The following is a 57,671-nucleotide window of genomic DNA, read 5'->3' as shown; positions in this document are numbered from 1 at the left end:
GGAATTCCGTCGGCCGAATTCCGGTCTTCGCGTGATCGCGGCGACCACAACCCTGGCGATGGGCGTCAACACGCCAGCCTCGACCGTCATCATCGCCGGGCTTGAGCATCCAGGCGAGGAGCCTTACTCGGTTGCCGAGTACAAGAACCTGGTCGGCCGCGCCGGCCGGCTCGGCTATGCCGAAAAGGGGACATCGTACCTGCTGGCTCTCGACCCTCGGACCGAGCATGATTTCTGGAAGCGGTATGTCACCGGGTCGCCCGAAGACTTGAAGTCGCGATTTCTCGACAGTGGCACGGATCCGCGATCTCTGATCGTCCGCGTTCTGGTGGCGGCGGGCCGGTCAGCCCAGCAGGGAACCACCAGCGAAGAGATCATCTCCTTCCTGGAGGCAAGCTTTGGAGCCTTCCAGGCCGCTCGAGACCGGGAAGGCTGGCAGTGGAGCCGGCACGATTTGCTCGCTGCTCTGGGCGATCTCGAACGCCACAGCCTCGTGCAACGCGGCGCGAACGAGAGGTACGAGTTGACGCCTCTTGGGCGGCTTGCGGGCGAAAGCGCCACCGAAGTTCGATCCATCATCCAGCTGGTCGACGCCTTGTCCGGCCTGACGCCCGACGAGATTACCGATCCTGCTCTGATTACTGCTGCACAAGTAACCGCTGAACTCGATGCGCTCGTCTTTCCCATCAACAAAAAGAGCAAGCAGAAGGAACCGCAGCTCTGGCCGAATGAGTTGCGTGGCCAGGGCGTGCCCTGGCAGGTCCTCAACGGCCTGAGAAGAGCCGTGTCCGACGACCACATGCCCACGCTGCGGGCCAAGAAGGCCGTCGCCTGCCTGCTTTTTGTCTCCGGCAAGCCCATGAGCGAGATCGAGGCGACACTGACCCAATTTGGTGGTGGCTTTGGCGGCGCCGCCGGGCCGGTGCGCAGCGCGGCAGCCCGATCCAGCGACCTGCTACCGGTCGCGGCTCGCGTGGCAGAGCTTCTCTATCCAACCCTTGATCTCGGCCAGCGAGTCGGACGGCTGGTGATCCGTCTGACCTATGGCGTGCCAGGATCCGTTGCCGATGTCGCGGGCGAAGCTGGGGCCGAACTCCTGCGCGGCGACTATTGTGCTCTCGCCCAGGCGGGTCTGGGAGAGCCTTCGGCTATGGGGGTAGGAGTCCTCGTAGTAGAGCGTCCCAACGTTCTCGATCTGCACAGCGGTAGCGTCAGGCTCGACGATTTGGCCGAACTCCTTATGCTGCGCCTTGATGAGATGAATATGAAGCTTGTTCGTCTTTTCGCCCAAGACTTCGCGCCCCCTTATACAACTATAAGACGTTTAATGGGCCGAAACAAGTCTGGCGACGATGCGAGAGGCTAGAGCTCGGATGAGAGACCGATCCCGCTGATGATCGCCGGTCTCTGATACGGAGAACGCGTAAGTGATGTGTCGTCGCACATAACGGCTCTAAGGGGAGTCGATGATCCAGGCGATCCTTTGTCCTGGCTTTGAGTGCGAAGAGCTCATTCGGGTCAAGATATGGGCGATAATTCTGGCGATTTAGACAAGCGCACTGCCAGCGATGGCTTGCAGCACGTGCTCCCCGCATTGCCGCACCTGGCATTACGCCCGGTCCTGCGTACCATCCGCCGAGCGCAGTTGCGAGAGATGGTGCCGCTTGCAGACACGACGATTTACGAGCTGGAGCAGCGCGGCGAGTTTCCCCGCCGTTTCAATCTGACGCCGCGCTGCGTGGTCTGGGACCTGGCCGAGGTCGAAGCCTGGATCGAAGAGCGGCGGCGCGCCTCGCAGGGCGGGAAGATCAAAACGGCGCCCAAACCAGATGTCCGCCGGCGCAGGATGAGGCCAGTCAGGTAGGGTCCAGCGTGATCGCCTGAGTAGTTGTGGATTGCAGCGTCGGCGTATGCTTCTTGCCGCGAGCCCAGGCGTCGATCATGTCGGCCCACTCCTGCAGCATGTGGCGGCGCTGCGGCTCGTATTCGGCCTTGTTGTAGATCCCGCGTGAGGAGCGGTTGTCCTCGTGTGCGAGGCACTTCTCGATCCAGTCGCGATTGAACCCGAGCTCGTTCAGCAGCGTCGAGCCGGTGCGTCGCAGGTCATGGACGGTGAAAGGCTCCAGCGGCAGCCCCTGCTCCTTAGCGCGCGCGACAACGGCCATGGTGACGCGGTTGAAGGTCGCGCGCGACATGGGCTCGTCGGCATCATATCGCGACGGCAGCACGTAGCGCGAATTGGCCGCACAGGTGTTGAGCGCGATCATGATATCGAGCGACTGTCGCGATAGGTAGACGTTGTGCGGCTTCTTTCGCTTCATCCGGTGTTTCGGGATCCTCCAGACAGCATTCTCGAAGTCAACCTCATCCCAGGTCGCCTCGAGCAGCTCGCTCTTGCGGACCATGGTGAGCAGGATCAGCTTGATCCCGAGCCGGATGGTCGGCAACGTCGCCACATGCTCGAGCCCGTTGAGCATGATGCGGATCTCGCCGGGCGAAAGAGCACGGTCCTTCGGTGTGAAGGTGGCGATCGAGGCAGGTCCGACGCTGTCAGCCGGGTTCGCGAGCTTGTCACCATGGAGGATGGCGTAGCCGTAGATCTGCTTCACGATGTCCCGGATGTGGACGGCCGTTGCGGGCGCCCCGCGCTCCTTCACCCTGCGGCAGAGCGCACGCAGATCGTCGGGCGTGATCTCGCTCAATCGTCGGTTCCTCCAAGTCGGCAGGACATCGCGGTCGTAGATGGCCTTGCGCATCGAGCGCGTGCTGTCCGCCATCCTGGCATCCTTGAACCAGCGCTTGCCGGCTTCGGCGAAGGTGTCCATCGCGGAGAGCCGCCGCTTCTCGCGCTGCTTCTCCTGGGCAGGCGACTGTCCCTCCTCCACCTTCGTGCGTGCGGCGATGCAGCGCCGCCGCGCTTCGGCCAGCGAGAGGCCGTCGTCGCCGTAGTGGCCGAAGGTCACGGTCTCGCGCCGGCCGTTCAGACGGTAGTCATAGCGGAAGACAATGTGCCCCTTCGGCGAGACCGCCGCGTACATACCGTCACGGTCGGTCACTTTGTATGTTTTTGCCTTTGGTTTCAGGCGCTTGAGAGCAACGTCAGTGAGCATGGCGACGGCGCCTTTCGCGGCGGAAATGCCCAAATTCGAGCGCATTTTACCGTCAGCGATTTTACCGTCAATGCATGCCACACACGACGATGTACCAGTAGTTTCCCCCCACTTTTCGGCGTCGGCTGGAAACGCGCGAGCTGACGGTATCTGACCATTTAGTCAAAGTTCCAAAACAGAATACCGTCAGAAATACCGTCGGATGGTTCCGCTTGCCGGCGATAGTCCGCGATAGACGATGAACGAATAATCATCGCCTTATCAATCATTTAGGTTGGAATTTTCGATCGCCGGCGAACGTCCGCGAAGGCTGTGGAATCACTCCCACTCGATCGTCCCCGGCGGCTTGCTGGTGTAGTCGTAGACCACGCGGTTGATGCCGCGGACCTCGTTGATGATGCGGGTGGCGATGCGGCCGAGCAAGGCGGGCTCGAACGGGTAGAAATCGGCGGTCATGCCGTCAGTCGAGGTGACGGCGCGCAGCGCGCAGACATGGTCGTAGGTGCGGCCGTCGCCCATCACGCCGACGGTCTTCACCGGCAGCAGCACGGCGAAGGCCTGCCAGATCTGGTCATAGAGGCCGGCCTTGTCGATCTCCTCGAGATAGATCGCATCGGCCTTGCGCAGGATGTCGAGCTTCTCGCGCGTGATGTCGCCGGGCACGCGGATGGCGAGGCCCGGGCCCGGGAAAGGGTGGCGGCGGATCATGCTTTCGGGCAGGCCGAGCTCGCGGCCCAATGCCCGCACCTCGTCCTTGAAGAGCTCGCGCAGCGGCTCCACCAGCTTCAGCTTCATGCGCTCCGGCAGGCCGCCGACATTGTGGTGGCTCTTGATGGTGACGGAGGGGCCACCGGTAAAGGAGACGCTCTCGATCACGTCGGGATAGAGCGTGCCCTGCGCGAGGAACTCGGCGCCGCCGACCTTGTGCGCCTCCTCATCGAACACATCGATGAAGAGCTTGCCGATGATCTTGCGCTTCATCTCCGGCTCGGTGACGCCTGCGAGCTCGCCGAGGAACAGGTCGCTCGCATCGCGGTGGATGAGCGGGATGTTGTAATGGTCACGGAACAAGCGCAGCACCTGCTCCGCCTCACCCTGCCGCAGCAGGCCGTGATCGACGAAGATGCAGGTGAGCTGGCTGCCGATCGCCTCGTGGATGAGGACGGCGGCGACCGAGGAATCGACGCCGCCGGAGAGGCCGCAGATCACGCGGCCATCACCGATCTGCGCGCGGATCTTTTGGATCTCGGCCTCGCGGAAGGCGCGCATGGTCCAGTCGCCCTTGCAGCCGCAGACCTCGTGCACGAACTGCTTCAGCAGTTGCGCGCCGCGCGGCGTATGCACCACCTCGGGATGGAACTGGAAGCCGTAGTAATGCCGCGTCTCGTCGGCGATGGCGGCGAAGGGTGCACCCTTGCTTACGCCGACCACGCGGAAGCCGGGCGGGATCGCGGTCACACGATCACCGTGGCTCATCCACACCTGATCCTTGGTGCCCTTGGTCCAGAAGCCATCGAACAGGTCGCAGTGCTCGGTAACCTCCAGCTCCGCGCGGCCGAACTCGCGATGCTCGTGCGGCTCCACTTTGCCGCCGAGCTGATGACACATCGCCTGCTGGCCGTAGCAGATGCCGAACACCGGCAGCTTCGATTGCCAGACGATGTCCGGCGCCTGCGGCCCGCCTGCCGCATGCACCGAATGCGGCGAGCCGGAGAGGATGATGCCCTTGGGCGCGAAGTCCGCAATGCGCTTGGGATCGACGTTGAACGGAAAGATCTCGCAATAGACGCCCCCTTCGCGCACCCGCCGCGCGATCAGCTGCGTCACTTGCGATCCGAAATCGAGAATGAGGATGCGGTCGGTCATTGTCTCTCCATGGAACGAGCGTCGATGTCTAACGTGCTCAGCCTGGTCAGCAGCCACCCATAGGCAACGTCGGGGATGTCGTCATCGAAGCCTTCGGCGATGATCTGGCCGCCGATCTTCTCATAGAACCGGCGATAGGGATTGTCGCGGTAGGCCCAGAGCATCAGGGCGGTGCGGCCGCGCTCGCGGAACGTGCGCGCGGTTTCGGCCATCAGCATGCGACCCAATCCCCTGCCCTGCACGTCCAGGCGACAATGGAGGGAATAGATCTCGCAATCGTAGCCGGTCAGGCCGCCGACGCGGATGTCGTGCTCGAGGACACCACCGCCATGGACGAAGCCTAGCGGCTTGCCTGTTTCGTCTTCCGCGATCAGCACCAGATCGGTGAGCTCTGCGATGCGCGCCTGCCAGAAGGGAATGCGGCGCTCCGGCAGCTTGCCCGCCATCTGCACGTCTGACACGACATGCGCATAGGCGATCTGCCAGCCGGCATAGTGGATCTCCGCGATGGCAGGGGCGTCGGCAGCGATAGCGGGGCGAATGCGGAAAGTCATTTGGGCACCTTCACGCGCTCAAGCACAGCGGCGAAGAAGCCGTCGGTGCCGTGCTGGGCGGGCGTCAGTGAGAGTGTCGCCATTGATGCACCGCCGTCCGCCACTTTCTCATCTGTCATCCCGGCCTCCGAGCCGGGATTCATGGATCGGCCCGCGCTTGCTCCTCCCATGGACCCCGGCTCAGAGGCCGGGGTGACGGTAGAGTATGGAAGCGCGGTCCCGATGACGTCTCGCCAGATCGAATCAATCGGCACCAGTCGGAAATCCGGATGGGCCGCAAGGAAGGATTCCACCTGCGCCTCATTCTCTTCAGCCAGCAGCGAGCAGGTCGCATAGATGAGGCGCCCGCCTGGCTTCACCAGGCGCCAGGCGCTGTCGAGGATGTTGCGCTGGACCTCGGTCAGCTCTTCGAGATCGCTCGGCTTCAGCTTCCACTTGGCGTCAGGATTGCGGCGCCAGGTGCCGGTGCCGGTGCAGGGCGCGTCCACCAGCACGCGGTCGAAGGTGCCGGCATGGCGCTTGACCCACTGGTCGCGCTCGCTAGAGAGCGCGCGGCGCTCGACATTGTGCACGCCGGCTCTGATGAAGCGCACGGCGGCGCGCTCGATACGGCCTTCCAGCACATCGCAAGCGACGATCTTGCCCTTGTTCTGCATCTGCGCCGCCATGGCCAGGGTCTTGCCGCCGGCGCCGGCGCAGAAATCGGCGACGCGCAGGCCGGGCCTGGCATCGGCCAGCAACGCGATCAGCTGCGAGCCTTCATCCTGCACTTCGATCAGGCCATCCTTGAACACCGACATGGTGGCGAGCGGCGGCCGCCCTTCCACGCGCAGGCCGACGGGCGAGAGCTGCGTCGGCACCGCTTCGACGCCTTCGCGCTTCAAAGCCGCGATCGCTTCCTCGCGCGTGGCCTTCAGGGTGTTGACACGCAGGTCGGTGGATGCCGTGCCGATCGCGGCACGCATCTCGTCTTCGAGACGCGCGCCGAAGCGGCGCTCGAGATAGGGCGCGATCCAGTCTGGATATTCGTTGCGCACGTCGCTGGGCTGCTCGGGCGTCTCAATCGCCTTGCCGGCAACCGCTTTCGCAATGTGCCGCTCCGCGTCATCGAGCGTCTCCGGGCGATAGGGCCCGCCGTCGAAGGAGCCGGCGATGCGGTCCGGCGTCCAGCCATCGAGCAGCGCCAGGGAGGCGATGAGGCGCGCGCGGTCGCGGTCCTGCGGCGCCTGGCCGCTCTTGTCGATCCACCAATCGAGCGCGGCGCGCCGGCGCAGCACCGCATAGGCGCGGTCCAGCACCTCGCGACGATCCTTGGCGCCGATATAGCGGCGATAGCGGAAGAATGCCGCCGTCGCGCGATCGGCCGGCGCGCTGCCGGCATGGATGGCGTGCAGCAGATCGATCACCGCTTGCAGCCGCGCGCCGGGAGTCATTGCGCCGTCTTCTCCATCGTCATGGTCGTGCTTGGCACGACCATCCACGAATATGCTTGAAACCGTGTGGCCTCGCCCATCGAGACCCGCAGATGGTCGGACCAAGTCCGACCATGAGGAAAGAGGCTACGGAGAAAACAACCATCCAATCCATAACCGACAACCCCGGCCTTCGGCCGGGGATTGAGGGTCGCGTCAGCGATGTCGCGCCGCTCCAGCACACTGCCTCACATATTCTGCCGGTAGTTCGGCGCTTCGCGGGTGATCTGGACGTCGTGGACGTGGCTCTCTTTCAGCCCCGCGTTGGTGATACGCACGAAGCGGCACTTGGTCTGCATGTCGGGGATGGTGGCGTTGCCGGTGTAGCCCATCGCGGACCGCAGGCCGCCGACGAGCTGGTAGATCACATTGCCGGCCGGGCCTTTGTAGGGCACGCTGCCTTCGATCCCCTCGGGCACCAGCTTCAATTGGTCGCTCACTTCTTCCTGGAAATAGCGGTCCGCGGAGCCGCGCGCCATCGCGCCCAGCGATCCCATGCCGCGATAGGATTTGTGCGAGCGGCCGTTATAAAGAAAGACCTCGCCCGGGCTTTCGTCGGTGCCGGCGAGCAGCGAGCCCACCATCACGCAATCGGCGCCAGCGGCGATCGCCTTGGCGATGTCGCCGGAGTATTTGACGCCGCCATCGGCAATGACGGGAATGCCGGCGCGGTGGGCGCGCTCCACCGCATCGACCAGAGCCGTCAGCTGCGGCACGCCGACGCCGGCGACCACGCGCGTGGTGCAGATGGAACCCGGACCAATGCCGACCTTCACCGCGTCGGCGCCGGCATCGATCAGGGCCTGCGCGCCATCGCCGGTCGCGATGTTGCCGGCCACCACCTGGCAATCGTTCGACAGGCGCTTCACTGCATCAATCGCGGCGAGCACGCCTTTGGAGTGACCGTGGGCCGTGTCGATCACGATCACATCGACGCCGGCTTCGAGCAGCACCTCGGCGCGCTTGAGACCATCCTCGCCGACGCCGGTCGCCGCGGCCACGCGCAGGCGGCCATTCTCATCCTTGCAGGCGTGCGGGAAGGCCTGGGCCTTCTCCATGTCCTTGACGGTGATGAGGCCGATGCAGCGATAGGCGTCGTCCACCACCAGCAGTTTCTCGATGCGATATTGATGCAGCAGGCGGCGCGCTTCGTCGGAGCCGACGCCGGGCTTGGCGGTGACCAGCCGATCCTTGGTCATGAGGCTCGCGACCTTCTCATCAAGATCGCTGGCGAAGCGCACGTCGCGATTGGTCAGGATGCCGACCAGCTTGCCGTTGCCGCGCTCCACCACCGGGATGCCGGAGATCTCATGGCGCTTCATGAGATTGAGCGCGTCGGCCAGCGTCTCGTCGGGATGGATGGTGAGCGGGTTCACCACCATGCCGCTTTCGAAGCGCTTCACCTTGCGCACCTCTTCGGCCTGGCGGGCAACGTCGAGATTCTTGTGGATCACGCCCATGCCGCCATGCTGGGCCATGGTGATGGCCATGCGCGCCTCCGTCACCGTGTCCATGGCGGACGACATGAGCGGGATGTTGAGGCCGATGCGCTTGGTGAGCTTGGTCTTGGTGTCGGCCTGGGCTGGTAGCACCGAGGAGGCGCCGGGCTCCAGGAGCACGTCGTCGAACGTGAATGCGTCGCGGATTTGCATGCCAACCCCTTCAAGGTTTCGAGCGGCCCCATATGGGGTCGGGGGCCGGGCTGAGTTGGCGCGCCATCATACACAGGACGCGCCGTGTCACAAGGTGATTCGCGGCGGGTCTGCGCGGGGCCGCTATGCACGCAATGCAGGCGGATTCTTGAGGAAAATCAGCTGCGAATGCTCGTTCGTTTTCAGCGTCATCGCCCCGCCCGCGAAAGGGCTGTACCCGCCGATGACCACCTGGCACTAACCACGGTAGTCGAGCGCCACTACGTAGATCTCCGCCGAATCGCTGCGGCTCGCGGGCGGCTTTACGTGTTTCACTTCGGCGAAGTCGCGCTTCAGCAGCTTCAGGAGCTCGCCCGTCGCACCACCTTGCAGTACTTTGCAGATGAAGGCCCCGCCCTTGGCCAAGACATCCTTTGCGAAATCATAGGCGGTTTCCGCCAGCGCCATGATCTTCAGATGGTCCGTCTGCGCATGGCCGGTGGACGAAGCGGCCATGTCGCTCAGCACCACGTTGGCGAGGCCATCCAACCGGCGCTTCAATTCGTCCGGCGCTTCGTCACTCATGAAATCCATCTGGATGAGGTCGGCGCCGGGAATCGGATCCATCGGCAAAAGGTCGATGCCGACCACCTTACCGCGCTCACCAGCGCGATCGACGGCCACCTGGCACCAGCCGCCGGGCGCAGCCCCGAGATCGACCACGCGAACGCCTGGTTTCAAGAAATGAAACCTGTCGTCGAGCTGCAGCAGCTTGAAGGCGGCGCGCGAGCGATACCCCTGCTTCTTCGCCTCTGCGACGTAGGGATCGTTGAGCTGCCGCTCCAGCCAGCGTGTGGAGGATACGCTGCGCTTGCCGGCCGTTTTCACCCGCACGGTCAGGCCGCGCCCGCTGGGCCGTGCCACACTGCGCTCGTGCCCGCGTCCACCGCCGCGGCCGCTGCCGCGCCGCTGAGTCATAAATGCGTCCCGTTGAGGCCGCGATGGTAGACGCCGTCGGGCGCTGTTCCGGTCATCAGGCTCATTAGGATGCCTTCACGCACGCCGCGATCGGCCACGCGCAGGCGTCCAATCGGCCATTGCCGACAGATCGCAGAGAGTACTGCGCAGCCAGAGACGACAAGATCGGCGCGTTCCGTCCCGATGCAGGGGTTGGTCGCGCGTTCCTTGCAGCTTTGTTCCGAGAGGCGCCGGCTGATGCGCTCGACATCGCCGAATTCCAGGAACGAACCGTCGACCACCGAGCGGTCATAGCGCGGCAGCTCCATCTGGATGCCGGAGAGCGTGGTCACGGTGCCGGACGTGCCGAGCAATTGCACCTGGCCGCGCGCGATCAGGCGGTGCGCGCCGATCGCCTGGGCAAAGGGCGCGAGGTTGTCCTGCACCTCCTGCACCATGCGCTCGTAGAATTCGGCGGGGCTTTCGCTTTGCGCTGCCTCGGGGCCGAAACGCTCGGTCAAGGTGACGACGCCGAGCGGGATCGAGTGCCAAGCAATGATGCGCGGATAGCGCCCGTGCTCCAGATGAAGCCAACCGAGCTCGGTCGAGCCGCCACCGATGTCGAACACAATGGCATAGGACCGCGCGCGGTCGAGCAGCGGCATGCAACCGGAGAACGCGAGCTTCGCCTCCTCCGACGTGGTGATGATCTCGAGATCGACGCCGGTCTCGGCACGGCTGCGGTCCAGGAACTCCAGCCCGTTCGCCGCGCGACGGCAGGCTTCGGTCGCGACCGAGCGCATCAACGAAACGCCGCGCCGCTGCATCTTGGCGGCGCAGACCTTTAGGGCCTCGATGGTGCGGTCCATGGCGGCGGGCGCCAGCGCGCCCGTTTGCGACACGCCCTCGCCCAGGCGGACGATGCGCGAAAAGGCATCGATGACCTGGAACCCGGTATTTCCCTGCCGCGCAATCAACAGGCGGCAATTGTTGGTTCCCAGATCAAGGGCCGCCATGATTTGCCCGGGCCTGGCGGCGCGCGTCCTCGACAGCGCCTCAGCCCCGTCGGCGGGGGTTCGATCCAGCACTCTCAACTCCCAACCGGCAGCGTCAAGCCTTTGAAAACATGCAGGATTATCCCGCCAAAGGCTCTCGCGCCAGCACTTCGCCAGCGAGTTTACAGGCAGATGGCGGCAAAGTTAAGGCTGGAGGGAGGAGCGGCCTCGGACAAGGTGACGGCCGAAGTCATCGCGGTGTCGCAGCGAACTTGCCGGGCCGGAAGGGGCTGCTGGACAGCGGCGCACTACTCATCTTCGCAATCATGGACGGCGTCCCCTTTGCTGCATTCGTTGCAATCGGCCAGTTGCCGCGAACGCGATACCTGAGCCAAGCCGGTACAAAGGAGTAGCTGACGATTGTAGTCCTCAGCCGTTGAAACAGACGATTTTCTTCTCTCATTCCGAGTGGGATCCGAACGGCAACGGATTGCTGGCTTGTCAGTTTGAAGTTTGAGGTCAATGCCGGGCAACGGCGTGGCTTTTAGCCTTCGCTAAAGCGGGGACGTGGCCATGAAGCCTGAGGCAGACCAGTCGGAGATCATCCAGTTCCTGTCGCTGCCTCAAAACCATGGCGGCGCACCCGTCGACACGATCACGACCCACGCGTCCATCGTGTTCCTGGCCGGCGATCGCGCCTACAAGCTCAAACGCGCGGTCAAGTACAGCTACCTCGATTATTCGACTGTGGAGCTGCGCCGTGGCGCCTGCGAAGCGGAACTCACGCTCAATCGCCGCACCGCGCCCGAGCTCTACCTGTCGGTCAGTCCCATTGTGCGCGCGGCGAACGGCCGCCTGAGTTTTGATGGCCCGGGAGAGCCAGTCGAGTGGGTGGTGGTCATGCGCCGGTTTCCCCAGGATGCGCTTCTCAGCCATGTTGCGGAACATGGCGCCTTGACCGAAGCGCTGACGATCGAGCTGGCAAACCGAATTGCCGCATTCCACACGATTGCCGAGCTCACGCCAGGCCACGGCGGAGCGGACGGCGTGCGCGCCGTCATCCAGATCAATGATGAGAATCTGCAGCGGTCGCCGCCGCTCGGACTATCGCCGGCGGAGATCGACAGTCTCCGCGATGCCACTGCAGCCGCCCTGCACAAGCATGCCACGCTGCTGGAGGAGCGCAGGGCCAATGGCCGGGTCCGCCGCTGTCATGGCGATCTCCATCTCGGCAACATCTGCCTCGTCGACGGCCGGCCGAGCCTGTTCGATTGTATCGAGTTCAGCGACCTGATCGCCTGCATCGACGTATTGTATGACTTGGCTTTCCTCCTGATGGACCTGCGTCATCGCGGGCTGGTTCGGCACAGCGGGCTCGTGCTCAATCGATATCTTGATCTGACCGACAACGATGACGGGCTTCCCACACTTGCCTTGTTCCTGTCGCTCAGAGCATCCGTCAGGGCGCATGTCACGGCAACCGCCGCGGCCAAGCTGGATGCGCAGGCGGCAAGGCAGCAGTTGGCGGAGGCGAGATCCTATTTCGATCTTGCGGTCGACCTGCTGCGTGCAAAACCGGCCCGGTTGATCGCCATCGGTGGCCTGAGTGGAACCGGAAAGTCGAGCGTGGCGGCCGCCCTTGCGGGCGAACTCGGCAGCGGCGCCGGCGCCCGTGTGCTGCGCAGCGACGTGGTGCGCAAGCGGCTGTTCAACGTACCGCCAGAGAAACGATTACCGGCCGAGGCCTACAGCAAAGACGTCAATGACCGGGTCTATGCAGCGCTGGAGAACCGTGCGCGGAAGATCCTGGCGAGCGGGACTAGCGTCATCCTGGATGCGGTGGCGGCGCAGCCTGACGAGCGCGCCGCCTTTACCGCGCTTGCGCAGAAGGCAAGTGCAGCATTCACCGGCATCTGGCTGGAAGCATCGCCGGCCACTCTATTGGCTCGTGTGGCGCGACGAGGCAAGGACGCATCCGACGCGACCGCCTCGGTGCTGCAGCGCCAGCTGGCCTATGACCTTGGCCAAATCGACTGGATCCGGATCGATGCCGATCAGCCGCGAGACGCTGTCATCCAGGACGTGCGGAAGGCGATCCAGGCCGAGGCCAATTGAGGTGAATCAATCGCTGCTGAGAACTGTTCATTTAGGGTGTTGATCGTCGTCACTTGCAGCGAGAACGTTTCCCATTTCGATCAAACCATACTGGCCTTGGCTTACGGCGGTGACTGTGCGCGGCGCCGCTGTTCTGGTACCGGCCTAGCTCCTCGCGATCTCGACGACAGTGGCAGCGATGTCGGCCGACAGATCGATCGCGTTTCGACTCATGGGCGACCGCGCGGCGGCCATGCATCGGGGTGGTGACTGCGGTGGAAACCTTTGGCATTGTCACGGACCAGCATGGTCGCAAAGTCAGGTGCTGCTGTCTTGATCCAGGTCAAGGTATCGGCCGTGTGCTGGACTAGCGTATCGTTGGCTGGAACGAAGGGAGGGACAGGTATGCGATCCGGATTGAGGATGTTGGCCGCGACTGCGGTGCTGGGCATTGGCGTCTTCTCAGGGCTGGCATGGGCGCAACAGGCCAGCGAGCCAGGTACCGGGGCCGGCCTAGGCTCTGGCTGTCACTTCGGCGAAGCGATCGATGGATCAACGGCGGATGATGCGCGCCGCAAGATCGAAGCAGCGGGCTTCACGGACGTGCATGCCTTGAAGAAATCCTGCGACAATTTCTGGCACGGCAAGGCGACTCTTGCCGGGCGCCCGGTGAATGTCGCGCTCTCGCCCGCCGGCAAGGTGATGCTGGAGGGTGACTGACGCCACGGCGTCACCGCGCAAAGGCCTGCGCGCCCCAGGGAGCGCTCTAAGCCGGCGGTTGACGCGGAAGGGGCCCTGCACTAAAAGCACCCGTCGCTGGACCCGAGCGCCCAGCGCCACCCGGCGCTCTCCTTTGGCACGGCCCAATTGCCCAACTATTTCAGCGGGTTAGTTGGGGGATCGTCTAACGGTAGGACAGCGGACTCTGACTCCGCCAGTCTAGGTTCGAATCCTAGTCCCCCAGCCACATTCGTAACGTATTGATATTATTAGTGAGTTGCTCGTGTGACTGACAAAACCGTGGACCACTATGGCACACGGTCAGTGCGCAAGAAGCGCAAGGGAAAGTCACACGAGATGCCTGACAATCGACACCTCCAAAAGCGTCGCCAAGGTTGGTATGTGCGCGTCGCTGTCCCCGAGAGTCTTTGGAAGACTGTCGGCAAGGAGCACATCATCAAGTCGCTCAAGACCAGGGACGTTGCCGAAGCCCGACAGCTGCGATGGATTGCCCTGAGCGACATCAAGACTCAGTTGGCCGAGGCCCAACGGCAGCTGAAAGGCGGCGGCGTGCCCCGTGGTATAGACCTCTCCGCGTGGGAGATCGAACACCGGCAGTGGTATCAAGACGTGCTGAAGCGGTGCCCCCAAAACGGGACCGGACCAGACGACGACAACGAGCTGGATTTGGCCGATCTAGTATTGACGGACATCGCCGACGAAGTTGAAGAGGCACACGGCCTCCGACGTGCCAAGCAGTTTGTTGAGTTCGTCAGAAACACTTCGGCGCCAATCGAAGCAACGAAGACCGCTTGGCTCAAGCAAATCACGGACACCGTCGCTGAGCAGACCCGCGCCCAGCACGAAGTGGCCGTCGCTGCGTTGGTGAAGCATGATCCCTCGCTCATGTTTGTGGCCGATGTCACGCGCAAGAAGGCGGGGACATTTGTTGAATGGATGGACCAATCCAGCGGAAGAAAGAGGGCGACAGTTAATCGCTACATCTCATCCCTCTCAAGCTTCTGGAGGTGGATGATCAAGAGAGGCATCACCGAAAGCAATCCTTGGTCGGGGCAGATGCTCGCCAAGAAGGCCCGTGGTGCCTCCAACGGAGCCAAGAGACCGTACGCAAACGAGGAGTTGGTCAAGCTGCTCTCAGTGAGCGCCAAAGACATTAGGAGAGGCAACTACGCTCAAGCGATCCACGACCTCATGAGGCTCGGCCTCCTCACCGGAGCGCGACTGAATGAGCTATGTTCGCTGGTCGCTGCAAACATCGACGCCACCAAGCGCAGCCTCAGTATCACCGATGGCAAGACCCAGAGCGCCACTCGGGTGATACCGCTGCATGATCTAGTGTGGCCCATCGTGGCTCGCAGACTGCAAGCCGCACAGGGTAACGGCCCTCTGTTTCCCGAGTTGACACCAGGTGGACCTGACAAGAAGCGCAGTTGGAAGGTAAGCAGCCACTATGCCGCATTCCGACAGAAGGTGCTTGGTGAAGACGACACCGTTGACTTCCACAGCTTCCGCCGGAACTTCGCGACGCATCTGGAGCGAGCACAGAAGAACTCCCCGGTAGTGAACCCGAGTTCCATCGCTGAACTCATGGGCCACAAGAAGTCGACATTGGCTCTGAGCGTCTACTCAGGAGGCTTGGCCTACAGTGACCTCAAGACGGCCATGGACGAAGGCGCGAAGGAGATTGACCCGCGGGTGCTTCAACTCATCTGAGAGCGTCACGGGCAAAACGTGGGGCCATTCAGGCGCCGTGAGGCCGGTGCAGGGGGCGATTGAGACTACTTCTTCGGTGGAGTGTTCTCCGCGAGCTTATTGATCTGCTCATTGGTAAAGGTAGCTGCCCACCTGTTGAACTGTTCGTCTGACTCGTCAGGCTCAAGCTTGAAATGCTCTTTCCGTTTCTTCACCGAACACCCCTTTGACAGCCATGATGTGTGTCCGCCCCTTACCATAAGAGCATAGGCGGCCCGCAGCGAAAGCTAATCCCGGCGCAGCAATCTACACTGGCTAGAAGCCGGGCGAGTTGAATGGCGCGTTAGACTTCATCTCATTCAGCACCGTTGTTGCTCGCTCGATCATATGGCCACGAGCATCTGGATCTTTCACTCCGTGTGAGTGAGCGAGCGCCTGACTCAGATGGTAGCTCACCTGGGCAGCAGCCTGCTCCTCCGAGGTTGACCCCGGGGAATCCTCGGGTTTTTCCAAGGCTGGCTCGTCGTGACTGCCCATAAGGGCATACAGCTTCGGGAACATCGCCTTTGTCCAGTTACGAATAGTCGTGTGGGGCTTGCCGATTTCCGCAGCCATCTCCCGATACGACTTGCGGTGACCCCTGGCGTCCAGGTTCAGATTGGCTTTGATGTATCGCCGAAAGGCCTGTTTGGCCTCCCTAGGTTTCAAGGGGAGGCCGTGGGCCAGGTTGGCCTTTGCTGCCAAGCCCCAAGCACCTTGAAGCGTTTCCTCGGTTACCTCAGCGGTTACTTCAGGCCTACCAAGGGCACGCAAAGCAGCCACCCGATGCCAGCCATCAACTAGAAACGGCCGGCCGCCCACCACGGCGACACGGACAGGCGGCACCTCAGCTTGCGCGACATAGGCCTGCTTTAGGCGAGTTATGTGCGGCTGGTGAAGTCCGCTCCTAGCCTGAAACCTGGAATCTTCAATGAGGCTAGATATTTGGACCACCTCAGTGGACTCAGGTGACTGAGGGGCCACCGGTTTGCGTAGGGACTTTCGAGGCAATGAGGACTCCGGCGACTGGTAAAGTGACAAGTGTTCAAATTGAACGGTGAGGATAACAAGCGACCCCTTAACGTCTTATGTAGCCTCGGTTTATTGCCCCCTTGCCTCAGAAATCAAGCCGTCTAGGCACCATACACGGCTGGCGACGGCCCCATGTTTGACTCCTGGTTGAACTTTGGTTTTGATATTCGCCTTGCTGGGGGAGGGCTGAATGGCGAGAGGAAAGGCGAGCGGCATCGCTCTTACAAACCGAGACGCTGCCAAGGTTGTGGGCATGGTCGCCCGAGGCGATCGTGAACACGACATCGCATGTTACTTCGGTGTGAACCAAGCACGCATAGCAGAAGTGAAGGACGGCTCTCACGGCTCTCTTCCCACTGTCCCCCTGGAAGAACTCCCGCCTAAAGGACCAGCCGGAATCAAGGGTCGCAGGCTGCGAGCGTCCGTTGGAAAGGCAGTCGAGACTCTAAAACTCGGCGGCGATGCAGCAGCGCCTGCGGCCCTTACGATACTCCAGGAGGCGATGAGCCGATACGACGCGAACGAGTCGTAGGTATTTGTCGCGGCACCAGCTGTTCCATCATCAACAACAGAGCTCTATCGCTGGCGCACCAGCAGTCACCAACACCGTGTTGGGGGAAGGGCTCGTCGAATTATCCGAGGGGGAGCTCGATATGCGCATAACATCGTTCAATGTTGCGAACCAGCGGAGTGTTCGGCTCGCACGGTGCGAGCAAGTGCCCAAGCTTATGGTCATCGCTGGACCCAATGGCTCCGGCAAATCAACCCTATTGCATGCAATTCGCTCCCAGAACGGCTACAGCCATATAATGTATGTCGGCCCGCACAGGGCTATGCGCCGTCAGCAAGTTCAGCAGCGTCACCTACTGGCCCCATCTATTTCCTTTGAGACGCTGCTCTCGGCCCAGAGCATCCCGGGCTTTGAAGGCATTCGCATCTTTGATGCCGCTCGAGATCCATGGAGCTACGACGATTCCGCAAACTACCTGAAGCATGCACTCTGCCAAGTAGAGGTGGACCGGCAGCAAGCAATCACCGCAAAGGTAGATAGGGAGGGAGGAATCGAGTCGGGAACGCTGGTGGACTGTTGGAAGCCATTGCGAGAGCTGACACAAAACCTCTTACCACATATGTCGTTCTTGCGAATTGATGCTACCAACCGCGACAAGGTAAAGGTGTTGTGGAGCGTTCACGGACTGGAGTCTCCGGTAGACCTCGATGACTTGAGCTCTGGGGAGAAGTCTATCGTTCAGATGTTTTACCCCTTGATCGAACGAGAAGTTAAGGCGCTCGTGAAGGAGGTCGAATCGGGCCCTCAAGCTGTTGAGCGTCCAGAGCTCTGTGTTCTGATTGATGAGCCCGAACTACATCTGCATCCTAATTTGCAGCTGAAGGTCCTCGACTATCTCCGCGTGCTGACTAGCAAGGGCCACACTCAAGTCATCCTCGCTACCCACTCTCCCACCATGGTGGAGTATGCAAGTTTCGAGGAGCTCTTTCTGCTACGGCCCATCGAACTGGTCGAGCCGCAACAGAATCAGCTGGTTCAAGTAGCCACTGATGAAGAGAGGCTGCAGTTTCTTCGAGATGTGTTTGGAACCACGTCGAACCTTACCGCTCTTCAGCCCGTGGTGATTGTAGAAGGCGTAGCGGAGGACCATGCCTCAAAGGTGCTCCCCGATAGAAAGCTTTATCGTGCACTCCACCGCGGCTTCGACCATGTGACCTTGATCCCGGGAGGCGGAAAAGGGGAATGCAAGGCACTACTCCGCGTCCTGGGCAATGCTCTAAAAGACTTTTCTAGCCAACTCCGAGCCGTCGCGCTGCTCGACCGAGACACGGACGTTAAACCGGATGATCAGCAGATAGAACTGCTACCTGTCTCGATGATTGAGAATTTCCTGCTGGACCCAAATGCCATCTGGGAGGCGATCCAAAGCGTCCTTGAGAAGACAGCATTTAGAACGGTCGATGATGTCAGCAATGCCCTGGATCAAGGAATCGCTGACCTAGAGGAAGCGGAAGTCGGACGACGCACGGCGCTCAACGTGGGCAGCTCTCACTTCCATCCGCCTTCTGAGGCAGCCAAGATCGAAACCGAGGCCAAAGCATACGTTATGGAAGTGACCAATAGATATGCCGCGGCGGCTATCACTGCGGCGCAGGCGGCCGCAAAGCAAAAAGTTCTAGACCTCAGGAATGCCAACAGGCGTCGAGAAGAGTTCCATGGGAAGGCAGTTCTACAGGAATTCTACAAGAAGCATTTGCACCAATCCGGGATCCCAAAGGTCGTCTTCACATTCGAAGCAGCTCGACATGCTAGGCGACGCAGAGCCGTGGTGTCCTTCTTCGATACCTTTTTCGCAAAACTGGAGGCGAGATAGCCAGCATCGCTCCATCTCCCTTATAACGAAGAGGCGCCAGGGGCCGCGAAGATGACGAACGATGCCAAGCTGTTCTCCGAAATCACGACGATCGCATTGGACACCCTGGTCGCATTCGGCACGTGCCACACACAGTAGTCAGCGAGGGCATCATGGAAATTCTTCGATATCTAGTCTTGGGGATGTCTCTCGCGATCATGTCGGCGGCTGTCAATGCTGACACCGTTGACATACAGAGGTTGACCAAGGACCAGCTCAACAAGCTCAAACCCGAGCAGATCGAAGAACTCCCTGCCCTAGCCGTATTTCAGAAGCTGGCCGAGGGTGAGAAGGACGGTGAGAAGACTCTGAAGCTGATTCGTTGGATGCACGTTCAGAGCCTGAGGGACCTCTATTACGTCGATACAAACCCCTTAGACATCAGTGATGAAGAACTCCGGAGGGGAACGAGAGAGTTCCAGGAGCGCATTGGTGCCAAGGCTACAGGCGAGCTTACGATGTCGCAGTTCAAGGCTCTTGGTCAGGCAGCAGCGGCGATCCATATGACCACGCTGTCCTTCCCAGGTGTCGGGGACGAAGTCAGCATATTCATGAATGCTCCGCTGGCGACCGCGGAGGGCAGGATGGAAATCGAGGGCGACAAGATTGCCTTCCCTCTAAACCACCACAAGGTCGAGTGCTGGCAGACCATGGGCTGGTGCTTCGACTACGAGGTCTCAGTCTGGACGCCGGGTGGCACGGCAAATCCTGATGGCAGTGGATACTTCGTCGCGCCATCGACCTCCATGTATCAGGTCCGCTCATGGACTAATCAGGAGATCATTGCTGAAGCTCAAGGCGATTGTCGTTCAACCACTTTGAGCCTGAACGCGCACAGTAAGGAGGTTCTATTTATAACACGGAACGGGACCGGAGAGTGCCTCTTGGAAGGCATGAAACTCTCAACGCCTCGGGTCGCTCGCCTCGCACCGAGCTATAAGTTCAACTCGGACTACATCCTGTCGCTTCAGAAGGCGGGCATGAAGCTCTATAGCCCTCGGGCGGCCAAAGCTCTTCAGGAGATGGGTTTCCCAATCGAATAGTCATGTCCCGGGCATCAGGTCTAGTTGGCTCCCGCGCGTTTGAAAGGCACACCTAAGCGATCTCGAGCCCGCATGTAGTGCCTCCGGTTACATCCGATGATATTGTCCAACCACGAGTCGCATGGGGAGTAGAGATGGCTGAGGGCCTCCGACAGCGGGTCCGATCCGCTTTCCGCCGTTCCCGATCACCGACGGGATTAGTCGGCTGGCTGATACTGATTCTGGGCGTAGCATGGGCTGTGCTTGGGATGATTTCCCAAGTTCAGTGGGTCATAGATCAGTGGCGCACGGTTAGAGACCTTCTGCTGACACCGCTGGGCACCGCCGTCGTGATCGTGGTCGGGGCGATCATCGTGGGGTATGCGATTCTCGTCCATCCCGTAGCACCAGAGAAGCGAACGCAGCGGGTGCCCCTACGAGCTATAATGGCTGATGCAGTCGCTGAAGGATGGGACTTCACTTCTGACCATTCCCTTCAACTCCTCGATATTGCCGACGCTATTCGTCAGGCCGGCGCAGATGGAGAACTCCGCATCTGGGGCAGAAATAGGAAAGGCGATTTCGACCCACTCACCTTGGCAGAACCCCTACTCCTGTTACCACCAGAGCACTGGCGGGACCATCAGATTGACCCCATGCCTCTGATCGGCCCCTACGAAGATATCGATGTGTGTTCATATCGTCCGGGCGGCGATCGCGACCGACCCTATGCTGATCTTCATGTGGATCGCGACGAGGCCCGGCACTGGCTACGCACGTCCGCTGCAAAGTTCAAAGGCCGTCGTACTCGCTGAACCCACCCTCGGAAGTCGGCTCCGCCGCCCACCATTCCACGTAGAGGTCTCACCAATGTTGGGCAGCTCTGTACGATGCGGGCGAACGCCAAGAACAGCGAAGGGCCTTTAGCGGCATTTTTGAAAGGTGCCCTGGGGGTCCGTCGCTTCGGATTCGGGAAGAAGGGGCAAGGGGGGACCCTACGGGACCTCAGACCGCTTCGGTCTTGATGCGCTGAATCACCGACAACACCGACTTCCCTGGCCTGGCTGTAGGACGAGACACGGAGACTGTCTCCTCGGTCCCTCGCTTGCCATCAAAAAGGGAGCCCGGGGGAACCCCAGGTCTCGCTCAAACTCAGCGAACGCCTACGCCCGAAGGATAAGGCCTGCTCCTCAGCGCGATGGCAAGCTAGACAGTATTGGACGAGCTATGCCTCGGGACGTGCTGCTCGAGCCTTGGCGATTGAACCCAAGGCATCACCGGATACCTTTGATGCCCTTGCGGGCCCGCCTATGCCTGGCTTACTCGCCTTAGCCTTCAAACCCAACATCTTGACGATTGACTCGACAGCGCGAAGAAGCCTGATTGCTTCGATTTCGGTTACAGAATGGTCCGGCCTTAACGCCTGCCCTCGAATGGCGAAGACCTCGTTCAGCTTCTTGTCGAACTTTAGCTTATCGGCGCCAGTGCGGGCCGCCGCATCCCTAAGAGTGGTCCGAAATCGGATCCGTTTACCAGTTGGATCAACATCACCAAGCATACGCACCACTTGCTCGAGCACGCTATAGCCAGCGACAACCTGCGACATGGGGTTGGCCGCCTTCCAAGCCTCCTTGAGAGCCGTGGATAGGACTGTCGCTGCCTCAGCATCAATGTGCTCACTTAATTCCGACGTCTGAGCATTGGACTGAGGCGTCACCCCTTCCATGAAAAGCCGATATTGTGGGGGAAGAGCATCAGCAAGTGGGATGCTCAATTCCGCTTCGAGGAAACGCTTCGTGAAGCTATACGCGACCTCGACGTGAAACTTGGTTGTGAGCGAGTCGGGGACAAGCCCCTTGTGTTGGATTGTATTTCGAAGATCGTGCAACTCCTCAAGGCGTGGCTGCTCCGGAATGGATACGCCCTCTTTCTTCAGAGAATTGAAAGCCTCATGGATCGTGAGCGTCGTCCCATCACCCTTATAGATAGACTTGCCCAATACGACGCACTTCTCCTTGAGCATCAGCTCAACCGCGTTGTCGATATGTAGCAACGCGAACTTTCGACTTCGCTCGGTTCCCTCAAGGAAATGCGCCAAGCCCTGCTCCAGGCTTTCGATCGCATGTTTAAGCATAGGGGATTGCACCATGAGACCCTCGACCATTACATGCAACGCACCGACCTAGTCACTCGTCTTCATCAAAGTAGTCGAGGTCTAGCTTCTTTAGCTCCAGAACCCGCTCTGTCCTAACCCCGACGCCATGTTTGATCATCAAACGAGTGAGCTGCTCGCCATCAATGAGCACCAACCGCTGTTGTCTGACCTCGAGAGCAAAGCTCTTCGCCGCATCCGAGAAGCGACTCGTCGTTACAAACACCCCTTTTGAAGACCCATGCCGAAGCAGCGCCCCAGAGAAGCCTCTGATCTCGCCCTCGCCAACAGTGTTGTTGGGGGCATACCGTTTTGCCTGGAGATAGATCATACCCAAGCCAAGGGCGTCCTCGTTAATCACGCCGTCGATACCACCATCGCCCGATTTGCCCAACTGCCGACCCGCCTCTGCCCTTGATCCGCCATAGCCCATAGCTAGGAGGAGGTCGATGATGAGACGCTCGAAGAAGGCAGGGGAGGATCCCATGATCTGCTGTAGTAGCTGGGTCCGAAGCTCGCCGACTATTTCAGCGAATGCGTCGTCTATCCTCTCTTCCGGAGTTTCTGGCGGGAGTTCCCCGACAGCGCCTGACGCGGGACTGGGCGCAAGTATCTCTCCCTCCTCGCTGCCCTTGCGGGACTTGAATTCGCGAAAGGGTTCATATTGCTCGAGGAAATGGTTGTCTATTCTTTCCAGTCCGAGGGAGAGCGCCTTCTTACCTGCCTCCGATGCGCGGAAGTGTGCCCGCTTGGTCATCTCCAAGAGGCCAGCCTGGACCAAATATGTCTTGGCCCATTGAAGGCGGTTGTAAAACAAGGTTTGCCGACCGCTAGGTAGTAGCTGCGCTCGATCTTCGTCTGTTAACGAGAACTCATCGGCGAGCTTTGCCATGCAATCGCGGCTGTTCACCTCGCCCGTGGCTGCACACTTCAGCAACGGCAGCATGAGCGTTTGATAGTCCGGCACGGCCATAATGTCCCCCCTCGCCTAAGCAGCCTAGACTCGATAGTGCGGCAGTGCAGATCCCCACCTGACCGCGCTACGACACACAATAGGTGCCATTACTATACGGGCGATTCGGCCCTGGAAGGGAGCCTCGCACACTGAATGACGAACACCAACAAGGCCAAAGAGGCTTTAGCGAAATTTTTGAAAATGGGGTGGGGCGATCTCCAGTGGGATTAGCTCCGGAGGGACCCGGACCACTATTTTGCTGTGGAGTCACAGCACCTCCACCAGCAGGATTGCACTGCCACCTGGGACGGCTCCACGGCTCGCACCCCGTTAGAAGCTCTAACACAAACAACAGCGAAGGGGCCTTTACCGGCATTTTTTGAAAGGCCCTTTTGGGTCCCATCCGCGCAATCAGGCCCAAAGGGGACCCGGGGATATCCCTTCGAGAGACTACAAGTCGCGAATTGTCTATTGCGCATCCCCCGCAGGTCAGGAGCTGGATCACTGGCGCGTCGTGGGCCGTTCTGCTTGCTCTCAGGCGGGCCCGCCTTCAGGAGCGTGACGATGCCTATTCATAACCTCGTCAAGCGCATCGACGTAGTGCCGGAAACGCTTCACCTCCTCATAGAAGGAGGAGAGGAACCCAAGAAAGAACGCGGCCGCGTATGAGAGCACAATGTGCTCCGGCTGACCTTGCAGTGGGTTCCGCGCGTCGGCAGACAGCCGGAAATACAGATCGATCACAGCCTGCGTCTTCGCGGTGCGCTTGGGCGAATCGAGGGCGTGCGCGAGTTCGTTACGCAGGCTATTCAGCTTCACTGCGATTTCCCACATCTCATTCTCATGTTCATCGAGCGACATTGAGCGAGCAACGGATATCTTTTGGGCAAAGCGCAGATTCGCTGCCTCAATGAATTTAGGATGAAAGACGAACGAGGAGATAATCGAGTCTAACATCTCCTCGATGAGCAAGTGCGCTTTCAGCACGACGAGCGTTGTCTCATCGACATGGCGGAGATGCTTTTCAAACCGCCGCCTTAGTTCATCAAGAGTTTCTGGCACGCCCCCCTCCCAATACGCGTCCGACCCGCAAAGCACCTTAGCACGGGCCGGCGTCGTCGGGGCGAGGAGGTTTGAAGTGGAGTTCGCGCGTGTCCGTTACCATTTCAGCAAAGCGGCCTCGGGGCCCCAAAGTAAGCCTCAGGCTGCTTCGGCTTTGATGCGCTGAACCACCGACACTCGCCCTCATGGCTTCTGATCGCGAAGCAACTTGCGCAATTCGACGAGAGATAGCCACGGTCGCTTAATGTGGACCATGCGATGGCAATTGGAGCACAGCAACGCCAAGTCACTAATCTTTGTCTTGCTGCCATCTGTAAGGGAGGTAACGGGCTTTGTATGATGACACTCGATGAAGCCCCGGCCCCTTTCCCCAAACTCTACAGAGAAGTCGAAGCCACACACCTCGCAACAGAGCTTACCCCGCTCGCGGAGAACGGAAGACTTTTTGGCCTCAACGAGCTTGCGGCTGCGCTCTCGCCGCTGGTGAACTATGGTAAGCAGCCTTCCTTCCTCTGCCTCCGCCACCTCGAGAGTCTCACCGGGCGACAAGTCGGCATCATCCACCTCGAGCGCCTTGTAGATTGCCGCCGCTGCCGCTCGGCACTTCTCCGGATCGCCTGCGTAGTCGCGCCAGACTTCTCTGTCACCCTGTCCAATCCGTGTTAGGCCCACCCTTCCTTCGACCGTGTAGCCAGGGTCTAGCGACCGAAAGTTCATCAGTTTCATGTATACGCCATTTGCATTGCGATAGGTCGCGTCGCCGCGTTGCCCTAACGCTATGGCCAATTTGTTGAGAGTATTGCTGAGGTCAAGGACGCGATCACTGCCCTTGGCTGGCATCTGGGCTCGGTGCTGGAGGTAGAAGTCCAGCGCGAGAATCAGTTCGTCTCGATGCCACGCTGGATTGGATTGTCTGCCCTTATGGCGATCAGCGATCATCGCCCTCCATACCTCTCTGAGATGTGCAGCAGACTCCGGCGTCAACACTCGTAGGCTCCTAAGCGTCTGAGGATCAAGTCGGCCATCTTTCAATTTTAGGCGTGTAGCTGTCTTGCTTTCGAACCGTAGGTGCTCAGCGAGGTGATGTATGTCAATGAGCGAGCCTACCGTCTCCCGGGGAACATCGCCTAACACGTGCCATTTGCCTTCCCAGAGTTTAGAAGGGGGCACGCCCAAAAGCTTTGCTGCTTGCCGCTGATTCAGCCCTGCAGCAGTGATGACGAAGTGTCCTACCAGACGAAGCTTGCCGTGTTCGTTTGCGAGGATCCATAGGCGGTCAGAGACTTGAGCTGTCTTCAGATGGTCTCCAGCGGAGTGTGCTCTGCCCAGGCTGGACTGCTTTGCTGCATCCTTCGCCATCCTCAGTGTCCAAGATTGGACCAGGTCTCGACCGGACATCCCTGTGGCTCCTCAAGCAGTGCCGCATTGATTGGAAAACGAACTAACGATGGCCAATGAGGCAACCCACTTCACGGCCAGCACGAGCCCTTCGCCTCAATAGCTTTGAAGCGGCTCACGTGAGTCCCCTGCGGGCCCCCTCAGGAATTTCAGGAGAGGCGGCCGTCGCCGATCGATGCTTTGTCATGTCGCTGTTGGCCCCCGCGACTTGGTCGGAGTCATCGCACTTACTACGTCAGGGAGACAAGCAAGCCAAGCGATGGGTAGCTAAGGCGGGCGGCCTTGGGGCGGCAATCGACCTTCACTGAAAGGCCGAACACCAACAATAGCGGGCGACCTTTACCGACATTTTTGAAGTCGTGTTTCTTGGGTCCCTCGCTCAGGGTTACGAGGATGGGGACCCGGGGGACCCTAGCGAACCTCACGCAGCTTCGGCCTTGATACGCTGAACGACAGAGACCCCGACTCCAGCCTCCCGTGCGGCCTTCAGAATGCCTTTGCCGCTGCTCAGGAGCCGCCGCACGACGTCCTCGGTCTCCGGGGAAACGCGTTTGCGCCCGAGCCGTTTGCCCTTCGCCCTCGCCCTGCTGAGGCCGGCCTTAACCCGCTCCCGGATCAGCTCCCGCTCGAACTCGGCAAACGCACCCGCTACGTGGAACACGCACTTGCCCATTGGCGTGGAGGTGTCGAGGGCTTGCTGGTGAAGGTAGAGATCGACCCCTAGAGCCTGCACCTCCCCTAGGAAGGACACTAGGTGCTGCATCGAACGGCCAAGGCGATCTAAGGACCACGCGGCTATCAGCTGGAACTTACGCCGGGCTGCATCCCTCAACAGGCGGTCGAACCCTGGGCGATCACCACGGCCCTTAGCACCGCTGATACCAGCGTCCTCATAAACTCCGACGACCTCCCATCCTGAGACCTGTGCGACGCGCTGCAGCTCTAGTCGTTGGTTCTCCGTGGTCTGAGCGTCGGTCGACACTCGGATATAGATCGCAACCTTCTTGCCCATTGCCGCCCCCATGCTGTCGTAAGTGACCATAGCTAGCGTCCATACGGTTGACAACTGTATTCCGTATGGGGCGGCGCCTTGCTCTCGGACCCCGAAATGCTTGGGTTTTCAGCGCCTCCTAGCGAGAGGTTTTCCGTATGGCTGCCCTGCGGCCACAAACAGTAGCTGAGCTTGCATGCAGGTTTTCCAACCGAGTATCAGGACAATCGGTCTAACGGACCGCACCTTGGGAAGAGTGCCCCGGCTCCATAAAGAAAGCAGCGTCAAATGGCAGAACTAACAAGGCGGGAAAGGAAAAAGCGGCGTGAAGCCTTTCTCCAAGAACACCCATTCTGTTGTTTCTGTGGTGGCACAGCGAAGACAACCACCGAAGACCACATCCCAGCGCGGGCGATCTGGGACGGACGAGTCTGGCCCGAAGGCTACGCTTTCCCCGCCTGCGGGCACTGCAATGATGCCACACGCACCGACGAACTGATCATTAGCCTGCTTTCAAGAATGTATCCGGACCCTGCAACTCCCCAAGCCCGTGAGGAGATGCGAAAGGCTATGCGTGGCGTCAGTAACAACGTGCCGGGCCTCCTCGAGGCTATGGCCCAATCAGCTCAACAACTCCGCGAAGCAGCACACCACGGAGTTGCATTGCACGATGGAAACACACTGGAGGGGCTTCCGATGATATCGCTGCAGGACCAGCGCATTCACGATGCTGTTACGGCCTATGGAACGAAGCTTGGTTGCGCCCTTCACTACCTACATACCGGCAGGATCATACCAGCCACGGGAGAGATCATTTCCCGTTGGTTCTCAAACCTCGATGCAATTGAAGGGAAAATACCCGAGAGCGCATTCCACCTTGCCCGAGAGATCCCCGAGTTGCACCGAGGAAACCGCCAGCTGCATGACCAATTTAGCTACGGGTTCGCGATTACTGATGACGCTCGACTTGGCTTCTATCTCACTACGTTTCGCCAGTCGTTTGCCATCGCGATAGGCGTGTCAACAGAGAGCGGCGGCCTCTTCGAAGAAATCGATGAGGTTCAGCATCCCCTCCACGGGCAATAGTGCCCACATATGATCCAACCGACCTCCACTCTCGTTGACGATCTGATAGAGGTGCCATAGTGTGCCACTGTCACACGGCACGCGCTTAATATCATTGACTTAATTGGCAAATCTGGACGGGGTTTTGGTGTCCTAGTCCCCCAGCCACTTGATTTCATTCAGCTATTCTCATTCCTTCGCCAGACCCACATTGACCAGTTGGGCGTCTTTGTTCCCGCTTCGAGCTTCCTGATCGCACTCTCCGCCAGCGCGGGATCCCGTGGAAGTAGTGCGCATTCCAAGATCGCCTGGACATCCGCGAGAGAGTGCCCGGTGATGGTGGCGATCTCTGGAACGGTGCAGCTGACCATTGCGAGGCGCGTAACGGCCGTTTCGCAACAGGGGGGAACGGGATCGCGCAGGCATCTCCCCCTCGACCAGATGGCGTTCCGTGAGTTTCGGAGCGACATTCTCGGGCATCAGGCCTTTCTCGTTACTCGCCTAGTTCATCAATGAACAAGCAGTCAGGTGGGTCGGCCTCGCCTGAACCCAAGCGCGGGTCGAAGCGGAACAAGGTCGCGCAGTAGGGGCACCGGATCGTGCCGTCGTCGCCCATGTCGAGGTAGATGTGCGGGTGATCCTGGGGCGGCGATACGCCAATGCACTTGAATACCTTGATCCCGATCCGGATCTCCGGCACGGCATTGTCGTTCCTGAACTTGGCATAGGCGTCATCCGCCATGATGCTCCGCCCACTCGCTCTCGATGATGCCGATCTCGGTGAGCTGATGTTCAGCGGGGTGGTCCGTCAGCATGCAGCTCTCGATAGCCTCACGGAGCACCATGAGCTTTTGTTCAAGCTTGGCACTCATGAACTGCTCCCAAGCAGAATCGATCATGCGTTCTGTTGGCGATGATGCCATCGCGCAAGGGGCGGATGGCGGTGATGCTGGCGGGCGTGTGGCCCAGCATCATCTTCGCTTCGTCGCCCACCGCCAGCACCCGCTTGCGTCCCTTGTGTTGGGCGATGGCGACGACCGGCGGCTCGTTCAACAACGATGCCACGGCCCTTGACGTATATCAGCGTATCCGTCGTGCCCAGGTCGATGGCCATATCGGCCGACAGCATGCCCAGGAGTCTGCCCAGCACTACCGGCCCCGCGGTGGAGCGCGATGGGTACGGCAATCGGCATGGAACGCCAGCACGGCGTCGCTCGACAGCGCGTCGTTCCTGCGCCTACCGAAGGTATTGCAGTGGTTCAGCGGCAATATCGGCTTTCACCGCATCCATCACCTGAACCCGCGTGCCGAACTACCGGCTGCAGCAATGCCATGAGGCCGTGCCCGCGCTGGCATCGGTACCGACGTTGGGCGTGATCGTCGGCATGTCCGCCAGCAGCCCATCCTCCAGAATCTGCAGCAGCTCGCGGCGAGCGCGCGATACTCGGCTCTTGATCGTGCCTTTCGGGCAATCGCACACTTTGGCGGCTTCGTCGTACGACAGGCCGGTGGCGCCCACCAGGATCAGGGCTTCGCGCTGGCCGTCGGCGAGTTGCCGGAAAGCGCGCCGGAAATCGCCGAATTCAAGGCTTGCCACCTGGCTCGGCAGCACGGTCGGCTCGTATGCCAAAGGATCGTCGAGGGACTGGATGTGCGCACGGTTCTTCCGCACTTCGTTGTAATGCAAGTTGCGCAGGATGGCGAACATCCAGGCTTTCAGGTTGGTCCCCACGTGAAACTGGTGCGCCGCAGTCAGGGCTCGAACAATCGTATCCTGGACGAGATCGTCGGCACGGTCGCGGTTCTTGGCGAGAAACCAGGCAAAGGCACGCAGGTGAGGAACGCATTCGAGAAGATCTTCTTCTCCAACGTTTCTGGTCGCATGGATCGCTGTTGTCACCATTGAGTTCCTCTGGGACCGCCACTCTTGGAGATGATAACTCTGGGCACCTAGAATGCGCCGTCGCCCATGCCACCGCCAGCGGGCAGTGAGCCCTCCTGGCTGTTCCGCTTCTCGCCCACCATCGCCTCGGTAGTGATGAGGAGCGCCGCCACCGACGCGGCGCCCTGTAAGGCGAGACGTACGACCTTGGTCGGATCGATGATACCGGCTTTCACCATGTCGGTGTAGGAGCCGGTCTGGGCGTCGAATCCGCGGTTCACATCGCCTTGCTCCAGGAGCTTGCCAACGATCATCGAGGAATCGGCGCCGGCATTGTCGGCTATCAAACGGGTCGGGTAAGCGAGAGCGCGGCGGACGATGTCGATACCGGCCTTCTGGTCGTTATTGTTCGGCTTGAGACGGGTAAGCGCCTTGATGCCGTAGAGCAGCGCGACGCCACCGCCGGGAACGACGCCTTCTTCGACTGCGGCTCGCGTGGCGTGCACTGCATCGTCGACGCGGTCCTTGCGCTCCTTCACTTCGACCTCGGTAGCCCCTCCGACGCGGATAATGGCGACACCGCCGGCCAGTTTGGCCAGGCGCTCCTGCAGCTTCTCGCGGTCGTAGTCGGACGTCGTCTCCTCGATCTGCGCCTTGATTTGGGCAACGCGACCTTCGATCGCCTTTTTGGCGCCGGCGCCGTCGATGATCGTGGTGTTTTCGTGGTCGATGTGAACTTTCTTCGACTTGCCCAACATGTCGAGCGTGATGCTCTCGAACTTCATGCCGAGATCCTCGCTGATCAGCTGACCGCCGGTCAGGATGGCGATGTCTTCCAGGATTGCCTTGCGGCGATCGCCGAAGCCCGGGGCCTTGACCGCCGCGACCTTCAGGCCGCCGCGCAGCTTGTTCACGACCAGCGTCGCGAGCGCCTCGCCCTCGATATCCTCGGCAACGATCAGCAGGGGCTTGCCGCTCTGCACAACCGCTTCCAGCAGGGGAAGAATGGCCTTCAGGGCAGGCAGCTTCTTCTCGTGCAGGAGGATGTAGGGCTCCTCGAGCTCGACGAGCATCTTGTCGGGGTTGGTCACAAAATAGGGCGAGAGATAGCCGCGATCGAACTGCATGCCCTCGACGACTTCAAGGCCGGTATCGAGGCTCTTGGCTTCCTCGACCGTGATCACGCCCTCGTTCCCCACCTTCTGCATGGCCTCGGCAATCAATTTGCCGATCTCCCGATCATCATTGGCCGAGATGGTGCCGACCTGCGCGATTTCGGCGTTGGTCGACACCTTTTTCGATCGCAACTGGATATCCTTGACCACCGCGTCGACGGCCATGTCGATGCCGCGCTTCAGGTCCATCGGGTTCATGCCTGCTGCGACCGCCTTGGCGCCTTCGTGCACGATCGCCTGCGCCAGGACAGTAGCCGTGGTCGTGCCGTCGCCGGCGAGATCGCTGGTGCGAGAAGCCACCTCTTTGACCATTTGCGCGCCCATGTTCTCAAACTTGTCGGCGAGCTCGATTTCCTTGGCGACCGTCACACCGTCCTTGGTGATCCGCGGCGCCCCGTAGGACTTGTCCAAGACGACATTGCGGCCCTTGGGACCCAGCGTCACTTTGACGGCATTGGCGAGAGTATCGATGCCGCGGAGCATGCGCTCGCGCGCGTCGGCGCCGAATCTGACATCTTTGGCGGTCATGTTGATTTGGTCCTTCCGGGTGCGCTTTCGCGCAGAGTGCAAGCAGCAACAGCCATCACGGCTGAACCTTGTTAGTCCTTCGGCGCTGCCAGGTTTGTGATCCAGTGCGGGACGGCCGATGCGATCTCACATTGGCAACTCGTGCGCCAGGTTGTAGCGCCGGCCACCCTTCGGAGACGGCGGCTTCAAGAGATTGTCGATCGTCGATGCGCCGTTGATCCAAGTCCTCTGACTTGCCGCCACCCTTCGGCTGTTCCCGGGGACTGGATCGGATTACTTGCGGCTGTTGGACATAAGTGAGTGTCATATTCGGATCAATCCTCTTACGCGGTCGATTTCAGTACGATCATGATGGCGATACCGATGAAGATCGCTAACGGAATGACGATCGGCGGCACGATCCAGGTTCTCATGGCTCGACCTTCGCCGGATCAATGTTGATCACTAGTGCTTGCGCCGCATCGGCTGCCAGCGCTTCCGTGAGCTGCTCGGGATCGATCATGGCAATCTCCGTAACGCCGGGACGCGCGGGATCCGCGATGAGCTGCATCATGGTTGCCGTCCGGTGGTAGACGGGGAAAGACACTCCTTCCAGCAGCTCTTCGTCGGTCTCGATGAGATAGCGCCCGGCCGGAAGCTGCTCACCCAGCGCGCCCAGCCTGAAGGGTCGCATAAACGTCACGGTGCTTTTCATCGTCCGCATTGTCATGGCTCGCTCCAATTTGACAGCCGGCTCGGTAATCGAGATGGACTGTGGGGGACAGTCCCCCACAGCCGAGGCTCGGAACTGCTTGGCCGGAGTTGCACCCGGCACATTCTTTTTGGCCGGCGTCACCGGCATACCTCTGGCTGGACCAGTTTTGGCATTGAACGCACTGGCTTGCCGGGTAGCCTGGAGTGGGGTCGAAAATAGAGCTAAAAGCTCGTTCTGTCTTAAACAATAATTTGTGGCGGCATTTACTATATGGTGCTTCGCTTATTAAGTTTCAACGCAATAGTGGATAAATAGACAGAGCGTCTGAAAACCTTGAAATCGAACTCAATATTCAGGAGATCAGCCTTCCTAGGCGCGGCACGCGTAGCCTTCAACGCTGCTTTCTCGGGCTTGCGACATCCTGGTGGTCCGGCGAGGCAGGAGATCGCGGCGCCCGAAAATCTGGCGGCGACGGCACCGATATCAAGTGACGGCGCGAAGCATCGTTATCTTGCTCCGCTTCCTTCAACGTGCGGAGCGACAGTCGCAGATACGGGCTGACACGGGGATCGACTAGCCTTTCGGACCTGTCGTCGGCCATCGAGATTCCTTTTGATGCTCACTCTTTTCTAACGGATCGACAAGCCGTTCGCAGTTCAATACAGCACATGAGCAGCAAGTTCATGCCGCCATCAATGCCCCTATATCGTGGAGGCGCCTAACGCGCTGTTCCTGCAAGCTATGTCAGGTACGCGCGAGACCATTTGCGCGCTTTGGTGCGGGTAGAAAATGGACCGAGATCGACCATGGAAACGCCGCCGAAGGCCTGGCAGCGATCCGGGCCGTAATGCGGAACGATGTAGTAGCCAGCGACCGTAGGTTTCCCGATTCCCCGATTCCCAGCCCGAAGGAACTTGATCTCGGGATCGATATAATACCGGCTAACGGCGCTCGCACTCCAGATTCTCATGATCGTTGCCAGTCGTTCTGCCGAATGACCCGGCGAGCTTCGCCGCAGGCGATTATGGCCGCGGCGACAGCATCACACTATCTGACGGAACCACGCCGCGCCGTTCAGAATGGCACAGCAACCAACAAATCTTCGCGGCAGATGATGCCTCAAATAAGGCCGGTCAGATGCGGCGGCTCAGCCGTGCGATTTCCGCGAAACTTGATCGTGGACAATGACGTTCAGCAGCGATGTGTGGATTTTCAGTCCACCATTATATTCGATGAAACCCAGCTTTCGGAACTTGTTCATGAAGAAATTGATCCGCGAGCGCGTCGTCCCCACTTTCGCTGCCAGAATATCTTGGTTGATAGTCGGGATGATCGACTCCAACTTTCCTTCTTTGCCGAAATTGGCCAGAAGCAAGAGAAGCCGGGCGAGCCGCCGTTCGCTTGAATTGAACAACTGGTCGATCAGATCCGCTTCGATTTGGATGTTGCGCGACAATAGAAATGCCATGAACATTTCCGACATTGCGGGCTGTTCATGGAGCACCCGGATCATCGCGGCCTTTTCGATTCTAATGATCGTCGATCTTGCCGTAGCGGTAGCGGACGCCATCCGAAAGGGCTGGCCGGCGATACATCCTTCACCGAAGAACTCGCCGGGCTCAAGCATGGCAATGACACCCTCTTTGCCCTGTTCGGAAATGACCGTGAGCTGGATCTTGCCGGCTTCGATGTAGTAGACGGCGTCCGCCGCGTCTCCCTGCCGGTAGACGATTTCCTTCGGCTTGAAGGTCGCGCTGGACCGGCCAGCGCCGACCGACGTCAGGAATCGATGGGCGTCGAAATGGGGCGCCTTCGTGACTCCCTGGGCCGGCCCGCCGTTCGCTGGCTTTCGCGGCGCCGTGCGTGCGACCGATTTCTTCTCGCCCATGGCCACTCTCTCCGCAATCATTTCGACCAGACGACTTGGCTTCAGGCGGCGGCTGAGGGTCGGGCCTGATTGGTACAACATTCTACCCTAGCCTGCCCCCCGATCCATCCCCGTTCTCAGGGCCGGCTGGCCGATTGACTCACCTTCACCCTCCTTCCCGGCGCCCGGCACCATCAATGCGCCCAGCGTCACCTGGACATGATGGATCGCGCCATCATCCTGCAGCGGCAGGCGTAATGGTCGCTGGGTCATTGCCACGCCATCAAGCGTCGCGGACAGTATGCCGTGGGTCACTCTGCCGGGATTCTCGACCGTGATCTCGTATCGCGCCGATCGGTATCGAACCATTATTTCGAAACGCGGCCAATCCTTCGGGATGCAAGGGTCCAGGCGTAAGAACTCGCTTTGCAATCGCACCCCAAGAATACTCTCGATGCCGGCCCGCTGCATCCAGCCGGCAGAGCCCGTGTACCACGTCCATCCGCCTCGCCCCATATGCGCAGGCGCGGCATAGACGTCGGCCGCGACCACGTAGGGCTCCACCTTGTAACGGTGAACTTCCGCTCGTGTGCGGGCGTGATTGATCGGATTCAGCAGCGAGAACAGTCCTGCCGCTTTGTCGCCCTCGCCAAGCGCGGCGAACGCCATCACCGACCACAAAGCGGCGTGGGTATATTGGCCACCATTCTCACGGATCCCCGGCGGATAGCCTTTGATATATCCCGGTTCAAGTGATGTCTTGTCGAACGGCGGTGCGAACAACAGCCCCAAGCCGTCCTCGGGGCGGATCAGCTCTCGCTCGACTGCCCCCATGGCGCGGGCTGCGCGCTCCGAATCCGCTGAACCCGATATCGCGGCCCAGGATTGCGCAATCGAATCGATTCGGCAGGCCTCGCCCTCCGCCGAGCCGAGCGGCGTGCCGTCGTCGAACCAGCCGCGCCGATACCAGTCGCCGTCCCACGCCTCGCGCTCGAGCGACGCTTGCAGCGCAGCAGCGTGAGCGCGCCAGGCCGCTGCGCGGCCGGGCTCGCGACGCACATCGGCGAGTGGCGCAAAGGCCGTGAGCGCTGCGTGGAGGAACCAGCCGAGCCAGACGCTCTCGCCTTTGCCATGTTCGCCGACGCGGTTCATGCCATCGTTCCAATCGCCCGTCCCGATCAGGGGCAGACCATGACTGCCGAGCTTGAGGCTATGATCGAGGGCCCGGGCGCAATGCTCGAACAAGGTGGCCGTCTCGTCGGAAATCGTTGGCTGGAAGAAGCTGTCATGCTCGCCCGGTTCGAGCTTCTGGCCTTCGAGGAATGGAACCACCTCGTCAAGAACGGCCGCGTCTCCGGTTACATCCACGTACTGGGCGACGGCAAAAGCAAGCCAGGCGCGATCATCCGAAATTCGCGTGCGCACGCCCTGGCCGGAATGGGGCAACCACCAATGCTGGACATCGCCCTCAACGAATTGCCGAGCCGCCGCCCGCAACAAATGCTCGCGCGTCATCACCGGGCGCGCGCTGACGAGCGCCATGCCATCCTGCAGCTGGTCGCGAAAGCCATAAGCCCCGCTCGCCTGATAGAACGCGGATCGGGCCCAGAGACGGCATGCAAGCGTCTGATAGAGCAGCCATCCGTTCAGCAGAATATCCATGGATCGATCCGGCGTCTTCACTTGGACCGTGCCGAGCAAATCGTCCCAATATCGCTCGACTTCGGACAACACGACAGCGACATCCGCTTTGCGGTAGCGTGCTACGAGATTCCGTGCGTCCTCAGCGTTCGTGGCCTGACCCAGGATGAAAACGAGTTCGACCGTGCTGTTCGGCGGGAGCTCGACCGAGGTGCGCAGCGCCCCGCACGGATCCAGGCCAGCGCCGACCTTGTTCGAGAGCGGTTCTCCCCCGGCAAGTGCCTCCGGGTTAGCGAGCGTTCCGTTGCGACCAATGAATTCCCGCCGATCTCCCGTCCAGTCGGTCTGCTGGCCACCGTAGTCCGCAAACGCAACACGCGATCCGAAACTTGGATTCCATGGATTGCGGGCGAACATCGCGCCGGTGTCGGAATCGATCTCCGTTGTCACGAAGGCGGCGGAGGCGGCCCGCGAGGGCCCGAGAACCCACTCCACATAGGCCGTCACGGAAAGCCGCCGGGTGCGGCCTGACGTATTGCGAAGCTTGAGCCGCGAGATCTTGATCGGGTCGGTGATCGGCACGCACTGGACGAGATCGACTGCAATCCCGTACGCCATGTGCTCGAACCGACTGTATCCCCTGCCGTGGCGCGCGACATAGGTCGCCGCGTCGTCGCGGATCGGCGAGGCCGTCGGACACCACAGGTCGTCCGTGTCGTCATCCCGCACATAAAACACCTCGCCTGAACGATCGGTGACGGGATCGTTCGACCAGGGCGTCAGTTGGTTCTCGCGGCTGCTGACGGACCAGGTGTAGCCGCCGCCCTCTGCCCCTGCCTGAAAGCCGAAGGCGGGGTTGGCGACAACATTGATCCATGGCGCAGGCGTCGACTGGCCGGGGCCAAGAATGGTCACATATTCCTTTCCGCTGTTGGAGAAGCCACCAAGACCATTGAAGAACTCGAGTTCCGGCAGAGATGGCGCCGCTGGCAGCTCTCGATCGGCGAGAATTGGCTTTGAAGCAGGTTGGACCGTCGGCTTAGGCATCCGGTCGAGCTGATCGGACAGGCTGCCACGCTGGCCGACGAGCACCACCCGTGCCACCGAGGTGAGTAGCAGACGTGTCTCCGCTGAGATCAGATCAGCGCGCAGTACGAAGACACGGCCCGGCGGCCCATCCACGCCGATCTGTGGTCGCGATTGGCTCGTGCGGACTAAGGTCTCCAGCGCGACCTGAAGATCCTGGACATAGGACGATGCACGCTCGTTCAGGATGACGAGATCGACCGCAAGCTGCTTCATCCGCCAGTATTCGTGCGCCTGCAGCAACTGGTGCGCGACATCGAGATTCTCGGTGTCGGCGATGCGCAGGATCACGATCGGCAGATCGCCGGAAATCCCCTGCCCCCATAGCCCTGGCTGCGCACCGGCGCCGCGACGGATCGTTTCTGAGGACGAGCGCATCGTCGGAGCAGCGTAAAGTACATGACCTGCAAGACGCTGGAAGAGGCTCGCTTCGCCCAGACTAATGCCGAGATAATGGAACTGCACCTGCGCCTGTGTCCAAGCCAGCGTAGCCGCGCGGTCGTACGCGGTGATATCACGATGCTTGTCTATGAGATCGAGAACTGCCTCTCGGGTTGGGGCAACCATCGTCCAGAAGCCGATACGCACGGTGGCGCCCGGCGCAATGCGCACGCAGTAGCGCAAGGCGAAGACCGGATCGAGCACCGTGCCGGCCGTATTCGAGAGCGGTCGACCATCGATGACCGCGATCGGGGCGCGGATGCCGCGGGCCCGGCCGAGGAACCGGGCTCTGTCGGTCTCGACCTGCGGCTTGCCTGTGGACTCACCGCTAACGACGCCGAGGTGCGCGGCCCAGATTTCGGGCTCGGTCGGCGCTCGCCGTCGCCGGGTCGCCAGGATGGCGCCGACGTTGGCAAGATACTCCGTCTCGACGAACAGCTTGGAGAAGGCCTGATGAGCAATGTCGGCACCCTGGGCGGCCAACACGAGTTCGGCATAGGAGGTAACGTCGATCTCCCGATCGCTGTCGCCGTAGTTTGAGATCGAGACGCGCCGGACCTCCGCATCGTCTTCCGGCGAGACCAGCACCTCCAAGGTCGTCGTCAGTGTCCCATCGCGGCGCACGATCTCTGCCCGGCCTTCAACAAATACGACGTTGTACTCGTCAGGCTGTACGCCGCTCGGCTGAAAGCCCGCTGACCATACGTCGCCGCTGTGGACGTCTCTAAGAAAGATATAGGAGCCCCAATCATCGCAGGTGGGATCCTCGCGCCATCGGGTGACCGCCAGGTCTTGCCAGCGACTATAGCCTGAGCCGGCGGACGTGAGCATGACCGCGTAGCGGCCATTCGAGAGCAGATGTGTGGCAGGCGTGGGGTCGCTTGCCGAGGTGAACCGCCGGCTGCCGGACGGTTCGACCTCCCGAATTCTCGCCGCCGATTTTGCTTCGGCCGCCCAGGGACGGGTCACCGCAACATCACGTGGCGTGCGCTCCTGCAGAAGCAGTTCCGTCGCCTGAATGATGGGTTCGGCATGGAACCGCGCCCGCATGGCACCATCCAGCAAGGCATCAGCGATGGCGACGATCGTCATGCCCTGATGGTGCGCCATGAAAGCTCGCACGATCGCGACGCCGTTGACCTCCGGCATCCGGATCGCCGTGTAGTCCAAGGCCTCGTAGAAGCCGTAGCGGCCGCGGCCGCCGACGTCGGCCAGTCTCTCAAAATTGCGAGCTGCCGCCGGCGGATCGACCATGGTCGCGAGCGCGGTGGCATACGGCGCGACAACGACATTGTCACCGAGGCCGCGCTTGAGCCCCAGGCCGGGAACGCCGAAATTCGAATACTGGTAGGTGAGTTCCAGATCGCGGGTGTTGTAGGCGGATTCGGAGACTCCCCAGGGGACCTCGAGCCTCGCTCCATATTCAATCTGGCGATGCACGATGAGGCGGCTCGTCTGCTCGATCAGGCTCCCGGCCGGCGCGCGCATGACAAGCGATGGCATCAGGTATTCGAACATCGATCCCGACCACGAGATCAGCGCAGCGCCATGCGCGATCGGCGTAACAGCGCGGCCAAGTCGGAACCAATGACGGGCGGGAACGTCTCCCTTGGCGATCGCCACGAAGCTCGCGAGCCGCGCCTCGGAAGCGAGAAGATCGTAACAGCTGGGATCGAGTGCGCCATCTGCCACACGATAGCCGATCGAGAGCAGTTTGCGGTCATGATCAAGAAGAAATCCGAAGTCCATCGCAAGCGCCATCGCGCGGGCGGTACCTTCCAGTGCCGACAGGCGCGCTGCTAGAGAGGCAGTTGCGTCCGCTGATGGAACAAGATCGCGACAATGGCTTTCGATCGCCCCCCGGGCGGCCTGCGCCCAGAACTGCATGTCCGCGTCGGCGTCGCCGCGCTCCAGCGCCAACGCGCGAGCGATATCTGCCATCGTCTCTGCTTTGGCTGATAGTTGCTTAAGCAGGTCGGCAATATTCTCGCCGTGCGCCGGTATCCGCCGCACGCCAGCCATCAGAAGGTTGAGCGCGTCATCGAGCTGGCGCGACGTTACGATCTGCGTGCGCCTGCCGTCGCGCAGCTGGTCTGCCTCGTGGTTGGCAAGCGATACCGCGTCTTCGATTCCGGCGAGCCGCTGGGGGTTAGTGAGCGGCAGATCGCGCCACTCGCGGCATGCGTTGGCGAGCGCGATCAAATGGGCCGCCAGATTGCCGCTGTCGACGGAGGAGATGTATTGAGGGTCCAGTGGCCGCAGGTCCCGCGTGTCATACCAGTTGTAGAAATGGCCTCGAAATCGCGCGAGGCCGCTCATGGTCGACAGCGTCGCTTCCAACCGTTCGACCGCTTCGATCGTGCCCAGCCACCCAAAGTCGCGCGCAGTCACCACGGAAAGGAGGTAGAGGCCGAGGTTGGTCGGCGACGTGCGATGCGCTACCACCGGCACCGGGTCTTCCTGGAAATTGTCCGGCGGCAGCATGTGATCGACCGCCGTCACAAAAGTCTCGAAGAACCGCCAAGTGCGGCGTGCGGTCAGGCGCAGGGCGCGCGAGTCGGCCTCCGATACAGAAAGCCGTCCTGCCACCAAGGGCGATCGACTTGCCCATCGAGCGATGGCTGGCGACGTGATCCAGAGTGCTGCGAATGCACCGGTGAGGGGCCAACTCCCCTCCCCCGCAAGCAAGGCAAAGACCAAGGCCGCAACGCCAATGGCAACAGCGCCCGCCATTCGACGATAAAAACCGAGAAGGTCGAGACGCGGACCAATTGTCGCTTGGGCGGTCGTAACCCATTCAAGCAGATGGCGGCGCGTGACCAGCAGCCGGACCAGGGTTCGTCCGATCGCATCGCCCATCAGCCAGGCCTGATGGGCGAGGAACGTGATCAGGAGAACAGACTGGGTCAGCGCGAGACGGAAATCACTGCCCAACGCCCGTGCGTGGCTGCGCATCGTAATCCCTGCTCGGCTTGGCATGATCGCGCCGAGGGCCGGGATGAGAGTAGGCAGCACGATTGTCCAAACGATAAACACGGTCCAAACGAGCGCGGCTTCCGGCGGCAGTGCGGATCCAGCCAGCAAGGCGAGGATGGCGGCTGGAGCCGACAGCGTCCGCCGCAAGTTGTCCAGCATCTTCCAGCGGCCGATCGCCGGCATCGCAGCTCGCTTGTGATCCTCCTGAGCACGCGGCCCACGACCGAATATCCATGGCAGGAGCTGCCAGTCTCCACGCGCCCACCGATGGTTACGCAGGGCGGCAACGTCGTAGCGGGCAGGGAACTCCTCGACAACCTCGATATCGGTGGCGAGACCGGCGCGGGCGAAAACACCCTCGAACAGATCGTGACTGAGAAGTGTCGAATCTGGCACCCGCCCGGCGAGGGCGGACTCGAATGCATCGACATCGTAGATACCCTTGCCAGTGTAGGACCCTTCACCAAATAAGTCCTGGTAGACGTCAGAGACGGCGCCAGCATAGGGGTCGATCCCTCCCATGCTGGAAAAGACACGCTGGAACAGGGAGCCCTCGCGGCCGATGGGCAGCGATGGCGTGACACGTGGTTGCAAGACGGCATAGCCTTCCACCACCCTCCCAGCCACCACGTCGAAGCGCGGGCGGTTCAGTGGGTGAGCCATCTTGCCGATCAGCCGGCGCACCGTGTCGCGGGGCAATCTGGTGTCGGCATCGAGAGTGACGACATATCGGACGTTGGCGGGAACCCTGGGCGAACGCCCGTTCCACTGCACGAACGTGGTATCGGTCGCTCCCCGCAGCAACCGGTTCAGCTCATGAAGCTTGCCGCGCTTGCGTTCCCAGCCGATCCACCGTCCCTCACTCTCGTTCCAGATCCGGCGGCGGTGAAACAGCAGGAAGCGAGGGCGGCCGCCGGTCGCCGGCCCATGACGGCGGTTAAGCTCTGCTATGCCGTCTGCCGCGGCCTTAAGCAAGTCCTCATCGCCATCGACATGCTCAGATGCGGCATCCCGCCAGTCAGACAGCAGTGCAAAATGCAGATCGCCTTCGGGGCTTGCGAGATGATGTATCTCCAACCGCTCGACCTGCTCCTCGATCGCCGCGCGGGTCGCGAGCATCGTCGGTACCGCCACCATGGTGCGCAGGTGAGAAGGCACGCCCTCGCGAAGCTCCAAAGCCGGCAGCAACGTCGAGCCGAAGTTCTGCGCCACGCTGCGATTCACCAATGCGACCGCCGCGTCGATGGCGGGTATCGCCCCCAAGATGCATAGCAAGCCCAGCCATCCGCCACCGAGCCCGCTGGCAGTAGCGATCGACAGCACCAGGGCGAGAAGCGCTACCGCGACGACACCGATGGCACCCAAATAGCCGCCAATGCCGACAGATCGGTTGAGGCGTCCGAGCCAGGCGCGCAGCGGCGGCCGGTAATCGACTGAGATCTCGAATGCGCGGCGTCCACCAGCGAGGAGGTGATAGCCTGGATCGGCGCGGCGCTCTTTGTCCCCGTCGCCGCCTTCGGAGATCCCCGCTCCTGCGGCCAGGACGATCCTGCGCGCGATCTCGATCTCCGTGCGGTTTGAGCCGCGCGCCAGGTCCTCGATGGCGCTGCGATAGAGATTGCGCGTCGGGAAGTCCATATTTGAGAAGCCGTGTCCGGCGGCGAGCACCTCGTCGACGAGGCTGACGCGTTCGAACAGCTCCGTCCAATCCACGTCGGAAATCAGGCGCATGCTGGTGATAATGTTGCGCACCGTGACGCTCGCGGCGCCCTGCCTATGGTGTTCATCGCGCACCACGGCGTCGGCTGTTGTCCCCTGCGCCGCCAGACGCTCGTCGAGCCATGTCAGCGCTGGAGTTACCCTTGGATCCTGGTCCCGCAGCCTGTACACCAGCTGGACCGCGAATGCATCCGGCAGCGGCGCGCGATGATACTCGGCGAGCACCACTGATACCGGGTCCGCGGCGGACCCACCGACACCGAGGAGGCGATTGGCAAGGTTATCCGCCTCCTGCCGTGCGGCGCGACCAATCACGATTCGCTCTGCCAACCGGCGGAGATTCTCGACAAGGACGATCCGCAGCGTGATCGCAACCGCCCAGAGCTCGCCGATTGTTAGGGGCTGGGTGTGCTGATAGGCCCTCACGAAACGGCACAGGACTTCAGCATCGAACCGGCTGTCGGTGTGGGCAATAAAGGCCCAAGCCACCCCGAACACGCGCGGGTATCCTACAAACGGCCCTTCGGCGAGCTTGGGTAGTTGCCGGTAATAGCCGGGCGGAAGATCGGAGCGGATTTCTCGGATCTGCCTTTCGACGAGATGGTAGTTGTCGACCAGCCACTCCGCCGCCGGGGTGATCGCGCGTCCCTCGTCGATCGCCTTGGCATTGACATGGTAAGCGTTCAAAAGCACCGCCGCGTTGTCGGCGAGGCGGCGTGCCAGCGGATAGCCCCTCGTCGGCGTTGGTGTCACAGGCTGCGCGAGCGCAAGGCTTCGAGCGTGCTCCTCGAGACGCTCCAGGCTGAAGAGTTCTTCGCGAACCGGTTTCAGACTGTCCCAAGGCGACGACGGAGGGCCGCGCTCGAAGACGCGGCGGAAGAAGGTTATCAAAACGGCCTTTCTGTCGCGCGTTGAACGCGCGCTGAGCCTGCGGCTCATTGCGGCTTGCGAACAGTAATTTCGGTCGACCTGCAAGCTTACCGGATCATCGTATCACTTCCGGCCGCGCGCGTCCTGGAAGTAGCGGGATTCGGCGCATATTTCCGGTAATCACCAAAGCTCGCTTCACTCCGCGTTCACGGGTGGTCCCTAGGCCGTCAAGAAGCACGCAAACAGCGATCCCTCGCTTGGTTGGAGGATTGAATGGAATATGACCGCTCGCGGCCAGAGGGCGACACGCGGCACAGGCAAGCCTGTGGTCAGGCCCTCTTCGCTCCGTTCCGGGTTTGAGATGGAGGCGCGGCCACCCGCTGCCGGAACGCGCTTCGAACATCATCGTCAATCGATGAATATGCGCTACGCCACCGGCGATACGGGGCCGCAGCAAGAGCCCTCTGGAATAACTTCGATCAGCGCTTCGCCGCGCTGGGCGGGTGCATCGCGCTGGCCGCGTTTGGCCGCTTCGTCAGCTTCCCGCCGTCTTGGCGAGCACGTCAGCGCAGGCCGATGCCAAAGCCTGATTGGGCGCGTCCGCAGCCGGCATCGTCGCCCAACCGGCCTTCATGACAAAGTCCCGTTGTTCGTACGATGACTTGATCGCGCTGAATGCTTTGAGTTTGGCGACTGTTTCCGGATCCATCTGCGATTGACTGATGCAGATGGGAACGAGCGCTTCGACCACTGCTGCGGTCGACTGTTTCTGTGCCAGTGTCTCGGCGGAACTACCGAGATACCAACCGCCATAGTTAAATCCAACAACCATCGTGGCGATGCCGCCGACGACAGCTCCCATGATACCTGGCTTGAGCCATGTTGGCGCTTGCATTTGCGTTCTCCTGACCATTGTCAAGCCAACTGCTTCACAATCGTCACTTTCGTGGTGTTACGCGGGGTTTGGCGGGCCATCAGCACGATGGGCACGCTGCCTGCGATAGTGCACGCTCAACGGTTTTTCGCGAACGTGCCCAGATTCTACGCGGATAAAAAGCAAGCGCTGTTCAATAGGAGACAGTTGGCATGCAGTGTCGAAACCAAAGCCGCAGGCTCCGCGCGAACAGCGCGAGAGCTCACATCTCGACGGCTAGAGTTCCCCTATCGAGCATTGTTGGGACGATCTGAACTCTGGATCCCGACGTCGAGTGGCGTCGCATTTCAACAGTGCCCGAAATGACGCTCTTCCACTCTGATGATTGTGAGATTGTCATGATTCGGAGCACCCGAGTAGGCACGTTCGCAGCCGCACCGTATGTCTTCCATATGGTCTTTCAGCAAGACCTCAAATAGCTCGCGTCGACGCGGCTGAAGCCCCAACGCTCCGATAACGGTCTGCTTGTCGACCCTGAATAGGACACGTCGTCCTCCGTCATGCGCAGCGACACGAACTCCTGACTGATCCCCGGTATATCCGTCCTCGAACTGGAGCATTCCGCCTCCTGAATCACCCCCATGTGCTTCGTCATCTTGTTACCTTCGGGTATATGGTTACTTCGGGATATGGAAACCAGGGGAACCAATCTGCCAGTCGACTTGCGCCACAGTGACGGGACCAGGGATGGGATTTATGCTTACAAACCAGCCACAACGTACCCATATACGGTTAGCGATAAGCAATCGCGTTCGGGAATCGGACGAATATCAGCGCTGGTCCCGAACGTGCCTCAGGTACAACATGGCTTTCGACGGCGCATGGGCGGGCAAGCGAATTTGCCTGCGCTGCAAAGACAGCATCTCTCTGACCTGCGCGCGAGCGGTTTGAATCGATCGTGTCGCCAGCCCGCCGCTGCGATGAAATCGGACTCTGACGAGGAAAGGGGCTACGGTGGCTCAAATGGCACTCAGTTTTCCCAACCAAAGCCGCAGCTATGACGCTAGGCAGCATTGCGTGCGCTTCTGGGCGTACGATGAAGCGCTTGAGATTCCCTTTTTTGTAGAGGCCGGCGCGCTGTGCCGCATAGATCCGAAGGCTACAAGAGATGAGCCGGGGCTGCTTAATGCATTTGATGTCCACCGCGATCGGATATTTAGGGCGGCAGGCCGGGTTTATTCTCGCAATCGCAGGGGTTCGTACACACTGGCGGCCTCGGACATAAAGTAGTTCCGTAATTCGGTCGCCCCCATGCCGCGCAGTCAAATAAGGGCATCTGCTTGAAACAGCACGTCAAATCATAGGAGCGCACAATGAGTAAAGGTCAAAAGCGAAGCAATCGTGAGCCGAAGAAGCCCAAGCAGACGAAGCCGAAGATCGTCAGCTCCACAGCTACGTCATCAATCCCTCAATCTCAGCTGGAGACTTTTGCGCGCGGCAAAAAGAGATGGTAGTTCGCGTCTACGTCTTTGGCACTCCCTTCGCCGGTCTCATGTCACGATCGCGACACATCTTCAAAGGGCCATGGATCGCAGAAAACTTCATCCAGGATGACGACTAAAGCGAGGATTGCGATCCGCTTGGGCTTCGCTCAAACTGGTATTTTAGCTACGACCACTGGACGCACCTACTCTCGTCGGCCGCCTAAACTGCTTGGAGCCTCAAGCCGATTTTCGAGGAAGACCGACGTGCGTAAAGTAAGTTCATTGATGCTCAATGGGATTGCTGTAGTCGTAATTGCATTTGTTATCGTCATCACACTGATCAATCTCGGCGTGATATGGCACCCTTCGATTGAAGATGCGATGTTCAGTGGGTAGTGTCGGTTCAGGACCTGTTTCACTCCGCCAATTGGCATGCCGATCTTGGCCTGAAAGAGACAGGTCGTAAGTCGCGCGCCTAGTAGCCATATGCTGTTAAGCGGCTCGACATATCGGTAAACGAATCTGTGCTGTTCTATAGACTTAGATCCTTGGCAGTTAAGACGGCTGTCGCAGCGATATTGATCGCTGTGACGTCCCTCGCACTCTTCTATTCCGGCTTGATTGGCAACATTCTCCCGCAGAGCTTGCTTTTCGGCAGCTGAGGGACGGATATCGCTCTTCACGTCTTTCGACTGCCGCGGTGCCCCATGGATTCGATGAGCGCTTCCGCTGGAGCGAACAGCGATAACCGGGCTCTACGAGAGCAACCGCATCACCGATGAAGCGCGTCGACGCATCGAGCGTGAGCTCGACCTCGAAGAGGCGCGCTCCAAGCACGCCCAGGCCAGCGCGTCGTCAGTCGAGGAAGACCGGTGAGAGCCCGCCAAAGGCGAGAGCTTTTAACTATGCAGTGGGCAACCGAGACATGGAGCCGCACGTCCCGACATCCGTCGCGCTTGAGGAATTGGTCAAGGAGGCGCCGCCGGATCACGTGACGCTGGCATGGTTGACAAGCAGCCTGCAAGAGCGTTCGTTCGGTCTAGTGATGCTTATCATGGCGCTTGCAGCCCTGGTCCCGGGAGCAGCGATATTCATCGGCATCTTGCTTGGGTTTCTGGCAGCCCAGATGATCCTAGGGCGCGACAGTCCCGGTCTGCCGCGTTTCATCACTTCTCGCCGCGTCCCGACACGGCAGGTTGTCCGTCTGGTTCATCGAACCATTCCGCTCCTGAAGCGCATGGAGAAGATCATCCATCCGCGCTGGCGCACCCCATTTGAAACAACCAAGCGCATCGTCGGTCTCGTCGTTCTCCTGTTGGCCGTAACCCTCTTTTCGCCATTCCCCTTTAGCCACATCATTCCCGCTCTTGTCATCATGCTGATATCGTTTGCATATCTCGAAGAAGACGGCGCACTGCTTTGCATCTCTCTGGGCACCGCTCTCGTTTCCCTTGCCATCACGTCGGCGACCGTTTGGGCGACGATAAGAGCGACAGACGTGTTGGAGCGACTGTTGACCTAGAGCCCATTGCGGCTCAGCCCCCGCTCCAGTGGACGAGCCCGTGGACGGAGGAGATGAAATTCCGTGTCGGAAGTGCCCAAGTAGGTATCATAAGTATGAGAAGTAGGCAGGTATTCCATGAGTGACCCACACTCATCTGGCCTTCGTAAGCGACAACTAGAACCAGGCGGGGCGCGGAGTGCCCGTGCGGCGGACGAAGTCGACGTCGCCAGCTGCGCGACGATCGCTTACTCATCGGAGGATCCCGCTCACCCAGTCGAACATCTGCTAGACGGGCGGTCCGGCCCCGGAGCTACGCGTTGGATCGGCGCACACCCCAATGCGATCGAGCAAATCGTGGTGGAGTTTGATCAAGCGCAGACCATTTCCCGGCTCGTGTATGAGGCCGAAGAGGCGCTGCGCGAGCGCACTCAGGAGGTACGCGTGGAAGTCTCTGACGATGGAGGCCGAACGTACCGCCAAGTTCTGGTTCAGGAGTACACCTTCAGCCCCAAGGGAGCCACCTACTAGCGCGAAGAACAGCGGCTCAATCTCAACCAGCTGAGCCATTTCCGCCTTACGATTGCTCCAAACAAGGCTGGCTCGGGCACTGCAACACTTACTTCACTCCGTCTATTCCCCTAACCTCCCTTGCCGAATTCGCAAGAAAGGAAGGCGGCGAGGCTTTGGGGGACAGCGCCTCGCCGCCAAAATCGACGGTGTCGGGGGAGAAACCGTCAACCAAATTCGGAATCGCCGGCCCATCAGCCGCCGACTGGAATCATCGTTACCACGGCTGTCGCCAAGTCAATGCGATTGAGGGATCACCACTCGTGGTCGCGTTCGGTCGCGGACGTAAGTGTCGCGGTGCTCCGCGGTTTCCTCGGCAAATGTGCGCGGACGCTTCCTTATCGGCAAAAGAATCATGGCTAAGCCTAAGACGCGCGCCCATGTATAGATCATGGCGAGAGAGGCTGAATTGGAATCTGTGGCATTCAAGCGCGAGAATCGGCTCTGTCTCAGTTGTAGCAACTCGTTCGATAGCGCCTGGGTCGGCAATAGGGTCTGTCCGCGCTGTAAGGCCACTTCTGCATGGCGGACCGGCTCGATCGAACCTTGTCGCAAGTTGCGCTGACCATGCGAAAGGCGCTTTCAATTGTGCTGGAGCCTCTCCTAGCATTCATCTTTGCGGTCGTTCTCGTTATCGCTCTCATCAACTTGGGAGTCCTCTGAGAGGGAGCGAGTGCACTTCACAAGGTAGCCAGTTATGGCTGCCGTTAGAGAGGCCTGTTTGCGCAAGACCCTGCAGCAGCATATCGACGAGACGTTTGGCCAGAATAGAACGACAAAGCCTGCGATTTCACCGGTCCAAGGAGCCCTCGACCTGGAACGTGCGTTCCAGGATCGAGCGAAAAGATTGGGAAACTGCGTCAGCAGCGCGTATCCAGCCAACTACTCTATGAGTGGTCAGGCACCGCGGGTATTGGCGCGTCCTTCACCTCAGTCGCCACTTGAAGGCATTCGGCAGCAGACAGAAGCCCTCGATGACGCTCAGCAAACGGCTAACGCCAAGGCCAAAGACGGACATCGAGTGGAGGTCATTCTCAGGCGACCCGACGGGCATCAAATATGCCCCCATGAAGAGCACTGAGGACTAACGCCGCATGGACGCTCTAACTCAGACGGAACGCGCGCGACAGCACCTTTTAGAGGGAGAGCGACTGGCTATCGACCTCAGAGCTATGATTGACGAGCAGGCGGCGGAGGGAATATCGACAGATGCAACAGAGCGTCTCTTGAGAGCAACTCTGAACACTCTCGCTCGTCTGCGAAGCTATTGCGCGTGAGCGGTTAGCCACCACTGGAGGCGCGTTTGGCAGCACGAATAGTGTCCAGCTGGATATGAGCGACCGAATATCAAGTCGGGACGTAGCTTAGTCGAGACTTACCGGCGCCGTGCCGATTTGCTCTTAAGCACACCATCAGCACACAGCAGAGCTGGCTCGACCATTATGCCGATGAGCGCGGGCAGCATGTTCACCGTGAGTTTGGCATTTGCCCTCAAGGACAGACCGTCAATCGAGAAACTTGCCGCGAACTAAGATGCAGAGACCGGTCACCTTTGTGGGTGTCTCGATGCCTCCAATTGCACGGAGCCGCGCTCGGCGACGCGGTAGTGCATCGGCGACACTTGCAAAGATGGAAAGAGGAAGCACACAAGCGAAGGGGATTGTCCGGCGTCTGGTCTTCCTGGTGATACCAGGCTTCTCCCTCGTCCTGCGCTTGCTGGCAAATGACCGCTCAGGGTCAGGCAGAGACATTCCAGGCACGTGTGCCATAGGTCGGGTTTCACCTCCGACAGCTGACCTTTCCTGATGGCGGCGGTTCGGCCGATAGCTACCAGTAACCGCGAGCGCTGTCACAATCGATGGAACGTGGCGAGCAACGCAGTGTCTGAGCGTCGATCGCATGCCGGGGAGATGTGTTTCTAGCACCAAGCACGAACTCGAATTGTTCCCGTGCTTCGTCCACCTCTCCTAGACCGCGAGCATCCAGGCCTCGACGCGCACGATCCTGCACTCGCGCACCTCGATCACATGCATCGGTTCAGGCCATGGGTGGCGGATTGCTCGATCGCGGATGGCCACCCTCGTAGCCAGATTACGCTGGACACAACCCCAAACCATGATCCGGTTACGCAGGGTTAGAACCCGTATCCAGATGCTTGACTGGTCCACCTCAGTGGTCCACCTTTGCCGCGTTCGGGGCGCGAATCGCCGCTTGAGTGGTCATCTAAGCCATTGAAAAGACTAGGCGAAAACATGACTGGGAAATCCTAGTCCCCCAGCCACGAGACCGCCAAGCCATTGAAATTTTATAAAATCACCGTCAGACATGTTGGCGGACGCTGCTCTGTGACGTAAGCCTGCATCGCGGGCCGGAGCGCGGCCTAACCGGTTCATCTCCCTTGATTGTGCTGGGTCGTCTGGACGGCGCCAAGAACGGACCAGCGTCAATCGTCAGATACCGAAGCAACCGACCGTCATTCCGGCAGCCCCGCCATCCGCAACCCCTCCCGTATGTGGTCCAAGTGCGCCTCGTCGGCATAGGGCAAATTATCAAAGGAGGCAACCGTCAGGCCTGGATTGCCTTCGCGCGCCAAGGCGATTTCACAGCGTGCGTTTTCAAGTTGGCCCGCCCAGGCAAATGCTGCTGCCAGTAGCGCATGCGTAAAGTAATTCTCTATTGGGACCTTTTGGAATGCGCTGATGGCGTCTCTATAGCGCTTTGCAAGAATGAGAGTGGTGCCACGAATCTCCCAAACCCAGCTCGGTGGAAAGGGGTCGCGTTGCGTTGCCAAATCTAGGTATCGCAGAGCCTCGTCTAGCCGGCCCATATACGAAAGCCAGTTCGCGTAATCGGCCATGACATAGACATCGTTCGGGTTAATGCTCCTCGCCTTTTCAAAATGCATTCCGGCCAAGGCAAGCTTATTTGAGTGGAGCAATACGAATCCCATAGCCTCGTGAGACCAAGCATCGGATTCGTCGAGCGACAAGGCCTTCTCGGCGCAGGTGAGCGCCTGCCGCAATGTCTCTTGCTTTCCATCGCGCCAGTACTTCGCAACCAGCGAGCTCGCCCGCCAGGCATAGGCATGCGCATAATCCGGGTCGAGCTCGATGGCACGCGCCAGAAGGGCGTCGGCCGCGTCAATTTTGTAGCGCACACTACACTCGCGACCTCGCAGGAAATAGTCGTAAGCCGCCCAACTTGCTGTAGGTTTGGCACGCACCTGTGCGGCACCGGCGGCGGCCAAGCGGCCTTCCAGGGTCGAGACAATGGACTGCACCACCTCATCCTGGACGGCGAAGACCTCTTCCATCCTGCGGTCGTAACGCTCTGCCCAGAGATGGGCGCCGGTCACCCCATCGATCAGCTGTGCCGTTACGCGAATGGTAGCCCCTGCCCGGCGGATGCTGCCTTCGACGATATAGCGTACCCCTAGTCTACGCCGCACGGCAGCGAGATCGACCGCCGGCCCCCGGAATTGAAAAGACGAATTGCGGGCGATCACAGAGAGTGAGCGATAGCGGGCAAGTTCGGTGATGATGTCTTCTGTGATGCCATCACAGAAATAGTCCTGCGCTGGGTCACCACTCATGTTGACGAAGGGCAGAACCGCAATAGAGGTCTTCTCTGATCGCGTTGGTTCCTTGGTAGTCCCGCCAGTGGCCGATAGCGGCTTTGACTGGTCCGTCAAATCGGCGCGATAGACCCGGATCGGCTTGGCGATGTTCTTTAGGTCCTGGAGGCCAAGGTCCTCGAACTGCGTCCCGACTTTGTTCATGACGTGATCATAAGCTGATGCGGCAACCAGAACGCCCCCTGGCTCTGCCGTGCTTTCAAGCCGTGCTGCGATATTAACGCCATCGCCATAGAGGTCGCTGCCCTCGACCATCACATCGCCAAGATTGACACCAATGCGCAGCGCGATCTGACGCTCCTCGGGCAAGTCGCCATTCGCGGCAGCGAATGCCTTTTGCAGCTCGATGGCGCATCGCACTGCGTTGACGGCGCTGGCGAACTCAACCAACACGCCATCGCCCGTGACCTTGAAAACACGGCCCTTATGCTTGGTGACGAGCGGCTCGAGCACTTCCTTGCGTCGCGCTTTGAGCCGAGCGAGCGTGCCCGTCTCGTCGACTTCCATCAGCCGGCTATAGCCGACAACATCAGCAGCAAGGATGGTAGCGAGGCGACGTTCCACGGCCGGTTGTCCTGGCAAGATCGGCGCTACGACCACCAAATCCTAGGTCCGGAGCGATGAAATGGCGAGTCTGGTGTGGGTCGTCATTAGCAGACCCACGACAATGGCCGGGTCACGCGCTCCAGGCGGAAAATGCTCTTGGCCGGCGCCGCAAGAAATGCTGATCGGGCATCTGAAGAAATTCATCATGAAGCAGTCCGAGATGAGCGTTCTGCGATTGAACTCTTTGTCGGTGAACAATGAATGTTGCGGCTGCGGCAACCGCCCGACCCGCATCAATGAGGTACATTGCACTTCCGAACCGGCTGAACTAGGATTCAGTTCAGTCTTCGGGGCCAGTAATGCGAATTATTGTCGTTCTATCGGCGGCCTTGGCGCTGGCCGGATGCGCCGAGAACCACTATCCGCTGGCCAAGGCCTGCGCACTCATAAGAGATCAGGAATTCTGCAAGGATGCGGCCTCGCTCGATGCCCAGTCGGTCAAGGGCCTGTACCTTGTCGGCAAGGGCCGCTATGACGAAGCGATCGCCGAATACAATCGGTCCATCGCGCTCAAGCCAACTGCCCGCACCTACTATCTGCGCGGCATCGCGCACCGCTGGAAAAGCGAGAACGAAGCGGCCATCAGCGACTTCGATCAGGCAATCGCGATGGAACCCGACTTCGCTGACGCGTACTTTTCACGCGGTCTTGCGAATTTCGAGCTGGGAAAGTTGGACATAGCCCTCGACAATTACGATGAGGCTATCCGGATCAATCCCCGCTTCGTGAACGCCTACAATAGCCGCGGCCATACCCATTTCACGCGCAAGGAGTGGGACCTTGCCGTCCCCGAATATAAGAGCGCCATCGAGATCGATCCCACCTATTCGGCTGGACATCAGAACCTGGCGACAACCTATGTAGCACTTAAACAATACAAGCTTGCTGTCGAGGAGTACGACCGGGCACTACAACTCGCCCCCGGCAACGGCTTCATTTATGGCCAGCGTGCGCTTGCACGGTTCCCTGCAGGAGACATAGACGGCGCTCTCCTGGATGCGGAAGAGTTTCTCGCGCGCGCAGACAAGCTGAAGCAGGAGCCAGGCGGACTTAACCTGATGGCCATCACCTTGCAGGTCCGGGCCTTGAGGGGCGTCGCATCTCTGGTGCGCAAAGACTATGCGATCGCGGTCGACATGTTCAGCAAACTGATTGCGCTAGGCCCCCAGAATCCGAATATGGCGCCAGCTTACTACCTGCGGGCTGCTGCCTATCGGCTTTCCGGCGATCACACAAAGGCCGACGAAGACTGCAAGGTTGCGACCAAGATGGATCTCGAGATCGAGAGCAAGATGGCGGAGTGGCTAAACGTGCCGTCCTGCGGTTGAGATGTGTCGCCTCGGGCAGGTGGGTGGCGTACTGTTGCACGTGGAGCGCATTCGCGATTACGAGCGTCAGCCACAAGGCGGCGCTGATTGGCTGGTGGGATGTGCCCGTGTGATCGTAATCGCACTCAGCTCACGGCATCACACTGCCGCCATTGGGATCGATCGTCTGGCCGGTCATGAAGCTGGCACTAGGCCCGGCGAGAAAGACCGCGGCAGCCGCAACCTCCTTGGGCTGACCGATCCGCGCCATTGGAATCATCTCCTCTTTCTTGCGCCATTCCGGCGACATGTTGGCGAGATCCAGCATGTCGGTATCGATCGGGCCGGGCGCGATGGCATTGACGAGGATGTTCGGCGCGAACTCCTTGGCCCAGGATTTGGTGAGATTGAGGATCGCCGCCTTGGACGCGCAGTACACCGAGAACTGCTCGCGCCCGAAATAGCCAAGGTCTGAGGCGATGTTGACGACACGGCCGCTGCCGGCCGAAACCATGTGCCGGATCGCCTCGCGCCCCGTCATAAAGGTGCCACGCAGGTTAATCGACATCAGCCAGTCGAAATCCGCAGTGGTGGTTTCGAGCAGCGGCTTCTCGAGGATCACGCCGGCATTGTTGACGAGGATATCGAGCGCGCCGAAGCGAGCGACGGTTTCTCGCACCGATGCGGTCGCATCCTCCTCCGTGGCGACGTCCGCCTTGATCGCGGCGATGCGACTGCCGGCGGCGACCACATCCGCGACCACGGACGAAGCCTCCGCGCCGTGCTCATGATAGGTGATCGCGACTGCAGCGCCTTCGGCCGCGAATGCCTTGGCAATGGCGGCGCCGATACCACGCGCGCCGCCGGTGACGAGGGCAACCTTGCCGCTCAGGGTGTGGGTCATATCATCACCTCGCCGCGATCGATGTTGAGCGCCTGGCCCGTAATGTTCGCCGCCGCATCGGAGGCGAGGAAAAGATATGGCCCGACGATGTCCTTCGGCTCCATCAGGCCGTCCATGGCCTGGCCGCCGACGATCTCGTCCAGCAGCTCCGGCTCGGGGCGGCCGGAGCGCTCGGCCATGATGTGCAAGGAGCGCATGGACGCTTCCGTGCGCACCCAGCCGGGGCAGACGGCATTCACGCTGATGCCATCGGGGCCCAACTCCTTCGCCAGCACGCGCATCAAGCCGATAACGGCATGCTTGGAGGCGCAGTAGGCGGCGAACTCCGCCTCCACGCTCTTGCCCCAGATGGACGCGGTGAAGATGATCCGCCCGCCGCGCTTCATGTGCGGCAGGGCGGCGTGCGTCACCCAGAAGCTGCCGTTCACATTGATGTCGATGATGCGTGCATAGGTATCCAGCACTGCCAGCCCGCTGGTGCGGATCGGTGTCAGGCGTTCGAGGCCGGCATTGTTGACGAGCACGTCGATTGTATCGAGTTCTGAAAGGGCCGCCTGCACGGCGGTGCGGTCGGCGATATCGCACTGGACCGGCGCGACCTGCGCCGCGCTCACCCGTGCGATCTCCTGGGCCGCCTGCGTGATGACCGGATCGTCGGCCAAAATCGTGAGGCGCGCGCCGGCCGAACCGAAGGCCTCTGCCACCGCGCGGCCGATGCCGCGGCTGGCGCCTGTCACCAGCACATGCTTTCCGTCGAATCTCATGGGCCCTTTACCTCCAGCTGCTCGCTGCGCAGGGCCTGGGTGCGCGTGAGGCCGAGGATGCGGTTGCGCAGCCTGAAGAACGTGTCGGACTCCCGCAGCTGCAGGTCGCGCGATTGCGGCAGCAGGTCGCAGATCGCGATCTCCTCCAGGATCTTGGCCGGCCGCGCGGAGAACACGAAGATGCGGTCAGCCAGGAACGCGGCTTCCTCGACATCGTGCGTCACGAAGATCACCGTCTTGCGCTCCTTGAGGCAAAGTCCACGAAGCTGGAGTTGCAGGAATTCGCGGTTCTGCGCATCGAGGGCGCCGAACGGCTCGTCCATCAGTAGGATGTCCGGCCCGGCCGCGAAGGTGCGTGCGATGGCGACGCGCTGGCGCATGCCGCCGGAGATGCGGTTGACCCAGTAATCCTCGAACTCGGAAAGCCCCACCATCTGCAGATAATGGCGCGCGATGCGGTCCTTCTCCTTGGCAGATAGATCGGAGCGGAACTTGAGCCCGAACCGCACATTGTCGATGACCTTCAGCCAAGGGAATGAGGAATACGACTGGAACACCATGCCCTTCTGGCGGTCCGGCCCTTTCACTTCCCGACCCTCAAGCATGATCCGACCACTGGTCGGAGTTTCGAGCCCGCCCACCATCCGCATGAGGGTGGACTTGCCGCAGCCGGAGGGGCCGAGGAACACGACGACCTCGCCCTCCGCAACCTGCATTGACACGTCGTCGATGACATGGATGCCGGCCGCCCCGTTGACAGCGAAGGTCTTGGTGACATGATCGATCTCGAGGAAATGCGCCATGGCCGTCACGTCAGGTATATGAACCAGCGGCGATGCAGCCAGCGAATCGCCTGGTCGGTGGCAAGGCCGATGATGCCGATGGCGAGGATGCCAGCCATCACCTCGTCGGTCTTCACGTAGCGCCGCGCCGACATGATGACATAGCCGATACCGGAATCCGCCGCGACGATCTCCGCGATGATGAGGTAGGTCCAGCACCAGCCGAGCGTGATGCGCAGGTTGTCGACCATGCTGGGTAGCATGGCGGGCAGGACGATGGAGCCCAGGATATGGCGCGGCTTGGCCCCAGTAGTGAGGCCGATCTCGATATATTCCCGCGGCACGCGCCGCGCGTCGTCCGCGACCAGCAGCACCAGCTGGAAGAAGGTGCCGAGCCAAAGCAGCGCGATCTTGGAGGCTTCACCGATGCCGAGCCAGATGATCGTGAGCGGCACCAGGGCGGGCACCGGCAGATAGCGGATGAAATCGATCAGCGACTGCGACATCCCGTTCACGATCGGGAAGGAGCTCATCATGATGCCGAACGGGATCGCCATCGCCGCGGAGATGAGGAAGGCCGTCCAGACCCGGAAGATCGAGATGCCGATATCGCCGATGAACCCGTACTTCACCAGCAGATCGTAGAACCGCACCACGACGGCGCCCGGGCTCGGCAGATATTGCGGCGGCAGCAGTTTGAGCGCCGCCGCGCCCCACCACAGCACGAGCACGATGATGAAGCTCAGGATGCCGAGCATCATCATCGTTCCGCGGCGCTCGGCGCCGCGGAACGTGATGAGCGATCTCCAGCCGCCTTCCATGCCGGTCCGCTCCGGAGTCAGCGTTTACGCCCATCGAACAGGCCTGTGATGACGGAATTGTCGATCTGCTGGTTCGAATCCAGCTTTGCGTCGGCGGCGCCGTTCTCCAGGTTCAGGGCCATGACCTCGTCGAAGATATCGTGCAGCTTGCCGCGCTTGCCGTCGGTACCCATGAACTCCACCGCCTCCTCGTAGGAGGTGTAGGTGAGGTTCTTCAGAACGTCCTCGTAGGTCGCCACATCCAGCTTGAAGTGCGGCGCCATGATCTCCACCGCCTTGGCGCGGTCCTTGTTGAAGAAATCGATGGCGCGATAGATGCCGCGCAGGAAGCGCTTGTACTTGTCCGGATTCTCCTTGAGGTCGTCGGTGCGCGCGACGATCACGTCGGTGATGAGCCCGGGAAAGTCGCGCGAGGAGGCGATGATGTAGGCGCCCTCTTTGTGCGAGGCTTTCAAGGCTTCGGTCAAGGTGGGCTCGTAGACCGCGACCCCGGCGACCTGGGGATCCGCGAACACGGCGATCGCATCGGCCGAGGCGATGTCCTTGATCTTGAGGTCCGCGAAGCTGAGGCCTTCCTTCTTGAGCATGATCTGGGCGATCAGGCGCGCGGGCGTGTTCGGCTCGGCCGCGAACACCTTGCCCTTGAGATCACCCATGGTCTTGATGTCCTTCTCGACCAGGACGCCGTCGCCGCCCATCGAGATGTCGATGGTGCCGATGATGCGCCCTTGCGTCTCCGGGGTGCGTGGCCGGCCCTGATGCTCGCCGACGGTGCGCATGTCGCAGCCGATGTCACCGCGCTCCAGCGCCGGGAGCACATTGCCGCGGTCATCGTCGAAGGTCTCTTGGACCGTCAGGCCCTCGTCCTTGAAGTAGCCGAGTTCCTGCGCCAGATGGACCGGTGCGAAGCCCGGCCAGAATGGATAGGCGCATTTCAGCGTAAGCTCCTCCGCCGACGCGCTGCCAGCAAACGCCCAGCCCGCCGCCAGCGCGGCGAGTCCGGTGCTAAGCCACTTGTTCATTGTACCCTCCCTGTTGGATCAAACGCCGATCCTGATCTCCCGAACCCGGGTGCTTTAGGCTTTGAATTCCTTGCGCACGGCCACGGCGATGTCGCGCCGATACTGCTCCACCATGATCCGCCCCTTCTCCTTGGTTGCCGCCTTCGCCGAGGTGAGGGCACCGGACGACGGCACCCACTCGCGATGCGGCGGGAACATGTCATAGGGCGGGAAATCGGCGGAGGGATGGTCGGGGATGAGGTCGAGCCGCACCATCTCCGGATAGAGGTGCAGCATCATGGAGGTCTCCATGACCGCGGCATGCTCCAGCGCCACGCCCGGGAAGTGATCGGGGAACACCTTCTTCAGCGTATCCTCGGTGCAGAAGTCCCAGTATTCCAGGCGCATCACGCGCAGTCCAGTATGACCGCATTCGCGCATGGCGAGATCGATCCCTTCGGTGACGATCCACTGGTTCTCGTAATGGCCGACGATGGCGCAGACCTTGCGCGCGCCGTGGCGCACCAGTTCACGGATCACGTCGCGCACCATCGCGATCAGCGTCGAGGCATCGAGGTTGATGGTTCCGGCGAAGAACGGCCCGCCCCCGGACTTGGGCATCGATTTGTAGCCGAAATGCAGGGTCGGAGCGACGATACCGCCGACCTCCTCCGCCACTTCGCGCGCGACCGCCGCAGATAGCAACGCATCGACCGAGAGCGGCAGGTGCGGCCCATGCTGCTCGGTCGCGCCGCAAGGCAGGAACACGACCGGATTCTTTGCAATCCGGTCGCGGAATTCCGGCCAGGACATCTGGTCCATCATGACGGTGCCGGACGTCATTTGCGCCTTCGTGCGACGGCGTCCGCCAGCAGGCACATGATCTCGAACATGAAGGTGGCGCCGACCAGGGCGGTGTTGCCGCTGGGATCGAACGGGGGTGCCACTTCCACCACATCGCCGCCGACCAGGTTCAAGCCTTGCAGCCCGCGCACCACTTCCTGCGCCTCGCGCGTGGTCATGCCGCCGATCTCCGGCGTGCCGGTGCCCGGCGCATAGACCGGGTCGAGGCCGTCGACATCAAAACTGACATAGGTCGGCCCATCGCCCACCACGCGGCGCGTGATCTCGATCACCTTCGCGGGGCCGAGCTTGGTGAACTCCTCCATGTAGAGGACGCGCATGCCCGAGCTCTCGGCGAAGCTCATGTCGTCGGGCGAATAGATCGAGCCGCGGATGCCGATCTGCACGGTCCGCTTCGGATCGAGCAGCCCCTCTTCCACCGCGCGGCGA

At 60.7% G+C, this 57,671-nt stretch carries 42 protein-coding genes, 1 tRNA gene and 1 pseudogene (1 of these 44 running past the window's edge); 14 read left to right on the top strand and 30 right to left on the bottom strand.

The genetic code is table 11. The features are described 5' to 3' along the window. Together DTX69_RS22885 and DTX69_RS22880 are read left to right on the top strand one after the other, a co-directional pair. A protein-coding gene (locus DTX69_RS22885; RefSeq protein ID WP_119303905.1) for a DEAD/DEAH box helicase crosses the window boundary here: on the top strand, positions 1-1,366 show its 3' portion. Its footprint begins 1,799 nt before the window's first position; the window shows 1,366 of its 3,165 coding nt (coding positions 1,800-3,165); its start codon lies beyond the left edge, outside the window; the stop codon is at positions 1,364-1,366. 159 nt (positions 1,367-1,525) lie between these two features. Continuing rightward, positions 1,526-1,864: a helix-turn-helix transcriptional regulator gene (locus DTX69_RS22880; protein ID WP_162917480.1), complete on the top strand. Its 339-nt coding sequence runs from the start codon at positions 1,526-1,528 to the stop codon at positions 1,862-1,864. On the opposite strand, the gene DTX69_RS22875 is transcribed toward DTX69_RS22880, so the two are convergent. The 7 genes from DTX69_RS22875 to DTX69_RS22845 all read right to left on the bottom strand — a co-directional run bounded on the left by DTX69_RS22875 (position 1,857) and on the right by DTX69_RS22845 (position 10,678). Beyond that, the gene (locus DTX69_RS22875) at positions 1,857-3,155 is read right to left on the bottom strand and encodes a tyrosine-type recombinase/integrase (protein ID WP_456073060.1); all 1,299 of its coding nucleotides are present in this window, start codon (positions 3,153-3,155) and stop codon (positions 1,857-1,859) included. The genes DTX69_RS22880 and DTX69_RS22875 overlap by 8 nt on opposite strands. A 273-nt stretch (positions 3,156-3,428) precedes the next feature. Continuing rightward, entirely contained in the window at positions 3,429-4,976 is a 1,548-nt protein-coding gene (gene guaA, locus DTX69_RS22870) for a glutamine-hydrolyzing GMP synthase (protein WP_119303904.1), read from the bottom strand. Further along, entirely contained in the window at positions 4,973-5,530 is a 558-nt protein-coding gene (locus DTX69_RS22865) for a GNAT family N-acetyltransferase (RefSeq protein WP_119303903.1), read from the bottom strand. The genes guaA and DTX69_RS22865 overlap by 4 nt, the downstream gene beginning before the upstream one ends. Next, positions 5,527-6,963: an RsmB/NOP family class I SAM-dependent RNA methyltransferase gene (locus DTX69_RS22860; RefSeq protein WP_119303902.1), complete on the bottom strand. Its 1,437-nt coding sequence runs from the start codon at positions 6,961-6,963 to the stop codon at positions 5,527-5,529. Before DTX69_RS22860 ends, DTX69_RS22865 begins: the two co-directional genes overlap by 4 nt. Positions 6,964-7,190: 227 nt before the next feature. After that, positions 7,191-8,654: an IMP dehydrogenase gene (gene guaB, locus DTX69_RS22855; RefSeq protein ID WP_119303901.1), complete on the bottom strand. Its 1,464-nt coding sequence runs from the start codon at positions 8,652-8,654 to the stop codon at positions 7,191-7,193. Between the two features lie 237 nt (positions 8,655-8,891). Then, positions 8,892-9,611 (bottom strand): RlmE family RNA methyltransferase, encoded by a 720-nt coding sequence (locus tag DTX69_RS22850; RefSeq protein WP_119303900.1) that lies wholly within the window; start codon positions 9,609-9,611, stop codon positions 8,892-8,894. Next, the gene (locus DTX69_RS22845) at positions 9,608-10,678 is read right to left on the bottom strand and encodes a Ppx/GppA phosphatase family protein (RefSeq protein ID WP_284736002.1); all 1,071 of its coding nucleotides are present in this window, start codon (positions 10,676-10,678) and stop codon (positions 9,608-9,610) included. Before DTX69_RS22845 ends, DTX69_RS22850 begins: the two co-directional genes overlap by 4 nt. 480 nt (positions 10,679-11,158) lie before the next feature. Here DTX69_RS22845 and DTX69_RS22840 point away from each other — a divergent pair, with 480 nt between their 5' ends. The 4 genes from DTX69_RS22840 (at position 11,159) to DTX69_RS22825 (ending at position 15,133) form a co-directional block, all read left to right on the top strand. Beyond that, entirely contained in the window at positions 11,159-12,700 is a 1,542-nt protein-coding gene (locus DTX69_RS22840) for a bifunctional aminoglycoside phosphotransferase/ATP-binding protein (protein ID WP_119303899.1), read from the top strand. 384 nt (positions 12,701-13,084) lie between these two features. Next, the gene (locus tag DTX69_RS22835) at positions 13,085-13,399 is read left to right on the top strand and encodes a hypothetical protein (protein ID WP_162917479.1); all 315 of its coding nucleotides are present in this window, start codon (positions 13,085-13,087) and stop codon (positions 13,397-13,399) included. A gap of 173 nt (positions 13,400-13,572) precedes the next feature. Beyond that, positions 13,573-13,646, top strand: a tRNA-Gln gene (locus DTX69_RS22830). A gap of 38 nt (positions 13,647-13,684) precedes the next feature. After that, on the top strand, positions 13,685-15,133 hold the full coding sequence (locus tag DTX69_RS22825) for a DUF6538 domain-containing protein (RefSeq protein ID WP_119303897.1): 1,449 nt from the start codon (positions 13,685-13,687) through the stop codon (positions 15,131-15,133). Between the two features lie 294 nt (positions 15,134-15,427). Here DTX69_RS22825 and DTX69_RS30355 read toward each other — a convergent pair whose 3' ends face one another. Further along, a complete protein-coding gene (locus tag DTX69_RS30355) occupies positions 15,428-15,856 on the bottom strand; it encodes a hypothetical protein (RefSeq protein ID WP_162917478.1) in 429 nt (142 codons plus the stop codon). A 1,043-nt stretch (positions 15,857-16,899) separates the two neighbouring features. Here DTX69_RS30355 and DTX69_RS22810 point away from each other — a divergent pair. The 3 genes from DTX69_RS22810 to DTX69_RS22800 all read left to right on the top strand — a co-directional run bounded on the left by DTX69_RS22810 (position 16,900) and on the right by DTX69_RS22800 (position 20,443). Further along, a complete protein-coding gene (locus tag DTX69_RS22810) occupies positions 16,900-18,567 on the top strand; it encodes an ATP-dependent nuclease (RefSeq protein WP_162917477.1) in 1,668 nt (555 codons plus the stop codon). 152 nt (positions 18,568-18,719) lie between these two features. After that, a complete protein-coding gene (locus DTX69_RS22805) occupies positions 18,720-19,649 on the top strand; it encodes a hypothetical protein (RefSeq protein ID WP_162917476.1) in 930 nt (309 codons plus the stop codon). A 248-nt stretch (positions 19,650-19,897) separates the two neighbouring features. Further along, positions 19,898-20,443 carry a hypothetical protein gene (locus tag DTX69_RS22800; protein ID WP_119303892.1) on the top strand — a complete coding sequence of 182 codons (546 nt, stop codon included), beginning with the start codon at positions 19,898-19,900 and terminating at the stop codon, positions 20,441-20,443. A gap of 410 nt (positions 20,444-20,853) precedes the next feature. Here DTX69_RS22800 and DTX69_RS22795 read toward each other — a convergent pair whose 3' ends face one another. The 5 genes from DTX69_RS22795 to DTX69_RS22775 all read right to left on the bottom strand — a co-directional run bounded on the left by DTX69_RS22795 (position 20,854) and on the right by DTX69_RS22775 (position 26,207). After that, complete coding sequence (locus DTX69_RS22795) at positions 20,854-21,777, bottom strand: hypothetical protein (protein WP_162917475.1); 924 nt, start codon at positions 21,775-21,777, stop codon at positions 20,854-20,856. Positions 21,778-21,814: 37 nt separating this feature from the next. Next, positions 21,815-22,753: a restriction endonuclease gene (locus DTX69_RS22790; RefSeq protein ID WP_119303890.1), complete on the bottom strand. Its 939-nt coding sequence runs from the start codon at positions 22,751-22,753 to the stop codon at positions 21,815-21,817. A gap of 516 nt (positions 22,754-23,269) precedes the next feature. Beyond that, a complete protein-coding gene (locus tag DTX69_RS22785) occupies positions 23,270-23,797 on the bottom strand; it encodes a hypothetical protein (protein WP_162917474.1) in 528 nt (175 codons plus the stop codon). A 183-nt stretch (positions 23,798-23,980) separates the two neighbouring features. Continuing rightward, positions 23,981-25,156 (bottom strand): HNH endonuclease, encoded by a 1,176-nt coding sequence (locus DTX69_RS30825; RefSeq protein ID WP_284736001.1) that lies wholly within the window; start codon positions 25,154-25,156, stop codon positions 23,981-23,983. 460 nt (positions 25,157-25,616) lie between these two features. Next, the gene (locus DTX69_RS22775; RefSeq protein WP_119303953.1) at positions 25,617-26,207 is read right to left on the bottom strand and encodes a recombinase family protein; all 591 of its coding nucleotides are present in this window, start codon (positions 26,205-26,207) and stop codon (positions 25,617-25,619) included. A gap of 267 nt (positions 26,208-26,474) precedes the next feature. On the opposite strand from DTX69_RS22775, the gene DTX69_RS22770 reads away from it, so the two are divergent. Then, complete coding sequence (locus tag DTX69_RS22770) at positions 26,475-27,272, top strand: hypothetical protein (protein WP_162917473.1); 798 nt, start codon at positions 26,475-26,477, stop codon at positions 27,270-27,272. Between the two features lie 472 nt (positions 27,273-27,744). Here the strand turns inward: DTX69_RS22770 and DTX69_RS22760 are convergent, their stop codons facing one another. The 9 genes and pseudogenes from DTX69_RS22760 to DTX69_RS22720 all read right to left on the bottom strand — a co-directional run bounded on the left by DTX69_RS22760 (position 27,745) and on the right by DTX69_RS22720 (position 43,025). Further along, complete coding sequence (locus tag DTX69_RS22760; protein WP_119303886.1) at positions 27,745-27,993, bottom strand: zinc-finger domain-containing protein; 249 nt, start codon at positions 27,991-27,993, stop codon at positions 27,745-27,747. Further along, positions 27,983-28,123, bottom strand: a complete 141-nt coding sequence (locus tag DTX69_RS30350) for a hypothetical protein (RefSeq protein ID WP_162917472.1) — start codon at positions 28,121-28,123, stop codon at positions 27,983-27,985. The genes DTX69_RS22760 and DTX69_RS30350 overlap by 11 nt, the downstream gene beginning before the upstream one ends. Positions 28,124-28,157: 34 nt before the next feature. Beyond that, a pseudogene (locus DTX69_RS22755) lies at positions 28,158-28,365 on the bottom strand (rod shape-determining protein); the annotation flags it as partial. Positions 28,366-28,563: 198 nt separating this feature from the next. Then, the gene (locus DTX69_RS22745) at positions 28,564-29,154 is read right to left on the bottom strand and encodes a sigma-70 family RNA polymerase sigma factor (protein ID WP_119303885.1); all 591 of its coding nucleotides are present in this window, start codon (positions 29,152-29,154) and stop codon (positions 28,564-28,566) included. Between the two features lie 47 nt (positions 29,155-29,201). Continuing rightward, the gene (gene groL, locus DTX69_RS22740) at positions 29,202-30,836 is read right to left on the bottom strand and encodes a chaperonin GroEL (RefSeq protein WP_119303884.1); all 1,635 of its coding nucleotides are present in this window, start codon (positions 30,834-30,836) and stop codon (positions 29,202-29,204) included. Between the two features lie 409 nt (positions 30,837-31,245). Then, on the bottom strand, positions 31,246-31,545 hold the full coding sequence (locus DTX69_RS22735; RefSeq protein WP_162917471.1) for a hypothetical protein: 300 nt from the start codon (positions 31,543-31,545) through the stop codon (positions 31,246-31,248). A 1,132-nt stretch (positions 31,546-32,677) separates the two neighbouring features. After that, entirely contained in the window at positions 32,678-33,418 is a 741-nt protein-coding gene (locus DTX69_RS22730) for a Crp/Fnr family transcriptional regulator (protein WP_284736000.1), read from the bottom strand. Positions 33,419-33,505: 87 nt separating this feature from the next. Continuing rightward, on the bottom strand, positions 33,506-41,953 hold the full coding sequence (locus DTX69_RS22725) for a GH36-type glycosyl hydrolase domain-containing protein (RefSeq protein WP_407643994.1): 8,448 nt from the start codon (positions 41,951-41,953) through the stop codon (positions 33,506-33,508). A gap of 712 nt (positions 41,954-42,665) precedes the next feature. Then, positions 42,666-43,025 carry a hypothetical protein gene (locus tag DTX69_RS22720; RefSeq protein WP_119303881.1) on the bottom strand — a complete coding sequence of 120 codons (360 nt, stop codon included), beginning with the start codon at positions 43,023-43,025 and terminating at the stop codon, positions 42,666-42,668. 1,002 nt (positions 43,026-44,027) lie between these two features. On the opposite strand from DTX69_RS22720, the gene DTX69_RS31105 reads away from it, so the two are divergent. The 3 genes from DTX69_RS31105 to DTX69_RS31100 all read left to right on the top strand — a co-directional run bounded on the left by DTX69_RS31105 (position 44,028) and on the right by DTX69_RS31100 (position 46,520). Then, positions 44,028-44,294, top strand: a complete 267-nt coding sequence (locus tag DTX69_RS31105) for a DUF1488 family protein (RefSeq protein WP_119303950.1) — start codon at positions 44,028-44,030, stop codon at positions 44,292-44,294. 1,119 nt (positions 44,295-45,413) lie between these two features. Continuing rightward, positions 45,414-46,010: an exopolysaccharide biosynthesis protein gene (locus DTX69_RS22705; RefSeq protein ID WP_119303879.1), complete on the top strand. Its 597-nt coding sequence runs from the start codon at positions 45,414-45,416 to the stop codon at positions 46,008-46,010. Between the two features lie 117 nt (positions 46,011-46,127). Continuing rightward, a complete protein-coding gene (locus DTX69_RS31100; protein ID WP_119303878.1) occupies positions 46,128-46,520 on the top strand; it encodes a discoidin domain-containing protein in 393 nt (130 codons plus the stop codon). A gap of 2,512 nt (positions 46,521-49,032) precedes the next feature. On the opposite strand, the gene DTX69_RS22695 is transcribed toward DTX69_RS31100, so the two are convergent. Continuing rightward, complete coding sequence (locus tag DTX69_RS22695; protein ID WP_162917470.1) at positions 49,033-50,757, bottom strand: adenylate/guanylate cyclase domain-containing protein; 1,725 nt, start codon at positions 50,755-50,757, stop codon at positions 49,033-49,035. A gap of 341 nt (positions 50,758-51,098) precedes the next feature. Here DTX69_RS22695 and DTX69_RS22685 point away from each other — a divergent pair, with 341 nt between their 5' ends. Further along, complete coding sequence (locus tag DTX69_RS22685) at positions 51,099-52,127, top strand: tetratricopeptide repeat protein (RefSeq protein WP_119303875.1); 1,029 nt, start codon at positions 51,099-51,101, stop codon at positions 52,125-52,127. A gap of 130 nt (positions 52,128-52,257) precedes the next feature. Here the strand turns inward: DTX69_RS22685 and DTX69_RS22680 are convergent, their stop codons facing one another. The 7 genes from DTX69_RS22680 to DTX69_RS22650 all read right to left on the bottom strand — a co-directional run. Beyond that, on the bottom strand, positions 52,258-53,010 hold the full coding sequence (locus DTX69_RS22680) for an SDR family NAD(P)-dependent oxidoreductase (RefSeq protein WP_119303874.1): 753 nt from the start codon (positions 53,008-53,010) through the stop codon (positions 52,258-52,260). Continuing rightward, positions 53,007-53,774, bottom strand: coding sequence for an SDR family NAD(P)-dependent oxidoreductase (locus tag DTX69_RS22675; RefSeq protein ID WP_119303873.1), 768 nt, complete (start codon positions 53,772-53,774; stop codon positions 53,007-53,009). The genes DTX69_RS22680 and DTX69_RS22675 overlap by 4 nt, the downstream gene beginning before the upstream one ends. Then, positions 53,771-54,577, bottom strand: a complete 807-nt coding sequence (locus tag DTX69_RS22670; RefSeq protein WP_284735998.1) for an ABC transporter ATP-binding protein — start codon at positions 54,575-54,577, stop codon at positions 53,771-53,773. The genes DTX69_RS22675 and DTX69_RS22670 overlap by 4 nt, the downstream gene beginning before the upstream one ends. A 5-nt stretch (positions 54,578-54,582) precedes the next feature. Then, positions 54,583-55,377 carry an ABC transporter permease gene (locus DTX69_RS22665; protein ID WP_119303871.1) on the bottom strand — a complete coding sequence of 265 codons (795 nt, stop codon included), beginning with the start codon at positions 55,375-55,377 and terminating at the stop codon, positions 54,583-54,585. Between the two features lie 17 nt (positions 55,378-55,394). Further along, positions 55,395-56,399 carry an ABC transporter substrate-binding protein gene (locus DTX69_RS22660; protein ID WP_119303870.1) on the bottom strand — a complete coding sequence of 335 codons (1,005 nt, stop codon included), beginning with the start codon at positions 56,397-56,399 and terminating at the stop codon, positions 55,395-55,397. A 54-nt stretch (positions 56,400-56,453) separates the two neighbouring features. Beyond that, positions 56,454-57,221: a creatininase gene (locus tag DTX69_RS22655; RefSeq protein WP_119303869.1), complete on the bottom strand. Its 768-nt coding sequence runs from the start codon at positions 57,219-57,221 to the stop codon at positions 56,454-56,456. Then, on the bottom strand, positions 57,218-57,671 hold a 454-nt coding region (locus DTX69_RS22650; protein WP_284735997.1), incomplete at its 5' end, for an arginase family protein. The genes DTX69_RS22650 and DTX69_RS22655, both read right to left, overlap by 4 nt.

It is taken from the genome of Dongia deserti (assembly GCF_003574735.1).
Lineage (GTDB): Bacteria > Pseudomonadota > Alphaproteobacteria > Dongiales > Dongiaceae > Dongia_A > Dongia_A deserti.
The sequence above is the reverse complement of the archived record's forward strand: the minus strand, read 5'-3'. Positions and strand labels throughout refer to the sequence as shown.

Bases quoted from the DNA above. Each gene is read 5' to 3' on its own strand.
- DTX69_RS22705 (WP_119303879.1), top strand. From the start codon at position 45,414: ATGGAGCCGCACGTCCCGACATCCGTCGCGCTTGAGGAATTGGTCAAG.
- DTX69_RS22655 (WP_119303869.1), bottom strand. From the start codon at position 57,221: ATGACGTCCGGCACCGTCATGATGGACCAGATGTCCTGGCCGGAATTC.
- DTX69_RS22790 (WP_119303890.1), bottom strand. From the start codon at position 22,753: ATGGCCGTGCCGGACTATCAAACGCTCATGCTGCCGTTGCTGAAGTGT.
- DTX69_RS30350 (WP_162917472.1), bottom strand. From the start codon at position 28,123: ATGAGTGCCAAGCTTGAACAAAAGCTCATGGTGCTCCGTGAGGCTATC.
- DTX69_RS22675 (WP_119303873.1), bottom strand. From the start codon at position 53,774: ATGAGATTCGACGGAAAGCATGTGCTGGTGACAGGCGCCAGCCGCGGC.
- guaA (WP_119303904.1), bottom strand. From the start codon at position 4,976: ATGACCGACCGCATCCTCATTCTCGATTTCGGATCGCAAGTGACGCAG.
- DTX69_RS22840 (WP_119303899.1), top strand. From the start codon at position 11,159: ATGAAGCCTGAGGCAGACCAGTCGGAGATCATCCAGTTCCTGTCGCTG.
- DTX69_RS22850 (WP_119303900.1), bottom strand. From the start codon at position 9,611: ATGACTCAGCGGCGCGGCAGCGGCCGCGGCGGTGGACGCGGGCACGAG.
- DTX69_RS22735 (WP_162917471.1), bottom strand. From the start codon at position 31,545: ATGACAATGCGGACGATGAAAAGCACCGTGACGTTTATGCGACCCTTC.
- DTX69_RS31105 (WP_119303950.1), top strand. From the start codon at position 44,028: ATGGCACTCAGTTTTCCCAACCAAAGCCGCAGCTATGACGCTAGGCAG.
- guaB (WP_119303901.1), bottom strand. From the start codon at position 8,654: ATGCAAATCCGCGACGCATTCACGTTCGACGACGTGCTCCTGGAGCCC.
- DTX69_RS22795 (WP_162917475.1), bottom strand. From the start codon at position 21,777: ATGGTGCAATCCCCTATGCTTAAACATGCGATCGAAAGCCTGGAGCAG.
- DTX69_RS22680 (WP_119303874.1), bottom strand. From the start codon at position 53,010: ATGACCCACACCCTGAGCGGCAAGGTTGCCCTCGTCACCGGCGGCGCG.
- DTX69_RS22720 (WP_119303881.1), bottom strand. From the start codon at position 43,025: ATGCAAGCGCCAACATGGCTCAAGCCAGGTATCATGGGAGCTGTCGTC.
- DTX69_RS22805 (WP_162917476.1), top strand. From the start codon at position 18,720: ATGGAAATTCTTCGATATCTAGTCTTGGGGATGTCTCTCGCGATCATG.
- DTX69_RS22730 (WP_284736000.1), bottom strand. From the start codon at position 33,418: ATGGGCGAGAAGAAATCGGTCGCACGCACGGCGCCGCGAAAGCCAGCG.
- DTX69_RS22865 (WP_119303903.1), bottom strand. From the start codon at position 5,530: ATGACTTTCCGCATTCGCCCCGCTATCGCTGCCGACGCCCCTGCCATC.
- DTX69_RS22770 (WP_162917473.1), top strand. From the start codon at position 26,475: ATGGCAGAACTAACAAGGCGGGAAAGGAAAAAGCGGCGTGAAGCCTTT.
- DTX69_RS22860 (WP_119303902.1), bottom strand. From the start codon at position 6,963: ATGACTCCCGGCGCGCGGCTGCAAGCGGTGATCGATCTGCTGCACGCC.
- DTX69_RS22880 (WP_162917480.1), top strand. From the start codon at position 1,526: ATGGGCGATAATTCTGGCGATTTAGACAAGCGCACTGCCAGCGATGGC.
- DTX69_RS22670 (WP_284735998.1), bottom strand. From the start codon at position 54,577: ATGGCGCATTTCCTCGAGATCGATCATGTCACCAAGACCTTCGCTGTC.
- DTX69_RS31100 (WP_119303878.1), top strand. From the start codon at position 46,128: ATGAGTGACCCACACTCATCTGGCCTTCGTAAGCGACAACTAGAACCA.
- groL (WP_119303884.1), bottom strand. From the start codon at position 30,836: ATGACCGCCAAAGATGTCAGATTCGGCGCCGACGCGCGCGAGCGCATG.
- DTX69_RS22875 (WP_456073060.1), bottom strand. From the start codon at position 3,155: ATGCGCTCGAATTTGGGCATTTCCGCCGCGAAAGGCGCCGTCGCCATG.
- DTX69_RS22760 (WP_119303886.1), bottom strand. From the start codon at position 27,993: ATGGCGGATGACGCCTATGCCAAGTTCAGGAACGACAATGCCGTGCCG.
- DTX69_RS30825 (WP_284736001.1), bottom strand. From the start codon at position 25,156: ATGGCGAAGGATGCAGCAAAGCAGTCCAGCCTGGGCAGAGCACACTCC.
- DTX69_RS22835 (WP_162917479.1), top strand. From the start codon at position 13,085: ATGCGATCCGGATTGAGGATGTTGGCCGCGACTGCGGTGCTGGGCATT.
- DTX69_RS22665 (WP_119303871.1), bottom strand. From the start codon at position 55,377: ATGGAAGGCGGCTGGAGATCGCTCATCACGTTCCGCGGCGCCGAGCGC.
- DTX69_RS22660 (WP_119303870.1), bottom strand. From the start codon at position 56,399: ATGAACAAGTGGCTTAGCACCGGACTCGCCGCGCTGGCGGCGGGCTGG.
- DTX69_RS22800 (WP_119303892.1), top strand. From the start codon at position 19,898: ATGATTTCCCAAGTTCAGTGGGTCATAGATCAGTGGCGCACGGTTAGA.
- DTX69_RS22745 (WP_119303885.1), bottom strand. From the start codon at position 29,154: ATGGTGACAACAGCGATCCATGCGACCAGAAACGTTGGAGAAGAAGAT.
- DTX69_RS22685 (WP_119303875.1), top strand. From the start codon at position 51,099: ATGCGAATTATTGTCGTTCTATCGGCGGCCTTGGCGCTGGCCGGATGC.
- DTX69_RS22775 (WP_119303953.1), bottom strand. From the start codon at position 26,207: ATGGGCAAGAAGGTTGCGATCTATATCCGAGTGTCGACCGACGCTCAG.